Origin of the sequence: Streptomyces sp. NPDC006193 (assembly GCF_040613915.1) — a bacterium.
GTDB lineage: Bacteria > Actinomycetota > Actinomycetes > Streptomycetales > Streptomycetaceae > Streptomyces.
The window spans coordinates 225542-282303 of record NZ_JBEXTB010000002.1; the positions used below are offsets into that span (position 1 = coordinate 225542).

50 protein-coding genes, 5 pseudogenes and 1 riboswitch (2 of these 56 running past the window's edge) are annotated in these 56762 nt (G+C 72.3%); of the genes and pseudogenes, 24 read left to right on the forward strand and 31 right to left on the reverse strand.

The annotated features are described in order from the left end of the window. From dnaB to ABZ261_RS02920, 3 genes and pseudogenes are all read left to right on the forward strand, one after another. Window positions 1-1169 carry the 3' portion of a replicative DNA helicase gene (gene dnaB / locus ABZ261_RS02910; RefSeq protein WP_356854788.1) on the forward strand. 310 nt of this gene lie to the left of the window's left edge, so 1169 of the gene's 1479 nt are visible here — the last part of the coding sequence; its start codon lies off the left edge, out of view; its stop codon occupies window positions 1167-1169. A gap of 155 nt (window positions 1170-1324) precedes the next feature. After that, window positions 1325-1521, forward strand: a pseudogene (locus ABZ261_RS02915) (hypothetical protein); the annotation flags it as partial. Between the two features lie 56 nt (window positions 1522-1577). Beyond that, window positions 1578-2171 (forward strand): hypothetical protein, encoded by a 594-nt coding sequence (locus ABZ261_RS02920; RefSeq protein WP_356854789.1) that lies wholly within the window; start codon window positions 1578-1580, stop codon window positions 2169-2171. Window positions 2172-2352: 181 nt separating this feature from the next. Here ABZ261_RS02920 and ABZ261_RS02925 read toward each other — a convergent pair whose 3' ends face one another. After that, window positions 2353-2916, reverse strand: coding sequence for a dihydrofolate reductase family protein (locus ABZ261_RS02925; RefSeq protein ID WP_356854790.1), 564 nt, complete (start codon window positions 2914-2916; stop codon window positions 2353-2355). Window positions 2917-3141: 225 nt separating this feature from the next. On the opposite strand from ABZ261_RS02925, the gene ABZ261_RS02930 reads away from it, so the two are divergent. Then, the gene (locus ABZ261_RS02930; RefSeq protein WP_356854791.1) at window positions 3142-4527 is read left to right on the forward strand and encodes a serine hydrolase domain-containing protein; all 1386 of its coding nucleotides are present in this window, start codon (window positions 3142-3144) and stop codon (window positions 4525-4527) included. A 76-nt stretch (window positions 4528-4603) separates the two neighbouring features. Here the strand turns inward: ABZ261_RS02930 and ABZ261_RS02935 are convergent, their stop codons facing one another. Continuing rightward, entirely contained in the window at window positions 4604-5056 is a 453-nt protein-coding gene (locus ABZ261_RS02935; RefSeq protein WP_356854792.1) for a GNAT family N-acetyltransferase, read from the reverse strand. After that, window positions 5057-5524 (reverse strand): MarR family transcriptional regulator, encoded by a 468-nt coding sequence (locus tag ABZ261_RS02940; RefSeq protein ID WP_356854793.1) that lies wholly within the window; start codon window positions 5522-5524, stop codon window positions 5057-5059. Between the two features lie 143 nt (window positions 5525-5667). Between ABZ261_RS02940 and ABZ261_RS02945 the strand changes: the two genes are divergently transcribed. Next, a complete protein-coding gene (locus ABZ261_RS02945) occupies window positions 5668-6876 on the forward strand; it encodes an MFS transporter (RefSeq protein ID WP_356854794.1) in 1209 nt (402 codons plus the stop codon). Window positions 6877-6982: 106 nt separating this feature from the next. Beyond that, complete coding sequence (locus ABZ261_RS02950; protein ID WP_356854795.1) at window positions 6983-7402, forward strand: heme-binding protein; 420 nt, start codon at window positions 6983-6985, stop codon at window positions 7400-7402. 74 nt (window positions 7403-7476) lie between these two features. Here ABZ261_RS02950 and ABZ261_RS02955 read toward each other — a convergent pair whose 3' ends face one another. Next, entirely contained in the window at window positions 7477-8343 is an 867-nt protein-coding gene (locus ABZ261_RS02955; protein WP_356854796.1) for a GNAT family N-acetyltransferase, read from the reverse strand. Between the two features lie 150 nt (window positions 8344-8493). On the opposite strand from ABZ261_RS02955, the pseudogene ABZ261_RS02960 reads away from it, so the two are divergent. Then, a pseudogene (locus tag ABZ261_RS02960) lies at window positions 8494-8843 on the forward strand (hypothetical protein). Window positions 8844-8975: 132 nt separating this feature from the next. On the opposite strand, the gene ABZ261_RS02965 reads toward ABZ261_RS02960, so the two are convergent. The 4 genes from ABZ261_RS02965 to ABZ261_RS02980 form a co-directional block, all read right to left on the reverse strand. Continuing rightward, on the reverse strand, window positions 8976-9458 hold the full coding sequence (locus ABZ261_RS02965) for an NUDIX hydrolase (RefSeq protein ID WP_356854797.1): 483 nt from the start codon (window positions 9456-9458) through the stop codon (window positions 8976-8978). Window positions 9459-9659: 201 nt separating this feature from the next. Then, the gene (locus tag ABZ261_RS02970) at window positions 9660-10805 is read right to left on the reverse strand and encodes a cystathionine gamma-lyase (RefSeq protein WP_356854798.1); all 1146 of its coding nucleotides are present in this window, start codon (window positions 10803-10805) and stop codon (window positions 9660-9662) included. Continuing rightward, the gene (locus ABZ261_RS02975; protein ID WP_356854799.1) at window positions 10802-11293 is read right to left on the reverse strand and encodes a low molecular weight protein-tyrosine-phosphatase; all 492 of its coding nucleotides are present in this window, start codon (window positions 11291-11293) and stop codon (window positions 10802-10804) included. The genes ABZ261_RS02970 and ABZ261_RS02975 overlap by 4 nt, the downstream gene beginning before the upstream one ends. A 7-nt stretch (window positions 11294-11300) precedes the next feature. Next, window positions 11301-11678 carry a phage holin family protein gene (locus ABZ261_RS02980; protein ID WP_356854800.1) on the reverse strand — a complete coding sequence of 126 codons (378 nt, stop codon included), beginning with the start codon at window positions 11676-11678 and terminating at the stop codon, window positions 11301-11303. A gap of 59 nt (window positions 11679-11737) precedes the next feature. Here ABZ261_RS02980 and ABZ261_RS02985 point away from each other — a divergent pair, with 59 nt between their 5' ends. From ABZ261_RS02985 to ABZ261_RS03000, 4 genes are all read left to right on the forward strand, one after another. Continuing rightward, window positions 11738-12055 carry a cupin domain-containing protein gene (locus ABZ261_RS02985; protein ID WP_356854801.1) on the forward strand — a complete coding sequence of 106 codons (318 nt, stop codon included), beginning with the start codon at window positions 11738-11740 and terminating at the stop codon, window positions 12053-12055. Between the two features lie 132 nt (window positions 12056-12187). Next, window positions 12188-12400, forward strand: coding sequence for a DUF5326 family protein (locus tag ABZ261_RS02990; protein WP_356854802.1), 213 nt, complete (start codon window positions 12188-12190; stop codon window positions 12398-12400). 350 nt (window positions 12401-12750) lie between these two features. Then, window positions 12751-13485, forward strand: a complete 735-nt coding sequence (locus tag ABZ261_RS02995; RefSeq protein WP_356854949.1) for an IclR family transcriptional regulator C-terminal domain-containing protein — start codon at window positions 12751-12753, stop codon at window positions 13483-13485. Between the two features lie 100 nt (window positions 13486-13585). Further along, a complete protein-coding gene (locus tag ABZ261_RS03000; protein ID WP_356854803.1) occupies window positions 13586-14023 on the forward strand; it encodes an SsgA family sporulation/cell division regulator in 438 nt (145 codons plus the stop codon). A 113-nt stretch (window positions 14024-14136) separates the two neighbouring features. Here ABZ261_RS03000 and ABZ261_RS03005 read toward each other — a convergent pair whose 3' ends face one another. Beyond that, a complete protein-coding gene (locus ABZ261_RS03005) occupies window positions 14137-15546 on the reverse strand; it encodes a YibE/F family protein (RefSeq protein ID WP_356854804.1) in 1410 nt (469 codons plus the stop codon). A 71-nt stretch (window positions 15547-15617) separates the two neighbouring features. Continuing rightward, a riboswitch (TPP riboswitch) is annotated at window positions 15618-15795 on the forward strand. Between ABZ261_RS03005 and thiC the strand changes: the two genes are divergently transcribed. After that, the gene (gene thiC / locus ABZ261_RS03010) at window positions 15788-17572 is read left to right on the forward strand and encodes a phosphomethylpyrimidine synthase ThiC (RefSeq protein ID WP_356854805.1); all 1785 of its coding nucleotides are present in this window, start codon (window positions 15788-15790) and stop codon (window positions 17570-17572) included. It overlaps the preceding riboswitch by 8 nt. A 100-nt stretch (window positions 17573-17672) precedes the next feature. On the opposite strand, the gene ABZ261_RS03015 is transcribed toward thiC, so the two are convergent. The 3 genes from ABZ261_RS03015 to ABZ261_RS03025 all read right to left on the reverse strand — a co-directional run bounded on the left by ABZ261_RS03015 (window position 17673) and on the right by ABZ261_RS03025 (window position 21238). Continuing rightward, entirely contained in the window at window positions 17673-18527 is an 855-nt protein-coding gene (locus tag ABZ261_RS03015; protein WP_356854806.1) for a hypothetical protein, read from the reverse strand. A 187-nt stretch (window positions 18528-18714) separates the two neighbouring features. After that, complete coding sequence (locus ABZ261_RS03020) at window positions 18715-19794, reverse strand: metallophosphoesterase (RefSeq protein ID WP_356854807.1); 1080 nt, start codon at window positions 19792-19794, stop codon at window positions 18715-18717. A 331-nt stretch (window positions 19795-20125) separates the two neighbouring features. Further along, a complete protein-coding gene (locus tag ABZ261_RS03025) occupies window positions 20126-21238 on the reverse strand; it encodes a LacI family DNA-binding transcriptional regulator (protein WP_356854808.1) in 1113 nt (370 codons plus the stop codon). Between the two features lie 409 nt (window positions 21239-21647). On the opposite strand from ABZ261_RS03025, the gene hisC reads away from it, so the two are divergent. The 4 genes from hisC (at window position 21648) to cydD (ending at window position 29360) form a co-directional block, all read left to right on the forward strand. Then, window positions 21648-22727, forward strand: coding sequence for a histidinol-phosphate transaminase (gene hisC / locus ABZ261_RS03030; protein ID WP_356854809.1), 1080 nt, complete (start codon window positions 21648-21650; stop codon window positions 22725-22727). 409 nt (window positions 22728-23136) lie between these two features. Beyond that, entirely contained in the window at window positions 23137-24645 is a 1509-nt protein-coding gene (locus ABZ261_RS03035) for a cytochrome ubiquinol oxidase subunit I (protein WP_356854810.1), read from the forward strand. Between the two features lie 15 nt (window positions 24646-24660). Then, window positions 24661-25680 carry a cytochrome d ubiquinol oxidase subunit II gene (gene cydB, locus ABZ261_RS03040; RefSeq protein WP_356854811.1) on the forward strand — a complete coding sequence of 340 codons (1020 nt, stop codon included), beginning with the start codon at window positions 24661-24663 and terminating at the stop codon, window positions 25678-25680. A 59-nt stretch (window positions 25681-25739) separates the two neighbouring features. Beyond that, entirely contained in the window at window positions 25740-29360 is a 3621-nt protein-coding gene (cydD, locus tag ABZ261_RS03045) for a thiol reductant ABC exporter subunit CydD (RefSeq protein ID WP_356854812.1), read from the forward strand. Between the two features lie 46 nt (window positions 29361-29406). Here cydD and ABZ261_RS03050 read toward each other — a convergent pair whose 3' ends face one another. The 4 genes and pseudogenes from ABZ261_RS03050 to ABZ261_RS03065 all read right to left on the reverse strand — a co-directional run. Beyond that, window positions 29407-30297, reverse strand: a complete 891-nt coding sequence (locus ABZ261_RS03050) for a Cof-type HAD-IIB family hydrolase (protein ID WP_356854813.1) — start codon at window positions 30295-30297, stop codon at window positions 29407-29409. A 239-nt stretch (window positions 30298-30536) separates the two neighbouring features. Next, entirely contained in the window at window positions 30537-31439 is a 903-nt protein-coding gene (locus ABZ261_RS03055; protein WP_356854814.1) for an LLM class flavin-dependent oxidoreductase, read from the reverse strand. Window positions 31440-31481: 42 nt separating this feature from the next. After that, window positions 31482-31940, reverse strand: a complete 459-nt coding sequence (locus ABZ261_RS03060) for a hypothetical protein (protein ID WP_356854815.1) — start codon at window positions 31938-31940, stop codon at window positions 31482-31484. 262 nt (window positions 31941-32202) lie between these two features. Further along, window positions 32203-33410 (reverse strand): annotated as a pseudogene (locus tag ABZ261_RS03065) (alpha/beta fold hydrolase); the annotation flags it as partial. Window positions 33411-33777: 367 nt separating this feature from the next. Here ABZ261_RS03065 and ABZ261_RS03070 point away from each other — a divergent pair. The 5 genes and pseudogenes from ABZ261_RS03070 to ABZ261_RS03090 all read left to right on the forward strand — a co-directional run. Continuing rightward, the gene (locus ABZ261_RS03070; protein ID WP_356854950.1) at window positions 33778-34758 is read left to right on the forward strand and encodes an ABC transporter ATP-binding protein; all 981 of its coding nucleotides are present in this window, start codon (window positions 33778-33780) and stop codon (window positions 34756-34758) included. After that, window positions 34748-35656: an ABC transporter permease gene (locus tag ABZ261_RS03075; protein ID WP_356854816.1), complete on the forward strand. Its 909-nt coding sequence runs from the start codon at window positions 34748-34750 to the stop codon at window positions 35654-35656. The genes ABZ261_RS03070 and ABZ261_RS03075 overlap by 11 nt, the downstream gene beginning before the upstream one ends. Next, complete coding sequence (locus tag ABZ261_RS03080) at window positions 35653-36564, forward strand: ABC transporter ATP-binding protein (protein ID WP_356854817.1); 912 nt, start codon at window positions 35653-35655, stop codon at window positions 36562-36564. Before ABZ261_RS03075 ends, ABZ261_RS03080 begins: the two co-directional genes overlap by 4 nt. A gap of 10 nt (window positions 36565-36574) precedes the next feature. Then, window positions 36575-37294: an ABC transporter permease gene (locus ABZ261_RS03085; RefSeq protein WP_356854818.1), complete on the forward strand. Its 720-nt coding sequence runs from the start codon at window positions 36575-36577 to the stop codon at window positions 37292-37294. A gap of 163 nt (window positions 37295-37457) precedes the next feature. Further along, window positions 37458-37733, forward strand: a pseudogene (locus tag ABZ261_RS03090) (hypothetical protein); the annotation flags it as partial. Between the two features lie 277 nt (window positions 37734-38010). Here the strand turns inward: ABZ261_RS03090 and ABZ261_RS03095 are convergent. From ABZ261_RS03095 to ABZ261_RS03135, 9 genes are all read right to left on the reverse strand, one after another. Further along, window positions 38011-38808, reverse strand: a complete 798-nt coding sequence (locus ABZ261_RS03095; RefSeq protein ID WP_356854819.1) for an HAD-IIB family hydrolase — start codon at window positions 38806-38808, stop codon at window positions 38011-38013. Continuing rightward, window positions 38805-40082: a serine--tRNA ligase gene (gene serS / locus ABZ261_RS03100; RefSeq protein WP_356854820.1), complete on the reverse strand. Its 1278-nt coding sequence runs from the start codon at window positions 40080-40082 to the stop codon at window positions 38805-38807. Before serS ends, ABZ261_RS03095 begins: the two co-directional genes overlap by 4 nt. Window positions 40083-40656: 574 nt before the next feature. Further along, window positions 40657-41589 carry a prephenate dehydratase gene (gene pheA / locus ABZ261_RS03105; RefSeq protein WP_356854821.1) on the reverse strand — a complete coding sequence of 311 codons (933 nt, stop codon included), beginning with the start codon at window positions 41587-41589 and terminating at the stop codon, window positions 40657-40659. Between the two features lie 136 nt (window positions 41590-41725). Next, window positions 41726-43000 carry an iron uptake transporter deferrochelatase/peroxidase subunit gene (gene efeB / locus ABZ261_RS03110; protein WP_356854822.1) on the reverse strand — a complete coding sequence of 425 codons (1275 nt, stop codon included), beginning with the start codon at window positions 42998-43000 and terminating at the stop codon, window positions 41726-41728. 6 nt (window positions 43001-43006) lie between these two features. Further along, the gene (locus tag ABZ261_RS03115) at window positions 43007-44968 is read right to left on the reverse strand and encodes a copper resistance protein CopC (protein ID WP_356854823.1); all 1962 of its coding nucleotides are present in this window, start codon (window positions 44966-44968) and stop codon (window positions 43007-43009) included. 13 nt (window positions 44969-44981) lie between these two features. Beyond that, window positions 44982-45449 (reverse strand): copper chaperone PCu(A)C, encoded by a 468-nt coding sequence (locus ABZ261_RS03120; RefSeq protein WP_356854824.1) that lies wholly within the window; start codon window positions 45447-45449, stop codon window positions 44982-44984. Continuing rightward, window positions 45446-46096, reverse strand: a complete 651-nt coding sequence (locus tag ABZ261_RS03125; protein ID WP_356854825.1) for an SCO family protein — start codon at window positions 46094-46096, stop codon at window positions 45446-45448. The genes ABZ261_RS03120 and ABZ261_RS03125 overlap by 4 nt, the downstream gene beginning before the upstream one ends. A gap of 126 nt (window positions 46097-46222) precedes the next feature. Then, window positions 46223-46948 carry a YcnI family protein gene (locus tag ABZ261_RS03130; RefSeq protein ID WP_356854826.1) on the reverse strand — a complete coding sequence of 242 codons (726 nt, stop codon included), beginning with the start codon at window positions 46946-46948 and terminating at the stop codon, window positions 46223-46225. 150 nt (window positions 46949-47098) lie between these two features. Continuing rightward, entirely contained in the window at window positions 47099-47950 is an 852-nt protein-coding gene (locus ABZ261_RS03135) for a hypothetical protein (RefSeq protein ID WP_356854827.1), read from the reverse strand. Window positions 47951-48136: 186 nt separating this feature from the next. Between ABZ261_RS03135 and ABZ261_RS03140 the strand changes: the two genes are divergently transcribed. Then, the gene (locus ABZ261_RS03140; RefSeq protein WP_356854828.1) at window positions 48137-48580 is read left to right on the forward strand and encodes an ATP-binding protein; all 444 of its coding nucleotides are present in this window, start codon (window positions 48137-48139) and stop codon (window positions 48578-48580) included. A 194-nt stretch (window positions 48581-48774) separates the two neighbouring features. Here the strand turns inward: ABZ261_RS03140 and ABZ261_RS03145 are convergent. From ABZ261_RS03145 to ABZ261_RS03155, 3 genes and pseudogenes are all read right to left on the reverse strand, one after another. After that, window positions 48775-49041, reverse strand: a pseudogene (locus ABZ261_RS03145) (winged helix-turn-helix domain-containing protein); the annotation flags it as partial. Window positions 49042-49184: 143 nt separating this feature from the next. Beyond that, entirely contained in the window at window positions 49185-50669 is a 1485-nt protein-coding gene (locus tag ABZ261_RS03150) for an aminopeptidase P family protein (RefSeq protein WP_356854829.1), read from the reverse strand. 157 nt (window positions 50670-50826) lie between these two features. Further along, on the reverse strand, window positions 50827-52266 hold the full coding sequence (locus ABZ261_RS03155) for a PP2C family protein-serine/threonine phosphatase (protein WP_356854830.1): 1440 nt from the start codon (window positions 52264-52266) through the stop codon (window positions 50827-50829). A 610-nt stretch (window positions 52267-52876) separates the two neighbouring features. On the opposite strand from ABZ261_RS03155, the gene ABZ261_RS03160 reads away from it, so the two are divergent. Then, window positions 52877-53578 (forward strand): bifunctional DNA primase/polymerase, encoded by a 702-nt coding sequence (locus tag ABZ261_RS03160; RefSeq protein WP_356854831.1) that lies wholly within the window; start codon window positions 52877-52879, stop codon window positions 53576-53578. A gap of 157 nt (window positions 53579-53735) precedes the next feature. After that, window positions 53736-54278, forward strand: a complete 543-nt coding sequence (locus ABZ261_RS03165) for a hypothetical protein (protein WP_356854951.1) — start codon at window positions 53736-53738, stop codon at window positions 54276-54278. A 261-nt stretch (window positions 54279-54539) separates the two neighbouring features. Here the strand turns inward: ABZ261_RS03165 and ABZ261_RS03170 are convergent, their stop codons facing one another. The 3 genes from ABZ261_RS03170 to ABZ261_RS03180 all read right to left on the reverse strand — a co-directional run. Continuing rightward, window positions 54540-55502 (reverse strand): DUF5926 family protein, encoded by a 963-nt coding sequence (locus tag ABZ261_RS03170; protein ID WP_356854832.1) that lies wholly within the window; start codon window positions 55500-55502, stop codon window positions 54540-54542. A 186-nt stretch (window positions 55503-55688) separates the two neighbouring features. Further along, window positions 55689-56426 carry an ATP-binding protein gene (locus tag ABZ261_RS03175; protein WP_356854833.1) on the reverse strand — a complete coding sequence of 246 codons (738 nt, stop codon included), beginning with the start codon at window positions 56424-56426 and terminating at the stop codon, window positions 55689-55691. Between the two features lie 134 nt (window positions 56427-56560). Further along, window positions 56561-56762 carry the end of a glycerophosphodiester phosphodiesterase gene (locus ABZ261_RS03180; RefSeq protein ID WP_356854834.1) on the reverse strand. Its footprint extends 629 nt past the window's final position, so only the last 202 of its 831 coding nucleotides appear in the window; its start codon lies off the right edge, out of view; the stop codon is at window positions 56561-56563.

The following is a 56762-nucleotide window of genomic DNA, read 5'->3' on the forward strand; positions in this document are numbered from 1 at the left end:
ACGTCTACGCCAAGGGCGAGCCGGCCGACCCGATCACCATCGCCGCCGAGCTGACCAAGCGCGGCGAGATCAACAAGGTCGGCGGCGCCGCGTATCTGCACAGCCTGGTCCAGACCGTGCCGACGGCGGCCAACGCCGAGTACTACGCCGAGATCGTCCACGAGCGGGCCGTGCTGCGGCGCCTGGTCGAGGCGGGGACGCGCATCACCCAGATGGGATACGCGGCCGACGGCGACGTCGACGAGATCGTCAACCGCGCCCAGGCCGAGATCTACGCCGTCACCGAGCAGCGCACGAGCGAGGACTACCTCCCGCTGGGCGACATCATGGAAGGCGCCCTCGACGAGATCGAGGCGATCGGCTCCCGCAGCGGCGAGATGACGGGTGTCCCCACCGGGTTCACCGACTTCGACTCGTTGACGAACGGCCTGCACCCGGGACAGATGATCGTCATCGCGGCGCGTCCGGCCATGGGTAAGTCGACGCTCGCGCTGGACTTCGCACGGGCCGCGGCCATCAAGCACAACCTGCCGAGCGTCATCTTCTCGCTCGAGATGGGCCGCAACGAGATCGCGATGCGCCTGCTGTCCGCCGAGGCCCGCGTCGCCCTCCACCACATGCGCTCGGGCACGATGACCGACGAGGACTGGACGCGGCTCGCCCGCCGCATGCCGGACGTGTCCGCCGCACCGCTCTACATCGACGACTCGCCCAATCTGTCGATGATGGAGATCCGCGCCAAGTGCCGGCGCCTGAAGCAGCGCAACGACCTCAAACTGGTCGTCATCGACTACCTCCAGCTGATGCAGTCCGGTGGCTCCAAGCGCGCCGAGAGCCGCCAGCAGGAGGTCTCGGACATGTCCCGTAACCTCAAGCTGCTCGCGAAGGAGCTGGAGATCCCGGTCATCGCGCTCTCCCAGCTCAACCGTGGCCCCGAGCAGCGCACCGACAAGAAGCCGATGGTGTCCGACCTGCGTGAGTCCGGCTCCATCGAGCAGGACGCCGACATGGTCATCCTGCTGCACCGCGAGGACGCGTACGAGAAGGAGTCCCCGCGCGCGGGCGAGGCCGACCTGATCGTGGCCAAGCACCGAAACGGCCCCACGGCCACCATCACGGTCGCCTTCCAGGGCCACTACTCCCGTTTCGTGGACATGGCACAGACCTGATCCACGGCGCTGCAGTGCAGGGTCTCTGCCGAAGTCTGCTGCTGACCGGGCCGACGAGGTCGGCGCGGCCTCGGACAGCACCTACTTGAGCGTGCTGAGCGCGGACACCCCAAGTAACCGACGCCCGTGGCGTCATCCTGGCCAAGGAGGACGCCATGCACGGGTTCAGCCAGGGCCTACCGGTCGACTGGCTCTCGAAGAGTTCGACGCCGCAGAGGCGACGCACTATCTGTTTCCCAAGCTCGTGCAGCGGCTCACGCACCGTCCCGAGGTCTCGCTGCAGTGGAGGTGCCAGCATCTGCTGACCGTCAGCACCGGCGAACAGATCTGGGGTCGACTGGACGTCCTTCCGCGCAGGGTCTGACCATTCCGGCCGGGCAGCACCTTCATGTGGTCGACAATGAGCGCGTGGACGTCCCTGAGCTGCTCGAAGCAGCTTCCCTGCTGGTTCCGGAAGAGACCGCCACAGAGAATGACATCACGGTGCGAGACGTCTGGGACTACCTCGTTCACGACGAGTGGGAGATCGTCCTGGGTCTGCTGGAGGAGTTCGGGGACGCTTGCTCGCTCCCTCTGGCGTTCTGGGAGCAGCTCGCCGAGGCGGCTGATCAGCTCCAGTTGGAGCGGAGTGCGGCCTGGTGCCATTGGCGATGCTCCGAGCTCCGCAACGGCGTGATCAGGGCGGATCTGACGCTCTGCCCTGCTGCCGAGGCGCGGCGCACGACGCCGATCTCCGGCGCCGGTGTCCTGCGGCCCATGTGGGACATCGGACTCCTCTCACCCAGCGGCGGACGTGCGGTCAGCATCGCTGGGCTCTGGGTCGAGAACATCCCCATGCTGGAGCCCGGCGGACAAGCCACGGTTCGCCTAGTGCCCCTCACCCCCTCCCACTGGACGCACGTCCAGCCCGGCCAGCAGATCACCATGCACGAGGACCGAACCGTGGCGGGCACCGCAGTCGTCCTGGAGGTTCACCGCCCCACCGCCAGGCCCGCGCCCTGACCTGAGCCGCTTGCTGGTGCACGTATCTCCGTACGTGGTGGCGCTCGGCGGACCGTGTCGTCGCGGACGGCGAGCGGTACGGCGTGTGCGCGGTCCATGAGGTCGCGTGCGCGGCGCAACCCGAGCCGGCTCCTCCGGTGTCACCCGCGGAGCATGCGGCCCTTGACTCACGGGCGGGCGCTCAGCGCCTCGTCTCGTACCTGGTCAGGATCACGCCGCAGGGAAACGTCCGCGTCTCCACCAGGTTCAGGTTCACCCAGCTGTCCAGCGCGGTGAAGAACGGTGTGCCGCCGCCCACCAGGACCGGCGCGGTGGCCAGCACGTACTCGTCGATCAGCCCGGCACGTACGGCCGCCCCGGCGAGCGTCGCGCCGCCGATGTCCATCGGGCCGCCGTCCTGGGCCTTGAGCCGGGTGATCTCGGTGACCGCGTCGCCGGTGACCAGGCGGGTGTTCCAGTCGACCGTGTCGATCGTGGAGGAGAACACCACCTTCGACATGTCCCGCCAGCGGCGTGCGAACTCGATCTCCGCCGGGGTGGCGTCGGGCTGCTGGTCGCCGGTGGGCCAGTAGGAGCTCATCGTCTGCCACAGCTTGCGCCCGTACAGCGACAGGTCGGTCGCCTGCAACTGGTCGGACCAGAACTGGAACAGCTCGTCGCTCGGCACGCTCCAGCCGATGTCGTCGCCGGGTGCGGCGATGTAGCCGTCCAGGGTCAGGTTCATGCCGTAGATCAGTTTCCGCACGGCGCCAGCCTTCCGTGAGTCGGTCTCATGCGTACAGACCGGTGCGGCGCGGGAAACTCATCGGTGCGCGATCTGTGCGCGTGAAGTCCTCGCGGTCGGTGGCTCAGCCGCGGACTCGTCGTTCCCCCCGGCAGCGACGTCGCGGCGAGATCCCACAAGTGTCCTCCGCACCGGTGCGCGCGGTGCGGATTCGACGCTCGACGCCGCAACGGGTGGACTGGGGCCATGACGACACTCCACGAAGAACTGCTGCCCGGCACCCGGCGTGCCCTCCTGCACCGGATCGCCGTCGCGCAGGCCGAAGGACGTGCGCCGTCGCTGGTCGCCGCCGTGGTGCGCGATGGACGGGCGGTGTGGCACGGGGCGCGGACCTCGGTGGACGGGCACGGGCCCGACGAGACGGTGCAGTACCGGATCGGGTCCCTCACCAAGACCTTCACCGCGGTGCTGGTGATGCGGCTGCGCGACGAGGGCGTGCTCGATCTCGGCGATCCGCTGGAGAAGCACCTGCCCGGCACCGGCGCGGGAGAGGCGACGATCAGGGAACTCCTCGCCCACACCGCGGGGCTGGCGGCGGAGTCGCCCGGGCCGTGGTGGGAGCGGACTCCCGGTTCTCTGCGCCCCGAGCTGAGCGATGTGCTCGGTGAACAGCCTCTGCTGCACCCCGTCGGCCGGCGGCACCACTACTCCAACCCCGGTTACGCGCTGCTCGGCGCGCTGGTGGAGGAACTGCGCGGCGCTCCCTGGGAGGAGGTGCTGCGCAGCGAGGTCCTCGAGCCGCTGGGCCTGCACCGGACGAGCGCACAGCCGCAGGCCCCGCATGCAGGCGGGTGGGCCGTGCATCCCTGGGCGGACGCGCTGCTGCCCGAGCCGTCCGAGGACCTGGGGCGGATGGCGCCGGCCGGCCAGCTCTGGTCGACGACCGGAGACCTGGCGCGGTTCGCCGCGTTCCTGGCCGGCGGAGACGACCGGGTCCTCAGCGCGGAGTCGGTCCGGGAGATGCGCACTCCGGCGGCGCCCGCCGAGGCCGTGGACGTGATGGACGGGGCCGCCTACGGCCTGGGGCTCCAGCTCCAGCGGCGCGACGGCCGACTGCTCGTCGGGCACTCCGGCTCCCTGCCGGGCTTCCTGGCGAACCTCAGCATCAGCGTGGAGGACGATGTGGCCGCGGTGGTGCTCGCCAATTGCACCAGCGGGCCGCTGCTGGGCGCGGTGGGGGCGGATCTCGTGCGGATCGTCGCCGAGGCGGAGCCCCGGATCCCGGAGCCCTGGCGGCCGCTGCGCGAGGTCGATCCCGCGGTACTGGAGCTGGCGGGACAGTGGTACTGGGGCACCCACGTCTTCGGCCTGCGGGTGAGCGCGGACGGGCTGCTCGCGCTCGCGCCGCTGTCCGGCGGCGGTCGTCGCGCCCGGTTCCGCGCGAACGGCGACGGCACCTGGACTGGACTGGAGGGGTATTACGCCGGTGAACTGCTGCGGCCCGTACGGCGTCCGGACGGGTCCCTGAGCCACCTCGACCTCGGCTCCTTCGTGTTCACCCGGCAGCCGTACGACGCCGAGGCACCGGTGCCCGGCGGCGTGGACCCGGACGGTTGGCGGGGCATCGGCTGAGCCGCCGTGCACGCGGGCAGGGGTGCGTTTCACGTGAAACACACCCCCTGTCCGCTTCCGGCACCGGCGGGTCGGGTCAGAGCCGCAGCTTGAAGCCCTCGTGTGACGCGGTGAAGCCGAGCCGCTCGTAGAAACGGTGGGCGTCACGGCGGGTCTTGTCGGACGTCAGCTGCATCATCTTGCAGTCGAGTCGCCGGGAGGTGTCGATCGCCCACTCGATCAGCCGGCTGCCCAGCCCGCTGCCCCGCTCGTCGGAGTGAATGCGCACGGCCTCGACGAGCGCGCGCGTGGCTCCCTTGTGCGAGAGCCCCGGAATGATCGAGAGCTGGAGGGTCCCGACCACGCGGCCGTCGCGCACGGCCACGACGACGTGCTGGCTGGGGTCGGCGGAGAGGCGGTCCAGGGCAGCCGCGTACGGCGTCAGGTCGTCGGGCGACTCCCGCTGGGCGCCCAGCGGGTCGTCGGCCAGCAGCGCGACGATCGCCGGCAGGTCGCCGGCGGTCGCGTCCCGTATCTCGAGATCTGCCACTCAGTCATCCTGCGCAGGCGCGTTCAAGGACTCCACGGCCCGGACGAGTGGTGCCAGTTGCGGATTCCTGGACGCCATGTCCAGGGCTTCGCGCAACGCCGCGTCGTTGGTGGGCCGCGCCTCCTCCAGGAGCTTCAGACCCGCAGCGGTGACGTTGGTGTAGATGCCGCGCCGGTCGGTGGGGCACAGATACCGCTCCAGCAGGCCGCGGTCCTCCAGCCGGGTCACCAGACGTGTGGTGGCGCTCTGGCTGAGCACGACCGCGTCGGCGACCTGCTTCATCTGCAGATGCCCGCCCTCACCGTCGTGCTGCCGGCTCAGCACGTCCAGCAGCGAGTACTCGCGCACGCTCAGGTCGTGCTTGGCCTGCAGGGCGCGCTCGATGTGCGCCTCGATCCTTCCGTGCAACGCAGAGAGAGCGCACCAGCCCTGCGCGAGGGCGGTGAGTGCGGGGTCCGTCGCTGTCATTGGCGTTTCCTCCGTCCCGAAGCGACTGCCTCTCCAGGATAGAGCACCAACGCAATAGTCACCGCTTGCAACTATCCAGCGCATGCAATTATTGTGTACGTGCTCAAAGCGCTGCTGCAATCATCTGGAAGGTGTACCTCTTCATGCCTCTCGCGCTTCTGGCCCTCGCGATCGGGGCCTTCGGAATCGGCACGACCGAGTTCGTGATCATGGGTCTGTTGCCCGAGGTCGCGGGCGACTTCGGGGTCTCCATCCCCACGGCGGGACTGCTCGTGACCGGCTACGCCCTCGGCGTGGTCTTCGGCGCCCCGCTGATGACCGTGCTCGGCACCAAGGTTCCGCGCAAGCGGATGCTGATGCTGCTGATGGGCCTGTTCGTCGCCGGGAACCTGCTTTCCGCCGTGGCCCCTGTCTTCGCCGTCATGCTCGTCGGACGCGTGGTCGCCTCGCTCGCCCACGGCGCCTTCTTCGGCATCGGTTCGGTCGTCGCGGCCGACCTGGTGGCGCCGGAGAAGAAGGCCGGCGCCATCGCCATGATGTTCACCGGTCTGACCATCTCCAACGTCGTCGGCGTCCCGCTGGGCACGCTCGTCGGACAGAGCGTCGGCTGGCGCGTCACCTTCACCCTCGTCGCCGCCCTCGGCGTCATCGGTCTCGCGGGCATCGCCAAGCTCGTTCCCGAGCTGCCGCGGCCGCAGGGCGTGCACCTGCGGCACGAGCTGGCCGCCTTCAAGAACGCCCAGGTCCTGCTCGCCATGGCGATGACCGTCCTCGGCTTCGGCGGCGTCTTCGCCGCCATCACCTACATCGCGCCGATGATGACCCACGTCACCGGCTTCGCCGACGGCTCGGTGACCTGGCTGCTGGTCCTCTTCGGCATCGGCATGGTCGGCGGCAACCTCGTCGGCGGCAAGTTCGCCGACCGCGCCCTGATGCCGATGCTGTACGTCTCCCTGGGCGCTCTGACCCTCGTCCTGGCGCTCTTCACGCTGACCGCCCACAACAAGCTGACGGCTGCGGTCACCATCGCCCTGATCGGCGCCCTGGGCTTCGCCACCGTGCCGCCGCTGCAGAAGCGCGTCCTCGATCAGGCGCACGGCGCCCCGACACTCGCGTCGGCCGTGAACATCGGGGCCTTCAACCTGGGGAACGCCCTGTCGGCCTGGCTCGGCGGCCTCGTGATCGCGGCCGGCTTCGGCTACACGGCCCCCAACTGGGTCGGCGCCGCCCTGGCCGCTGCCGCGCTGCTCCTCGCCGTCCTCTCGGCCGCCATGGAGCGCCGTGACGACGCGCACAGCACCCCGGCCGCCACCGGAAGGCCCGCAGAGCAGCGGGCCCCCGTCCACCACTGAGCCACCGTTCCCGGCGGCTCAACCCTGACCGGCAGACGTCCGTGCCGTGGACGCACTTCCCGGCCCGGCAAGCAACCACCACCGCACCACCCGAGGAGCAACCTCCATGAGCACCACTGCCGTCGCCCCCCTCACCATCGAGGATGCCGAGCTGCTCATCACCACGGCCCGGCAGGCGGCCGAGGACGCCGGAGTCACCGTCAGCGTCACCGTCCTGGACGCCGGCGGCAACCTGCTCGCCTTCCGCCGGGACGACCGGGCCGTACTGATCTCCGGCGAGACCAGCACCCGCAAGGCGTACACGGCACTGCAGCTGAACACGCCCACCGCCGGTCTTGTCGACGCCGTCCAGCCCGGCGGCCTCTTCCACACGCTGCCCACGGCCCTCGACCGGCCTCTGCTGTTCATCGCGGGCGGGATCCCCGTCCACCGGGACGGCCGGCTGATCGGCGCGATCGGCGTCGGCGGCGGTGCGCCGGAGCAGGACCACGGCTTCGCCATGGCGGCCGTGCGGGCGCTCGCCTGAGCATCCTGGTCCGCATCTCATGACGCGGGCCCCGCCGCTCCGAGCGGCGGGGCCCGCGGGCGTCGTACGGCGGTTCAGCCCGCGGCCACGGTCAGCGGCGCGAACCGCCGGGTCCAGTCGCCCGGCAGGTCGGTGATGCCATAGGTCATCACGGAGTTGAAGGCCACGGAGGCCAGACCCCGCTCCTTCGCCCAAGTCAGCAGCTCCTCGTGGCGCACGTCGATGTCCGTGCGCAGCGGACGGTCCGTGTGGGCCGCCAGCGAGGCGACGAGCGCCTTCGCGGTCTCCGTGTCCCGCGCGATCAGCGGACCGACGACATGCGTGTCCATGTTGGGCCACGCGGCCGTGTAACCGATGAGCCGCCCGTCCTCCTCGGCCACCCGCAGCTGATCGGCGAAGGCGGGCAGCCGGGCGATGAGCGGTGTGCGGTCGGCGCCGAACACTTCCTCGTCGAGACGAAGGATGCCCGGGAGATCCTCGGCGGTGGCAGCACGCGTGGCCACCGCGCATTCAGGTCCGCCGGGGGTGAACCGGCCGCTCAGCATCTCCGCCCGACCCGTCACCTTGAAGCCCAGCTCCTCGTAGAGGGGCCGGCCGCTGGGCGTGGCGTGCAGCGTCAGCGGAGTGGTTCCCATGGTGGACACGACATGCCGCATCAGACGGCGGCCGACGCCCTGACGGGCGTGGCGTCCGGCCACCAGCACCATGCCGATGGCGCCGAGATCCGGCCGCCCCCATGAGCCGTACTCCGTCACCACGCACGCGGCGACGAGGCCGCCCTCGGGGTCGTCGATGCCCCAGCCCTTCCCCGCAGTGAGGAGGAATCCCCATTTGTGCTCCTCGCGGGGCCAGCCCCGGTCCTCGGACAGGTCGGCGCAGACGGTGAGGTCCCGGAACGTCAGACGGCGGATGGGCAGAGCAGCGAGGGAAGGAGTCGGCACGCAGGTCAGGCTGTCCGAACGACACCCCCGCCGTCCACCTGTTTCGATGCAGACGCACGTGTTTTTGGCCAACTCGTGGCCTTGCGCACAGCTCATGGACAGCGGCCGGATGTTTCACGTGAAACACCCGGCCGACTAGCCTCCCAGGTCATGGCCAGACTGCATCTCTTCGATCCCGACGGCACATTGCTGCACGGGACCACCGCGCCGGTGGAGATCTCGCGCCAGTTCGGCCTGGAGGCGGAGACGGTGGCGCTGGACACGGCTCATGGCTCCTGTTTCCGGCCGTACCGTTCACCGAGCCCGTCGACCCGTCCGGGGTGCTGAGCGCCGCGGCCAAGGTGCGTGTGGCCGACCGGCTGTGCGAGGAGTTCGGCGTGGCACGAGCGGACTGTGTGGCCTACAGCGACTCCCATCTGGCGGGTCTGGCGACCCATGCCTACACGGGCCGGGACCTGTGGGACGCCTATGAGCTGGTCCGGGCGTCCACCGCACGATGACCGGGATGGCACGGCGAGGCATGCACAAGGCGCTGTTCAGTGCCGTCGCCGGCCGCCGGCTGGAACCTGCAATGCGATCCGGACACAGGCAGGTTCGCGGCCACCGAGTTGCTCGGTGCCAGCCGGACAGGCTCAGCCGAGGTCCGGAGCGTGCATGGCGCGGACGCCCTCGATGTTGCCGTCCAGGTAGTGGCGCAGGGACAGCGGGACAAGGTGGACCGAGGCGATGCCCACCCGCGTGAACGGGACGCGGACGATCTCGTACTCGCCGGCCGGCTCCTCCACTTCGGGACCGTGACGCAGCGACGGATCCATCGACTCCAGTCGGCAGACGAAGAAGTGCTGCACCTTCACACCGGTCGCTCCGCCGTCCTCGCCGATGTGCTCCACGGTGTCGACGAAGCACGGCACCACGTCTGTGATCTTGGCGCCGAGTTCCTCGTACACCTCCCGGTGCAGGGCGTGCACGACGGTCGAATCGCCGGGCTCGACTCCGCCGCCGGGGGTGACCCAGTAGGGATCGACGCCCGGCTTTGTCCGCTTGATCAGGATCAGGTCGTCCCCGTCCAGCAGAACGGCACGGGCGGTGCGCTTGACCACGGGTCGGACGGTCATGGGAGAAATGTGGCCCGGCTGGTTCCACGTGAAACATCGCAAAGCGCCACCGAACGGCTGCGGCACGTGTCCCCGGACGGTCGGCGTCGACGCCAGGCTGTCGCAGGCCGTAGGAGCCCTTCTTCTCCGGCGCCGGCGGTTCTTCGCGCTGCGCACCGCAGGCGGTCCGGGCCACGGGAGAGGCCCGGACCGGCTCCCGGTTCAGTCCGCGGACTCGTCCAGCGCGCGCAGGACGTCGGCCACCAGGTCCTCTGTGTCCTCCGCGCCGACGGACATCCGGATGAAGCCGTCCGGCACCGCGTCCCCGCCCCAGCGGCGGCGGCGCTCGGCCGTGGACCGCACCCCGCCGAAACTCGTCGCGTCCTCCACCAGCCGCAGAGCCCGGAGGAACCGCTCGGCACGCGCCCGCGTGGGCAGCGTGAAGGACACGACGCAGCCGTATCGGCGCATCTGCTGCTTGGCGACCTCGTGCGCGGGGTCGTCGGGCAGACCCGGGTAGCGCAGGTCCAGGACCTCGGGCCGCCGGCGCAGGGCCTCGGCGACGGCGAGCGCGCCGGCGCACTGGCGGTCGGCGCGCAGCTGCAGCGTGGCGATGGAGCGGTGCGCGAGCCAGGCCTCCATGGGGCCCGCGATCGCGCCGACGATCTTGCGCCACCGGCGTACGGCGGCCATCGCCTCCGTGTCGCGGCCGGTGACATAACCCAGCAGCACGTCACCGTGGCCGGTGAGCTGCTTGGTGCCGCTGGCCACGGAGAAGTCGGCGCCCAGCTCCAGGGGGCGCTGCCCGAGCGGGGTGGCGAGGGTGTTGTCGACGGCCACCAGGGCGCCCCGCGCGTGGGCCGCCTCCGCCAGCCGCCGGATGTCGCACACGTCGAGCCCGGGGTTCGACGGGGACTCGATCCACAGCAGGCGGGCCCCGTCGAGCAGCTCCAGCTGGGCGTCGCCACCGGTCGGCGCGGTGCGCACCTCGATTCCGTAGGCCTCCAGCTGGGCGCCCACCAGCGGCAGCACCTGGTAACCGTCCGAGGGCAGCACGACCGCGTCGCCGGAGCGCAGCTGGGAGAACAGCACGGAGGAGATCGCCGCCATGCCGGAGGCGAACACCAGCGTCTCGACGTCCTGCCCGGGCGCCTCCAGCTCGCCGATGGCACGCTCCAGCAGTGTCCAGGTCGGGTTGTCGTCGCGGCCGTAGGCGTACGGTCCCGTCACCTCGCCGGGCAGGTGGAAGTGCGCCGCGAACACCGGTCCGGGCAGGGTCGGCTCGTGCTTGACCGGCTCGGGGAGCCCCGCCCGTACCGCGCGCGTGCCGTCGCCGGTGCGGCCCTCGTCCTTCGTGCCGTCGCTCATGCGGCCCGTCCTTCCAGTTCTTCCCGTACGGCGGCGAGCAGACCGGTGCTCGCCGCCTCCACCATCTCAAGGCACTCCTCGAAGCCGTCCCGGCCCCCGTAGTACGGGTCCGGGACGTCGAGGTCGGCGCCGGCGGCGGGGTCGTAGGAGCGCAGGAGACGGATCTTGCGCGCGTCCTCGTCGGTACGCGCGAGCCGGCGCAGGTCCGAGAGGTGACCGGTGTCGAGGGCGATCACGAGGTCGAGGCGCGCGAACCAGGAGCGCTGAAAACGACGGGCCACGTGCTCGCTGCCGTAGCCGTGCTCCTCGAGGACCGAGACGGTGCGCGGGTCGGCGTGCTCGCCCTCGTGCCAGCCGCCGGTGCCGGCGCTGTCAACCTCGATCAGACCATCGAGTCCGGCCTCCGCCACCCGCGCGCGGAAGACGGACTCGACCATCGGCGAGCGGCAGATGTTGCCGGTGCACACGAAGCAGACACGGTAGGTCATGGCGTGGTCAGTCCTCGTCGGGCAGGACGACGTGCAGCGCCCAGGAGACGACGGAGACGATCAGACCGCCGAGGACGGCCGTCCAGAAGCCTTCCACATGGAAGCTCAGGTCGAGCTTGCCGCACACCCAGGAGGTCAGCAGCAGCATCAGCGCGTTGACGACCAGGGTGATCAGGCCCAGGGTCAGGATGAACAGCGGGAGGGTGAGCAGCTTCACGATCGGCTTGACCAGCCAGTTCACCAGTCCGAAGACCAGCGCGACCACGATCAGCGTGCCGGCTTTCTGGGCGGTGCTGTCACCGGTGACGGTGATCTTGTCGAGCAGCCATACGGCCACCGCCAAGGCGCCCGCGTTGGCGATCGTCTTGACTACGAGATTCTTCATGTGTCTGATCGTGGCAGACCGGACGGACGGCGAGCAGTGAGACGAGGGCGGCAGCGGCGATGAAGGCATTCCGGCTGGACGAACTGGAGGCGGAGCGCGCCGCCAACGCAGGCGCCTACCTTCAGTTCCTGCGTGAGCGGAACATGTCGGTCGGCCTGTACGCCCTGGACGCGGGCGCGCACGACCCGCAGAAGCCGCACAACCAGGACGAGGTGTACTTCGTCGTCAGCGGCAGGGCGTCCGTCACGGTCGGTGCGGAGACGACCGAGGTGGCACGGGGCAGCATCGTCTACGTGCCGGCCGGGGTCCCCCACAGGTTCCACCACATCAGCGAAGACCTCAGGGTGCTCGTGGTGTTCTCTCCGCCGGAGGCGTGAGCCCGGTCTCGGGGTTCCCTAAGGGACGGGTCAGGGGCGGACAAGGGCTGCGCGGTCCCCGCGGGGCGTCTCCGCGGCCCTAGCATCGGGTGCGGAACACCGACAACGCACGAGAGCGCAAAGGACGAGGCGATGCGGGCTATCTTCGCGGGGCTGCCGTGGTGGGTGAAGTGGGTCGCGGTGCCGGTCATCGCCCTGGTCGTGTTCGGCGGCCTGATCGCGACCGTCGCCGCCATCGTGATCAAACTGCTGTTCAAGGCGCTGCTGTTCGTCGCCCTGGTCGGCGGAGTGATCTACATCGTGCGCAAGTTCATGGCGGGTTCCTCGTCGCGCAGCGACTGGTGAGGCGGGCGGGGACCGGTGCCCGGACGAACGGGACCACCGGTTCCCTCGGAGGAGGGAAGTTTCCCCGGGAGCCGTCTGCGCGCGGTGACGGACGGTTAGAGTCCAGAACTCACCGCGGGCTCCGGCCCCGTGGACGGCGCAGACACCCCTCCGTGCTCCTCCTCCGCACGGGCTGCCCCCTCGCTTCGGAGTGACCCTTGGCCACGGTTGACACCGCACCGGCAGAACCCCACACCCTTCCCGCCCCGCCGCCCTCCGGCCCGGCCCCCGTGCCGCGGCCTCCCGTTCCGGCCGTCCCCGGTCAACCCCGGGGGGCCGGCGCCCGGGCGACCCCGGCCCCCGCGACGCTCATCGGATCCGTCCAGCGCGCCATGCGCCTGCTGGAGACCGTCGCCGGGCACGCACACGGCGCCACCGCCAAGCAACTCGCCCGTGAGGCCGGTATCGCGCTGCCGACGACGTATCACCTGCTGCGCACCCTGGTGCACGAGGGCTATCTGTGCCGTGAGAAAGGCTTGTTCTTCCTCGGTGACGCGGTGGCGCGGCTCACCAGCAGCGGGGCACGGCAGAAACGTCGCAGCACGGTGGCGGACACGCTCGCGTGCTGGCGGGATTCCATCGGTGTGCCGGTGTACTACGCGATGTACCGCGAGGGTGAGATCGAGGTCATGTGCGTCTCCGACTCGCGTGAGGCGCCCGCGGTCGAGGAGTGGGCCGACTTCCGCGAGACCGGTCACGCGCACGCCATCGGTCAGTGCCTGCTCTCCCAGCTGGACGAGGAGGCCCGGCGCGACCACCTCGCCCGCTGTCCTGTGCAGCCCCTCACGCGGTACACCGTGCGGGACAACGACGCACTGCTGCGCCGGCTGGCCCGGCTGCGGCGCATGGAAGCGGTGGTGGAGCGCCAGGAGTACGCGCTCGGAACCGTCTGTGCGGCGGTTCCGATCACGGTCGGCACCACAGCGGCCACCATGGCCATCTCCCTGCCGGCCCAGCGGGCCGACCGGCTGCTGCCCGCGGTCGAGCGGCTGCAGACGGAGATCGGACGGAATCTCGGCTCACTGGCCCTCTCTATCAGTATGTGAAAACTTACTCCTTGTGATCTGCCGTGTACGTTCAGCAAGATTTGGACCACGGTCGGATGGACGAATCCCGGCCAGTCGATGTCATATGACGGGATAGGCGATGCGCGAGTCCGTACAGGCAGAAGTCATGATGAGCTTTCTCGTGTCGGAGGAGCTCTCCTTCCGCATTCCGGTGGAGTTGCGCTACGAGGCCAGTGATCCCTACGCCGTGCGGCTCACCTTTCATCTGCCCGGGGACGCCCCGGTAACCTGGGCGTTCGGGCGTGAGCTGCTGATCGACGGAGTCGGCCGTCCGTGCGGGGAGGGCGATGTGCACATCGCCCCCGCCGGCTCCGAGACGCTGGGCGAGGTGCTGATCCGGCTTCAGGTGGGCGGCGACCAGGCCCTGTTCCGCTCGTCGGCGCCGCCGCTGGTGGCCTTCCTCGACCGGACGGACAAGCTCGTGCCGCTCGGCCAGGAGGGTGCGCTGGCCGACTTCGACGCGCATCTCGATGAGGCGCTGGACCGCATCCTGGCCGAGGAGCAGAGCGCCGGCTGAGTGATACGAGCCAACGGCGCCGGGGTGCTGCCCTGCCGCACCGGGTGGTGCAGGAACGCTTCTGCTGAGGAGGGGGGGGCCGGTCGGGCGCCGCCGCCGACCGGCCGCCGGATTCACCGCTTCCGGCGCCGGCCCCGGCCGCCGCGCGCAGGTGCGGGCTGCCCCGCGCCCGGTGCCGGGCCAGCCGGGCCGGGCCGGTCGGCGGAGACGACCAGCGCGGCGAGCGCGGTGGTGACCGGCACCGAGGCGACCAAGCCGATCGAGCCCACCAGGGTGCGCACGATCTCCTCGGCCACCAGTTCGCTGTTGGCCACCGCCCCCACGCTGCTCTGCGCGATCGAGAACAGCAGCAGCAGCGGCAGCGCGGCTCCGGCGTAGGCCAGCACCAGGGTGTTGACCACGGAGGCGATGTGGTCACGGCCGATGCGGATGCCCGCCCGATACAGACCGCGCCAGCCCATCGACGGGTTGGCCTCGTGCAGCTCCCAGACCGCCGAGGTCTGCGTCACCGTCACGTCGTCCAGCACGCCGAGCGAACCGATGATGACGCCGGCCAGCAACAGACCGCTCATGTCGATCGACGGATACAGCCCGTGGATCAGACCGGTGTTGTCGTCCGTGTTGCCGGTCAGCGCGGCCCAGCCGATGAACAGGGAGCCGAGCACACCGATCAGCGAGAGGGAGATCAGGGTGCCGAGCACCGCCACCGACGTACGGGCTGACAGGCCATGGCACATGTACAGGGCGATCAGCATGATGGCGCTCGATCCGACCACGGCCACGACCAGCGGATTGGAGCCCTGCAGGATGGCGGGCAGGATGAACAGGGTCAGCACCAGGAAGCTGACGGCCAGAGCGACCAGCGCCATGACACCGCGCATCCGGCCCACCACGACGACGGCGACGGCGAAGATGCCCGCGAGCAGGGCCATCGGGAACTGCCGGTTCACATCGGTCACCGAGTACTGCAGATCCTTCGGCGCGGACGGCTCGTAGGCGACCACGACCTCCTCGCCCTGGTGCAGTTGCCGTGACTGGTCCGGCCGCACGATCTCGGTGAACGTACGGCCCTTGTCCTTGCCGGTGTCGATCCGGACGGTCGCCTTCTTGCAGGATGTGCCGGCCTTGCGCTTCGCCGGGACGCCTCCGGCTGCGGAGGTGTCGCCGGCCGGGGCGGCGCCGGAGGCGTCCCCCGACGCACAGCCGACCTCGACGACCCGGGTGACCGTGGCCTGCTGGGTCTGCCGGTCGAAGCCGACGCCGGTGCGCGTATGGGGCGGGGCTCCTCCGGGCCAGAGCACCGCGAGGCCGACCAGGACCGCCGCGGTGAAGGGCACGAGAATCGCCGCGATGACGGTCCGCAGGTGCTTGGAGACGGGCGCGGCGGGACCGTGGCTGTGGCTGTGCGAGTGACCGTGGGAGCCGCCTTCACGGACTCCGTGGCCGTGTCCGCTGCCGTCCTCCGGGCTGTCCTGGCGGCGCGGCTCGGGCGGCTGATAGGGGTACTGCTCCATCCTGGTCACCGCCCGATCATCGCAAGAAGCGTGGGGGCCCACTGTTCACCGCGCCACACATGACGCTAGCGTGGAGGCACCTTTGCACACGCGGGAGCTCGGAGCACCGGGCTGAGAGGGCGCTGACCTCCGTAGACGCGATGTTTCACGTGGAACCAGCAAGGTTCCACCAGAGACGTCGGCCGACGGAAACCGCTGCGTCGACCGCCGAACCTGTTACCGGGTAATGCCGGCGTAGGGAGTAGGTCTCATGACCAACAAGGACGCACGCACGCCTGCCTCCGTTCAGGACGAGAAGTCCCCGGAGGCCGGGAAGTCCATCGGCTGGCACAAGGCGTACATCGAGGGCTCGCGCCCCGATCTGCGGGTGCCGGTCCGTCAGGTGCACCTCACCAACGGGCAGTCGGTGACGCTGTACGACACATCGGGCCCGTACACCGATCCACTCGCCGACACGGACGTCCGCAGGGGCCTGCCGCCCCTGCGGGAGAACTGGATCATCGCTCGCGGCGACACCGAGGAGTACGCGGGCCGTCCCGTCCGCCCCGAGGACGACGGGATCAAGCACACCGCGCCGCGTGGCGGGCTGCGCAACCTCGACGCGGTCTTCCCCGGCCGCCCGCGCCAGCCGCGGCGAGGCCGGGACGGCCAGGCGGTCACCCAGCTCGCGTACGCCCGCCGGGGCGAGATCACACCGGAGATGGAGTTCGTGGCCATCCGGGAGAACGTCTCTCCCGAGGTGGTCCGCGAGGAGATCGCGGCGGGCCGGGCCGTGCTGCCGGCCAACGTCAATCACCCGGAGATCGAGCCGATGATCATCGGTAAGCGGTTCCTGGTGAAGGTGAACGCCAACATCGGCAACTCCGCGGTGACGTCCTCCATCGAGGAGGAGGTCGAGAAGATGACCTGGGCGACCCGCTGGGGCGCCGACACGGTCATGGACCTCTCCACCGGCCGCAACATCCACACCACCCGCGAGTGGGTCCTGCGCAACTCCCCCGTTCCCATCGGCACCGTGCCGCTCTACCAGGCCCTGGAGAAGGTCGACGGCAAGGCCGAGGAACTGACCTGGGAGATCTACAAGGACACCGTCATCGAACAGGCCGAGCAGGGCGTGGACTACATGACCGTCCACGCGGGCGTCCGGCTGCCGTACGTCCCGCTCACCGCCAACCGCAAGACCGGCATCGTCTCGCGCGGCGGGTCGATCATGGCCGCCTGGTGTCTGGCCCACCACAAGGAATCGTTCCTGTACGAGCACTTCGAGGAGTTGTGCGAGATCTTCGCCGCCTACGACGTCACGTACTCGCTGGGCGACGGTCTCAGGCCGGGTTCGATCGCCGACGCCAACGACGAGGCGCAGTTCGCCGAGTTGCGGACGCTCGGGGAGCTCAACCGCATCGCCAGGCGGTTCGACGTGCAGACGATGATCGAGGGCCCCGGTCACGTCCCGATGCACAAGATCAAGGAGAACATCGACCTTCAGCAGGAGATCTGCGACGAAGCTCCGTTCTATACGCTCGGCCCGCTGACCACGGACATCGCGCCGGCGTACGACCACATCACCTCCGGCATCGGCGCCGCGATGATCGCCTGGTGGGGCACGGCGATGCTCTGCTACGTCACGCCCAAGGAGCACCTGGGCCTGCCCAACCGGGATGACGTCAAGACCGGCGTCATCACCTACAAGATCGCGGCGCACGCGGCCGACCTCGCCAAGGGGCACCCGGGCGCACAGGAGTGGGACGACGCGCTGTCGGACGCCCGCTTCGAGTTCCGCTGGGAGGACCAGTTCAATCTGGCTCTTGATCCGGACACGGCACGGGAGTTCCATGACGAGACGCTGCCGGCCGAGCCCGCCAAGACGGCGCACTTCTGCTCCATGTGCGGGCCGAAGTTCTGCAGCATGAGGATCTCGCAGGACATCAGGCGCGAACACGGCGGCAGCAGGGACGAGATCGAGGAGGGCATGGCCCGGAAGTCGAAGGAGTTCGCGGCCGCCGGCAACCGGGTGTATCTGCCGATCGCCGACTGAGACGCGCACGGTGAGGCCGTCGCGCCGGCCGGTCCCAAGACGGCCGGCTGGTGCGGCGGGCCCACGCGGCGCGCGGGCGCGGGGCGGAGCGGGGGCGGGGCTACTCGGGCCGGTGCTCCGGGCCGCCGAAGTCCGGGCTGGTGTAGTCGGGGCTGGTGAAGCTCGGGCGGCCGGACGCGCTTCCGTCGTCGGGGCTGCTGAAGCCGGGACGGTCGTATCCCAGGCGCGGCATGCGGCCGGTCGGGGCGGGTGGGGCCGGGTGGCGTACGCCGGCCGTGCCGGGATCGGCGAGCGCGTCCCGCAGGAACGGCAGGATGCCGCGTTCGAGCAGGGCCTGGCGCCAGGCCTCCCTGGCCCTGGACAGCTCCTCGTGCGCCGTGCCGCCTGCCTGTGCGCCGGACGGGGTGCCGTTGCGCAGCGCGGTGAGCAGCAGTCCGACGGCGGCGACGAGGATCGCCACCGCGGTCAGGCCGCCGAACACCCAGCCGGTGGTGAGCATGGTCCGGGCGAAGGCCTGCCCGGGGTCCAGCACCCTGAGCAGGTAACCGACGAGCAGGAACAGCACGGCAGCGGCTGCGGACAGGAGGGGAGCCAGGACGGCGACGACCGCCAGGGCACCCGCGCCGGTGTTCTCGGCGGTCTCGCCGAGGGGGGTGGCGAGGTCCGCGGCGGCCGGACCGGGCTCCGCGGCATCGGGAGTGCCGGGCGGTGCGGTGGACGGGGCGGGCTGCCGCAGTTCTTCGCGGAGTGCGGCGTAGTGCCGGTACTCGGCCGCCGCGGCCGCCGTGATCAGGGCACCGGCGTCGAGCGCCATGGTGCGCAGTTGTTCAGGGCTGAGCCGCTCTCCGACACCGGCCAGTTCCGGCCGGCGGGGTGCGGAGCGCAGCACCTCGTCGAGGAGCCGCTCGAATTCCCGGCGGTCCTCGTCGTGCAGATGCTGCGGAACGCTGTTCATGTGCCTCCCCCGGTGCTCCGTAGGGCTGGTGCTCGCACGCCGGCGAGCCGTCGGGCAGAAACGGAGGGGAGCCTGCTACGGACAAGCCGATGGTAGAGCCGTGACGGCGAACGGTGACAGGGGATTGCCGGAAATCGCGGTGCGGCCTGCGTGTTCACCGCCGGGCGCGCGCCTGCCCGGGGAACGGTCAGGTGTCCAGGGGAAGTTGCTGGACCAGCAGTTTCCCGGCCATGGTCACTCCGCCGTCCATGGCGATGGCGAGTCCGTCGGCGTAGACGTGCGGCCCCTCGACGACCGGGCCGGTGCCCTCCTCGCCGTCCTCGGAACCGACCTCGCCGAGGAGGTAGGGAATCGGGCTGTGTCCGTGAACGACCCGGGTGCCGCCGTACGTATCGAGAAGGGAGCGCACGGCGTCGGCGCCGCCCTCGTCCCGGAAGGAGAAGCGCTTGGTGAACTTGCGGAACAGGTCCCAGACCTCGTCGGCGTCGTTGCGGGTCAGGGCCTCGCGGACGGTGTCGTTGACCGCCTCGATCGAGTCGCCGTAGTCCAGGTAGGCGGTGGTGTCGGAGTGGATCAGCAGATAGCCGTCGACCTCTTCGACGGCGTCGAGGCGGGCCATCCACTGGAGGTGGTGGTCCTGGAGGCGGTCCATGTCGGTCTTCTGGCCGCCGTTGAGCAGCCAGGCCGCCTGGAAGGTGGCGGTGCCCGCGCCGGAGTTGACGGGAGTGTCGCCGAACCGCTTGGCGCCCAGGAGGAGGAGCTCGTGGTTGCCCATGAGGGCCTTGCAGTAGCCGCCCGCCGCGGCGGCCTCCGCGGACAGCCGCATCACCAGGTCGATGACGCCGATGCCGTCCGGGCCGCGGTCGGTGAAGTCGCCGAGGAACCACAGCCGGGCGGTGCCGGCGCACCACTGGCCCGAGGCGTCGATCAGGCCCTGCTCCTGCAGGGCGGCCACCAGTTCGTCGAGGTAACCGTGGACGTCCCCGACGACGTAGAGCGGCCCGGGGCCGGTGGCGGGCTGCGGTGCCGGGGCGGCCGGGACCGGCTCGACGGGGACCTGCAGGGTGTCGCCGCGGTTGATGACGGGCAGGTCGCGCTGGGTGGGGGTGTAGCCCTCCGGGTACGCCTCGTCGGCGGGCGGCACGGCGTTGCCCGGGTGGATGCTGCGTACGTACGGGCCGGTCTCGTGGACGTACGCGGGCACCCGGAAGTCGCGCAGTGTCGCCGTCCGCTCCACCTCGGGTCCCTGACCGGCCCCCTGAGTCATCAGACCCCTCCACCATCGCGCCGCATCTGCACCGCTTCGGACTGCCTGGTCGCACGGTCCGCGGTGTCGTGGGCCCATCATAGGAATGCACGTCGCGCCGTGTGATGACCCAGGGGTGGTGAATCGGAACAAGACTCCGGTTCCTCGCGGCTTTCGCCCCGTTTGGGCAGGTCTTTCGCCGGTCACGGGCGGACCGACCGGACGGTCTCGGCCCGCGCCGGTCGCTCCGCACCCACCGGCCGGCGGGTGTGCCGGGACGGACACGCGGTGTCCGTCCCGGCCGGGTGCCCGTACGCCCCGGCCCCTCGGGCGCCCGCGCTGCCGCCGGGCCCTATGCCCGGCCCGGCGTCCGGGGCGGGCTGACCGTCGTGCGCGGCGGGCGTCGCTGGGACGAGGTGCGCACGATCAGTTCCGTCGGTATCACCTGCTCGACCGGCTGCTCGGCCTGGACGCCCTCGATGGCGTCGATCAGCAGCTGGACGACCGCCGTGCCGATGCGGCGGGGTTTCAGGGAGAGCGTGGTGATGGGCGGCTCGGTGCTGGCGTACACCGTCGACTCGCTGCAGCACACGAGCAGCAGGTCGTCGGGGACGCGGAGCCCGTAACGGCGGGCGGCGGCGAGCAGGTCGGTGCCGTTGGGGTCGAACAGGCCGTAGACGGCGTCGGGCCGGTCGGGGCGGGCGAGCAGCCGGTCGGCGGCGACGGTGCCCGCGCAGGGGTCGTGCGCCGGGTAGGCCTCGTACACCGGCTCCTGGCCGACGCGCTCGCACCAGCGCAGGTAGGCCGAGGTCGACAGATGGGTGTACGTGTCCGTCGACGTGCCCGTGAGCAGGCCGATCCGGCGGGCGCCGGCGGCGGCGAGGTGGTCGAGGATGTCCAGTACGGCGGCCTCGTGGTCGTTGTCGACCCAGGCGGTCACGGGCAGCGCGCCGGCCGGGCGGCCGTCGGAGACGACGGGCAGGCCCTGCCGGGTCAGTTCCCGGACCACCGGGTCCTGGTCGGAGGGATCGATGACGATCGTGCCGTCCAGGGCGACGTTGGACCAGACGTCGTGGCGGGAGGTCGCGGGCAGGATCACCAGGGCGTAGCCGCGGGCGAGCGCGGCCGAGGTGGCGGCCCGGGCCATCTCGGCGAAGTAGGCGAACTCGGTGAAGGTGAAAGGTTCATCCCCGTAGGTGGTCACGGTCAGGCCGATCAGTCCCGACTTGCCGGTACGGAGGGTCCGGGCGGCGGCCGAGGGGCGGTAGCCCAGCCGGTCGGCGACCTCGCGGACATGGCGCCGGGTGGCGTCCGGGAGCCGCCCCTTGCCGTTGAGGGCGTCCGAGACGGTCGTGATGGAGACCCCGGCGGCGGCGGCGACGTCTCTGATGCCCGCCCGGCCCGGCCTGCTGCCTCGACGTGAGGTTTCCGCGCGGCTCACCTGGTGCTTCCCTGCTGCTGTCATGGCGAGCCGATAGTAGGGCTCATGTGGTGGGGTAGTGCGGACGCATATGCACGCGCTGACAGGCACGTTTCTGCATGGCCAGACGCGGTCAACGTCCATGGAAAGAAAGGTAGTTGAGTGTTTTACAGGCAGTACGTTACTCGTTGACGCGCATGGACCTGCCGAGGGCCGGATGTCTCGAAGAGGTCTCAACTCACCTGCACGGGGGACGCGCGCCACGGCGCGAGCTACCGGCGCATAGATATATGTACAGCGCGCCCCCCCGGAACGTACGCCTTCGGGCGGTGATGCCCGTGATGCCCACGGGGTCGTCCCGCACTGTACGCAGCGGCGGCGAATCCTCTTAAGGTGAGCAGTATTGGATGCCGGCGGTGTCGACGGTCCGCCGGTGGTCGCGAGGAGGACTGCGGTGAGCGAGACGAGCCCCAAGCTGCGCGCCGAGCTGGAGGGTATCCCCACCTACAAGCCGGGCAAGCCGGCCGCGGCCGGCGGACCGGTCGCCTACAAGCTGTCCTCCAACGAGAACCCGTACCCGCCGCTGCCCGGCGTGCTGGAGAGCGTGACCGCGGCGGCCTGCACCTTCAACCGCTACCCGGACCTGGCCTGCACCGGTCTGGTGAGCGAGCTGTCGGACCGCTTCGGCGTCCCGCTCACCCATCTGGCCACCGGCACCGGTTCGGTGGGCGTGGCCCAGCAGCTGGTGCAGTCCACCAGCGGGCCGGGCGACGAGGTGATCTACGCCTGGCGGTCCTTCGAGGCGTACCCGATCATCACGCAGATCAGCGGGGCCAGGTCGGTGCAGGTGCCGCTCACGCCGGGTGATGTGCACGACCTGGACGCGATGGCGGACGCGATCACCGACCGGACGCGCCTGATCTTCGTCTGCAACCCGAACAACCCGACCGGCACGGTGGTGCGGCGGGCCGAGCTGGAACGGTTCCTCGACCGCGTTCCCAACGATGTCCTGGTGGTGCTGGACGAGGCCTACCGGGAGTTCATCCGCGACCCCGAGGTGCCCGACGGGGTGGAGCTCTACCGGGAGCGGCCCAACGTCTGTGTCCTGCGGACGTTCTCCAAGGCCTACGGACTCGCGGGGCTGCGCGTCGGTTTCGCGATCGCGCATGAGCCGGTGGCGGCCGCGCTGCGCAAGACGGCGGTGCCGTTCGGCGTGAGCCAGCTCGCGCAGGAGGCGGCGATCGCCTCGCTGCGAGCCGAGGACGAGCTGCTGGGCCGGGTCGGTTCGCTGGTGTGCGAGCGCACGCGCGTGGTCGACGCGCTGCGCACCCAGGGCTGGACGGTGCCGGAGACGCAGGCCAACTTCGTGTGGCTGCGGCTGGGGGAGCGTACGGTCCCGTTCGCACAGGCCTGTGAGGAGCACGGTGTGGTCATCCGGCCCTTCCCGGGCGAGGGCGTGCGGGTGACGATCGGAGAGGCCGAGGCGAACGACATCTTCCTGAAGGTGGCGGAGGCGTTCCGCAAGGAGATATAGGTCACCGTCGCCGGACCACCTGGCGCGGCGTGGGGCGGCGGCCTCCTCCGGACTCATACGGGGGAGGCCGCCGCCTCGTGTGTTCGGCACGGGGCGAGCGGGCCGCCGCCCGTCCGGGGAAGGGCTGCGCCGCTGCGCCCAGGCCCCACCACCCCTCCGCCCTCCGTCGGCACGTGTCCGTCACCTGTCGACGTGTCTCCGTTTCACGTGAAACAGCGGCCGTCTGTGGCGCACGGCACACGCTCGTCGGCCGACGAGGGGGACCCCCCTTCGACGTCCGAAAAACAGTGCGCCATAATGGCTTGTGAATGTGAACGCTTTCACAAGCGTGTCCCGGTTGCTCCCGTCATGTACGGGACGAACGGGGCGGAAAGATGCCGTTACCGCGGCGAAGTAAGGAGCTGACGACGTGGAATTGGCTTTGGCGCCGGAGACACTGGCGCGCTGGCAGTTCGGCATCACGACCGTCTACCACTTCCTGTTCGTCCCCCTGACGATCTCCTTGGCCGCCCTCACGGCCGGCCTGCAGACGGCCTGGGTCCGCACGGAGAAGGAGAAGTACCTCAGAGCGACCAAGTTCTGGGGCAAGCTCTTCCTGATCAACATCGCGATGGGCGTGGTCACCGGCATCGTGCAGGAGTTCCAGTTCGGCATGAACTGGTCGGACTACTCCCGGTTCGTCGGTGACATCTTTGGGGCTCCGCTCGCCTTCGAGGCGCTGATCGCGTTCTTCTTCGAGTCCACCTTCATCGGTCTGTGGATATTCGGCTGGGACAAGCTGCCCCAGAAGATCCATCTGGCCTGCATCTGGATGGTCTCGATCGGCACGGTGCTGTCGGCGTACTTCATCCTCGCCGCCAACTCCTGGATGCAGCACCCGGTCGGCTACAGGATCGACGAGGCGAAGGGACGGGCCGAGCTGACCGACTTCTGGGCCGTGCTGACCCAGAACACCGCCCTCAGCCAGGCCTTCCACACCCTGTCCGCGGCCTTCCTGACCGGTGGCGCCTTCATGGTGGGCATCTCTGCCTACCACCTCGCCCGCAGGAAGCACATCCGGGAGATGAAGACCTCACTCCGGCTCGGCCTGGTCACCGTGGTCATCGCCGGACTGCTCACCGCGGTCAGCGGCGACGTGCTCGGCAAGGTCATGTTCCGGCAGCAGCCGATGAAGATGGCCGCCGCCGAGGCGCTGTGGGACGGCCAGAAGCCGGCACCCTTCTCGATCTTCGCTTACGGCGACGTGGACAAGGGCCACAACAGCGTCGCCATCGAGGTCCCCGGTCTGCTGTCCTTCCTCGCCAACGACGACTTCAGCTCGTACGTCCCCGGCATCAACGATGTCGACAAGGCCGAGCAGCAGAAGTTCGGGCCCGGCGACTACCGGCCCAACATCCCCGTCACGTTCTGGGGCTTCCGCTGGATGATCGGCTTCGGGATGGCGTCCTTCGCCATCGGGCTCGCCGGGCTCTGGCTGACTCGCAGGAAGTTCCTGCTGCCGCAGCACCTGAGGGCCGGCGAGGACGAGGTGCCGCACCTGGTGCTGTTCAGGAACAAGGCCCTCGGTCCGCAGCTCACCGTCTGGTACTGGCGCATCGCGGTGTGGACCCTGGCCTTCCCGCTGATCGCCAACTCCTGGGGCTGGATCTTCACCGAGATGGGCCGCCAGCCGTGGGTCGTCTACGGCGTCCTGCAGACGCGGGACGCGGTCTCCCCCGGTGTCTCGCAGGGCGAGGTCCTCACCTCGATGACCGTCTTCACCGCGCTGTACGCCATCCTCGCCGTCGTCGAGGTCAAGCTGCTCACGAAGTACGTCAAGGCCGGCCCGCCCGAGCTGACCGAAGCCGACCTCAACCCGCCCACGAAGATCGGCGGCGACCTCCGTGACGCCGACAAGCCGATGGCCTTCTCCTACTAGGCCGAGGGAACAGTCATGGAACTTCACGACGTCTGGTTCGTCCTCATCGCCGTCCTGTGGACCGGCTACTTCTTCCTCGAGGGTTTCGACTTCGGGGTCGGCATCCTGACCAGGCTGCTCGCCCGTGACCGTCCCGAACGCCGGGTGCTGATCAACACCATCGGCCCGGTGTGGGACGGGAACGAGGTCTGGCTGCTCACCGCGGGCGGAGCGACCTTCGCCGCGTTCCCGGAGTGGTACGCCACCCTCTTCTCCGGCTTCTACCTGCCCCTGCTCCTCATCCTGGTCTGCCTGATCGTCCGGGGCGTCGCGTTCGAGTACCGGGCCAAGCGGCCGGAGGAGAACTGGCAGCGGAACTGGGAGACGGCGATCTTCTGGACCTCGCTGATTCCGGCGTTCCTGTGGGGCGTGGCCTTCGCGAACATCGTCCGGGGCGTGCGGATCGACCGGAACTTCGAGTACGTCGGCGGTGTCGGGGACCTGCTGAACCCCTACGCGCTGCTCGGCGGCCTGGTGACGCTGACGCTGTTCACCTTCCACGGAGCGGTGTTCACCGCGCTCAAGACCGTCGGGGAGATCCGGGTGCGGGCCCGGAGGCTGGCCCGCTGGGCGGGTCTGGTCACGGCGGTGGTGGCGCTCGCCTTCCTGCTGTGGACACAGGCCGACCACGGTGACGGCTGGAGCCTGGTGGCCCTGATCGTGGCGGTGGCCGCTCTGGCGGCGGCACTGGCGGCCAACCAGCTGGGGCGCGAGGGATGGGCGTTCGCGCTCTCCGGAGTCACCATCGTGGCCGCCGTGGCGATGCTCTTCCTGTCGCTGTTCCCGAACGTCATGCCGTCGACGCTCGACCGGGACTGGAGCCTGACGGTGACCAATGCCTCGTCGAGCCCGTACACGCTGAGGATCATGACGTGGTGTGCGGCGATCGCCACGCCGCTCGTCCTGCTCTACCAGAGCTGGACCTACTGGGTGTTCCGCAAGCGGATCGGCACGCAGCACCTCGCTTCCGACGCGGCCGCAGGCGCCGCGCACTGAGTCCGCCGAGGGTGTGTTTCACGTGAAACACACCCTCTGGACCGAAGGGCACGTTTCACGTGAAACCAATCGACCCACGCCTCCTGCGGTACGCCCGCGCCACTCGGATCTTCCTCGCGGCGGTGATCGGACTGGGCGCCGTGGGGGCCGGGCTGGTCATCGCCCAGGCGATGCTGATCGCCGAGATAGTCGTCGGCGCGTTCCAGCACGGGCGGTCGGCCGGTGAGCTGCGCACGGCCCTGCTGTTGCTGGCCGGCGTGGCCGTGGGGCGGTCGGCGGTCGCGTGGCTCACGGAACTCGCGGCCCACCGCGCGAGCGCGGCGGTGAAGTCGGAACTGCGGGGGCGACTGCTCGACCGGGCGGCGGCGCTGGGGCCCGGGTGGCTGAGCGGGCAGCGGACCGGCTCGCTCGTCACCCTGGCCACGCGCGGGGTCGACGCTCTGGACGACTACTTCTCGCGCTATCTGCCGCAGTTGGGGCTCGCGGTGGTCGTACCGGTGGCGGTGCTCGTGCGGATCGTCACCGAGGACTGGGTGTCGGCGGCGATCATCCTGGGCACCCTGCCGCTCATTCCGCTGTTCATGACGCTGATCGGATGGGCCACCCAGTCCCGGATGGACCGTCAGTGGCGGTCGCTGTCCCGGCTGTCCGGCCACTTCCTGGACGTGGTGGCGGGACTGCCGACGCTGAAGGTGTTCGGCCGCGCCAAGGCGCAGGCCGCGTCCATCCGGCGCATCACCGGGGAGTACCGGCAGGCCACCGTGCGGACCCTGCGGATCGCCTTCCTGTCGTCGCTCGCGCTGGAACTGCTCGCCACACTGTCCGTGGCGCTGGTCGCCGTGACGATCGGGATGCGGCTCGTCCACGGCGACATGGAGTTGTACACCGGTCTGGTGATCCTGGTGCTGGCGCCCGAGGCGTATCTGCCGCTGCGGCAGGTGGGAGCGCAGTACCACGCGGCGGCGGAGGGGCTTGCCGCCGCGGAGGAGATCTTCGGCGTGCTGGAGACGCAGGTGCCTGCGTCCGGCACCGCTGCGGTGCCGGACGGCGCGGTCGCCTTCGAAGACGTCACCGTGCGCTACCCCGGGCGGTCGGCCGATGCGGTGACCGGGGTGTCCTTCACCGTAGAACCCGGTGAGACCGTCGCCCTGGTCGGGCCGAGCGGGGTGGGCAAGTCCACCCTGCTGAGCGTGCTGCTGGGCTTCGTCCGGCCGACGGAGGGGCGGGTGCGGATCGGAGGAGCCGATCTCGCCGGACTCGATCTGGAGGAGTGGCGGTCGCGGATCGCGTGGGTGCCGCAGCGGCCGCACCTGTACGCGGGGACGGTCGCGGAGAACGTACGGCTGGCCCGGCCGGGCGCGGACGACGATGCCGTGCTGCGTGCGCTGCGCGATGCCGGGGCGTGGGAGTTCGTGGAGGCGCTGCCCCGGGGGATCGACACCGTGCTGGGGGAGGACGGCGCGGGGCTGTCGGCGGGGCAGCGGCAGCGGCTCGCGTTGGCCCGGGCGTTCCTCGCGGACCGGCCTGTGGTGCTGCTGGACGAGCCGACGGCCGCGCTGGACGGGGTGACGGAGGGGGAGGTCGTCGAGGCGGTGCGGAGGCTCGCGGAGGGCCGCACCGTGTTGCTGGTCGTGCATCGGCCGGCGCTGCTGGGGGTGGCCGGGAGGGTGGTGCGGCTGGGGGAAGCGGAGCCCTCGGAGCGAGGGTCCGGTGTGGAGCCGGCCGGGCGGCTCAGCACCCTGGACCCCCGCCCGCGGCCACCCGCCGCCCGACTCGGTGGGCCGGAAGGCGCACCCGGTGGCGCCGGGCCCGTGCGGCCGGTGCCCGTGCGGCCGGTGCCCGTGGGGTCGGTGCACGGGGAGGTGCGGCCGAAGGGCGTGCTCGGCAGGGTGCGGGGGACGGGGGCGGCCCGGCGTGGGCGGCTCGGGCTCGCCCTGTTGCTGGGGAGTCTGGCGCTCGGCAGCGCCGTGGGGCTGATGGCGACCTCCGGCTGGCTCATCTCGCGGGCCTCGCAGCAGCCGCCGGTGCTGTACCTGATGCTTGCCGTGACCGCCACGCGGGCCTTCGGGATCGGGCGGGCCGTCTTCCGGTACGCCGAGCGGCTGGTGTCGCACGACGCCGTCCTGCGGATGCTGGCCGAGACCCGGGTCGCGGTGTACGGGCGCCTGGAGCGCCTCGCCCCCGCCGGACTGCGCACCGCCCGCCGGGGCGATCTGCTCACCCGGCTCGTCGCGGACGTGGACGCGTTCCAGGACTACTGGCTGCGCTGGCTGCTGCCCGCCGGAGTCGCCCTCGCCGTCTCCACCGCCTCCGTCGCCTTCACGGCCTGGCTGCTGCCCGAGGCCGGAGCCGCCCTCGCCGCGGGCCTGCTGGCGGCCGGCGTCGGCGTGCCCCTGGTGACCGCGAACACGGCCCGGCGGACCGAGCGGCGGCTGGCGCCCGCCCGAGGGGTGCTGGCGACCCGCGTGACCGACCTCCTGACCGGCACCGCAGAGCTGACCGTCGCCGGTGCCGTGCCCGCCCGTAAGGACGCGGCCCGGCGGGCCGACACGGCACTCACCCGGATCGCCGCGCGCGCCGCCGCCGTCACCGGGCTCGGCGACGGGCTCACCGCACTGGTCTCCGGGCTGACCGTCACGGCCACCGCGCTGCTCGGCGCCCAGGCGGTGGCGGCCGGCCGGCTCGGGGGTGTGGCGATGGCCGTGGTGGTGCTGACCCCGCTGGCCGCGTTCGAGGCCGTGCTGGGGCTGCCGCTCGCGGTGCGGTACCGGCAGCGGGTGCGGCGCAGCGCCGAGCGCGTGTACGAGGTGCTGGACGCCCCCGAGCCCGTACGCGAGCCCGAGCGGCCCCGGCAGGCGCCCGTCTCACCGTTCCCGGTGGTCGTCGAGGGGCTGACCGCGCGGTACGCGGGGCAACCGCGGAAGGCGCTCGCCGGGCTGGACCTGACGCTGGAGCAGGGCCGCCGCGTCGCGGTGGTCGGAGCGTCCGGCGCCGGCAAGACGACCCTGGCCCAGGTGCTGCTGCGGTTCCTCGACCCGGAGGCGGGCTCGTACACCCTCGCGGGTGTGGACGCCTGCGCGCTGGACGGCGACGACGTACGTCGGCTCGTCGGGCTGTGCGCCCAGGACGCGCATCTCTTCGACAGTTCGGTGCGCGAGAACCTGCTGCTGGCCAGGAAGGACGCCACCGAGGACGACCTGCGCGCGGCACTGGCCAGGGCCCGGCTGCTCGACTGGGCCGACTCGCTGCCCGACGGCCTGGACACCCTGGTCGGCGAGCACGGGGCGCGGCTGTCCGGCGGGCAGCGGCAGCGGCTGGCCCTCGCCCGCGCGCTGCTGGCCGATTTCCCCGTCCTGGTGCTCGACGAGCCCGCCGAGCACCTGGACCTGCCGACGGCCGACGCGCTGACCGCCGATCTGCTGGCCGCAACGGAGGGCCGCACGACGTTGCTGATCACCCACCGGCTGGCGGGACTGGACGCGGTGGACGAGGTGTTGGTGCTCTCGGCGGGCCGGGTGGTGCAGCGGGGGCCGTACGCGCGGCTGATCGCCGAGGACGGGCCGCTGCGGGAGCTGGCGCGGCGGGAGGCGGCGGCGGAGTCGCCGGCGGTGGCGGAGTCGCCGGGTGAGCCGGGGGCCCGCCCGACGGATTCCGGGAGGTGCCTGACCTCCACCCGGTGAGCCCCAGGACGGGAGCCGCGGACTCATCCGCCCGGGCAGCGGGGTGTCACCCGGTGCGGTTCGCGAGCAGTTTCTCGATCACCACGGCCACACCGTCGTCGTTGTTGGCGACCGTGCGGCCCGAGGCGGCGGCGACGACGTCCGGATGGGCGTTGCCCATCGCGTACGACTGGCCGGCCCAGGTCAGCATCTCGACGTCGTTGGGCATGTCCCCGAAGGCCACGACCTCCTCGTGCGAGATGCCGCGCTCCGCGCAGCACAGGGCCAGGGTGCTGGCCTTGGAGACGCCCGGGCCGCTGAGCTCCAGCAGCGCGCTGGGGCTGGATCGGGTGACGTTGGCGTGGTCGCCGACGGCGAGGCGGGCCAGGGTCAGGAAGGCGTCGGGGTCCAGAGAGGGGTGGTAGGCGAGGATCTTCAGCACGGGCTGGTCGGCGTCGGGGCCGTCGGGCGCGAGCAGCTCCTCGGCGGGCAGGAGGGTGTCCGGTATCTCCATGTGCAGCTTCGGATAGTCCGGCTCCTGGTGGAAGCCGTAGGTCTGCTCGACCGCGAACACCGTGCCGGGGGCCGCCTCGCGCAGCAGCCGTACGGCGTCGAGGGCGTTGCGCCGGGTCAGCTCGCGCACCTTCACGAACCGGTGGGCGCCGGGTCCGCCGTGCAGGTCGACCACGGCGGCTCCGTTGCCGCAGATCGCCAGGCCGTGGCCGTGCACGTGTTCGCTGACCACGTCCATCCAGCGGGCCGGCCGGCCGGTGACGAAGAAGACCTCGATGCCGGCCTCCTCGGCGGCTGCCAGCGCGGCCACGGTCCGCGGGGAGACCGTCTTGTCGTCGCGCAGCAGAGTGCCGTCGAGGTCGGTGGCGATCAGCCGCGGCGGTAGGGCGGCGGACGGGGTCCCGGGCTGTTCGGTCGCTGAGGTCACCCCTCCATTCTCGCGCATATGCCCGCACGGCCGTGCGGAGGCCCGCGCAGATGAGGCCAGGGCCCGGACGCAGCGGGCGCCGTCACGGCCGGGCGCACCGGGCCCGGACGCCCTCGACGAGCACCCGGACGCCGCCGTCACCGGCACCCGGACGCCGCCGTCACCGGCACACGAACGCCGCCGTCACCGGCATCCGAGCGCCCTCGACGAGCACCCGGAATCCCGCAGCACGGCCGCCCGCTCCACCTCCGCAGCGCTCAGGCCAGCTGGGACGGCGCCTCCATGGCGATGCGCTCGAAGACCTTCTCGTCCGCGGCGAAGTCGGAGTCCGGGATCGGCCAGTGGATCACGATCTCGGTGAAGCCCAGCTCACGGTGGCGGCCGGCGAAGTCCACGAAGGCGTCCAGGGAGCGCAGCGGCCGTCCCCGGTCCGGGGTGAAGCCGGTGAGCAGCACCTTGTCCAGCTCGGTCACGTCCCGCCCGGCGGCGGCGCACGCCTCGGACAGCTTGCCGATCTGCGCGCGCAGGGCGTCGATGGACTGTTCCGGGGTGCCGCTGTCGTACAGCTTCGGGTCACCGGTGGTCACCCAGGCCTGGCCGTGCCGCGCGGCGAGCTTCAGGCCGCGCGGGCCGGTGGCCGCGACCGCGAAGGGCAGCCGGGGCCGTTGGACGCACCCCGGTATGTTCCGGGCCTCGTGCGCCGAGTAGAACCGGCCCTCGTACGACACCGCGTCCTCGGTGAGCAGCCGGTCGAGCAGCGGCACGAACTCCGCGAACCGGTCGGCGCGCTCGCGCGGGCTCCAGGGCTCCTGGCCGAGGGCGGTCGCGTCGAAGCCGGTGCCGCCGGCGCCGATGCCGAGGGTGATCCGGCCGCCGGAGATGTCGTCGAGGGAGATCAGCTCCTTGGCGAGGGTCACCGGGTGGCGGAAGTTCGGCGAGGTGACCAGCGTGCCGAGGCGCATCCGGTCGGTGGCCGCCGCAGCCGCGGTCAGGGTCGGGACGGCGCCGAACCAGGGGCCGTCGCGGAAGCTGCGCCAGGACAGGTGGTCGTAGGTGTACGCGGTGTGGAAGCCGAGCTGCTCGGCCCGCACCCAGGCCGAACGGCCGCCTTCGTTCCAACGGCGGTGGGGCAGGATCACGGTGCTCAGACGCAGACTCATGCGACCGAGACTAAGCGGCCCCGCCGGCCGGGGACGAAGCGGTCACCGTACGCGGCCGAGCAGCCACGGGGTGAGTGTGAACGCCGAGAGGTGCTCGCGGTGCGCGCGGTCGCCGGGCAGCGGCACCACCAGATGGTGGGCCGGCGGGAACCGGCGGGCCCGGACGTGGGCGAGGCCGTCGAAGAGGGAGCGGACGAACGCGGGCACGTCGTCCCGCGGCACGTCCGGGCACTCGACGCCCTCGACGGTGATCAGCGCGTCGCCCTCCGGGTGGAGCCGCACGCTCACCCGCGGGACGCCGCCGAACTCGACGTAGGCCTCGTGCGGGAGGGAGCCGTCGGGGTCCGTGGTGACGCCGGCGCCCGCGGCGCTGCGGCGGGACGTCCGGTCGGCGCCGATGTCATGGGTCACCTCGATCTCGCGGGCGTGGCGGGCGGCCAGGGCGCGCAGGGCGGTGACGGCGGCCTCGGTGGACGGCAGGTGCTCAGAGGGGTGCCCCATGCCGCCGATCGTGCCGGACGGCCCCGCCGGGGGCGCCGGGGCCGGGGAAGCGCGGGGCGGCGGAGAGACGCGGATCACGCAGCTTGTTCTCGTCCGCAGGTTTGATCCACAGAGGAGCGTCGTTATCCACAGCGTGGGGGGCGAAGCTGTGGACAACCGGCAGGCCGAGGCGCCCCGCACGGTGGGCGGGAGCCGTGCTCACCACCCCGGCTCCGTCCGGGCGAGCCTCCTCGACGCCCACGGCAGGAACCGGGACAGCAGATGCGCGAACCGTGTCTATCAAGGTCACCGACACCGCCGCCTCGAGGGCGCCGTAGGCCGGCTGGGCGCGGGAGGGCCGGCAGGCCGCGGCGGAGGCGAGGGTGACGACGTGACCGCCCCGGCCGTGCTCGGCCATGCGCGCGCCGAAGAGGCGGCAGCCGCGGATCACGCCCCGCAGGTCGGCGTCCAGGACCTCGCGCCAGTCGTCGGCCGTCGTGACGGGGAACGAACCGGACAGGCCGATGCCCGCGTTGTCGACCGGCACGTCCGCCGCCCCGGCGTCGCGGTTCACGGCGACGGCGCGGGCCGGCCGTCCTCGACCGACCGGACGAAGTCCGCGATCCAGGAGGCCACCCGGTCGGGGTGGGTGCGCGGGATCCAGTGACCCGCCGGCAGTGTGCGGCGGGTCAGCCGCGGGGCCCAACGGTCCAGGTCGTCGTACAGACGCTGCGAGAGGAACGGGTCTCCCTGGGGCGTGATGAGCTGCACGGGCACGTGTGCGTACGCGTCCGGGCGGGGCCTGCGCAGCCGGGCGCGGACGTTGTCCCGGTACAGCCAGGCGCCGTGCGCCGCGTCGGCGGGGAGGGAGGCGGCCGGGTGGCCGCCGTCCCGGATCCCCTCGGTCCGCGCCAGGATCCCCGGCCAGCGTCTGCCGAGCGGTCCGCGCCAGGCCAGCTCCGGCAGGACCGGGACGTGCAGCAGGCAGACGTACCAGGACCTGGCGCCCTGGCGGAGCAGCTGTGCGGCCCGGCGGGGCGTCGGGCGTCTCACGCGCGCCCTGATCCAGTGCCCGAAGTGGTCCAGGGACGGCCCGGACATCGAGGTGAAGGAGGCGATGCGGCCCTCCGTCCGGTCGACCGTGACGAACTCCCAGGCCTGCACGGAGCCCCAGTCGTGCCCGACGAGGTGCACCGGCCGGTCCGGGCTGACCGCGTCCGCCACGGCCAGGAAGTCGTCGGTGAGCTTCGCGAGGGTGAAGCCGCCCCGCAGCGGCCGGGGCGCCGTGGAGCGACCGTGGCCCCGGACGTCGTAGAGCACGACGTGGAAGCGGCCGGCGAGGCGCGCCGCGACCTCGGACCAGACCTCTTTGCTGTCCGGGTAGCCGTGCACCAGGATCACCGTGGGCCGCTCCGGGTCGCCCAGCTCGGACACGCACAGCTCCACACCGCCGGTGTGCACCCGGCGTTCGCGCGCACCTTCCAGCCTCACGTCTCCTCCGCCCCGGCGCCCGCCCGTGCGGCGCCTCGTCGTGCCGTCGGAACGCCCCCCGGTCGGAACGCCCCCCGGTCGGAACGCCCCCCGGTCGGAACGCCCCCCCGGTCGGGACCGCCCCCGGGCATCGCGTCCCGCCCCCCGTCCCGTACCACGGCAGGGGGACCCGACACCGGTGCATGCGGCAGTCGTGGGAGGGGCGCCGACAGCGGGGAGCGGGGGCCGGGGAACCGCGGCCGTCCGGCGCCACGGCCCCCCTCGGGTGGGGATCGCTCAGGGTCCCGTACTACCTGGGTCTGACGAGCGAACGGTCTGAGGTCTGACGACGGGCGTGTCCCGGATCACTACCGTCTGATGCGTGACTGTGATCGCGACCGAAAGCCTGAGCAAGCGGTTCCCCCGGGTGACCGCGCTCGACCGGCTGTCCGTGGACATCGGACCCGGTGTGACCGGACTCGTCGGGGCCAACGGCGCCGGCAAGTCCACCCTCATCAAGATCCTGCTGGGCCTGTCCCCCGCCACGGAGGGCCGCGCCGAGGTGCTCGGCCTCGACGTCGCCACCAAGGGCGCCGCCATCCGGGAGCGCGTCGGGTACATGCCGGAGCACGACTGCCTGCCGCCGGACGTCTCGGCCACCGAGTTCGTCGTCCACATGGCCCGCATGTCCGGACTGCCTCCCACGGCCGCCCGCGAGCGCACCGCGGACACCCTGCGCCACGTCGGTCTGTACGAGGAGCGCTACCGCCCCATCGGCGGCTACTCCACCGGCATGAAGCAGCGGGTGAAGCTCGCCCAGGCGCTGGTCCACGACCCGCAGCTGGTCCTCCTGGACGAGCCGACCAACGGCCTGGACCCGGTCGGCCGCGACGAGATGCTCGGCCTGATCCGCCGCGTCCACACCGACTTCGGCATCTCGGTCCTGGTCACCTCCCACCTGCTGGGCGAGCTGGAACGCACCTGCGACCACGTCGTCGTCATCGACGGCGGCAAACTCCTGCGGGCCAGCTCCACCACCGACTTCACGCAGACCACGACCACCCTCGCGATCGAGGTCACCGACAGCGACGCCCACCCCGACGGCACCCGCGCCCTCCGCGAGGCCCTGCGGGCCCGCGGGGTGGACACCCGGGCGGAGGCCGGCGGCCTGCCCGGCGCCGGACACATCCTGCTGCTGACCGCCACCGGTGAGGAGACGTACGACCTCGTCCGGGACGTGGTCGCCGACCTCGGCCTCGGCCTGGTGCGCATGGAGCAGCGCCGGCACCACATCTCCGAGGTGTTCGCCGCCGCCGGCGGACACGGCAGCGACGACCAGCGGAAGGAGGCCGCCGGCCATGGCGGTTGAGCATCCCCCGGCGGCACCCGCCGGCGAGCAGACCCGCATCCACGACATCGGCTACCGCGGCTACGACGGCCCGCGCCTGGGCCGCGCCTACGCCCGCCGCTCGCTGTACTCGCAGTCCCTGCGCGGCGCCTACGGTCTCGGCCGCTCGGTGAAGTCCAAGGTGCTGCCGATGCTGCTGTTCGCGGTGATGTGCGTGCCCGCCGCCATCATGGTGGCCGTCGCCGTCGCCACCAAGGCGCACGAACTGCCGGTGTCCTACACCCGCTACGCGATCGTCATGCAGGCCGTCATCAGCCTGTACGTCGCCTCGCAGGCCCCCCAGGCGGTCTCCCGCGACCTGCGTTTCAAGACCGTGCCGCTGTACTTCTCGCGGCCCATCGAGAGCGCCGACTACGTCCGCGCCAAGTTCGCGGCGCTCGCCTCGGCGCTGTTCGTCCTCACCGGCGCGCCGCTGGTCGTGATGTACGCGGGCGCGCTGCTGTCCAAGATGGGCTTCGCCCACCAGACCAAGGAATTCGCCCAGGGACTGGTCTCCGTGGCTCTGCTCTCACTGCTCTTCGCCGGCATCGGCCTGGTCATCGCCGCCTTCACCCCGCGGCGCGGCTTCGGCATCGCCGCCGTGATCGCCGTGCTGACCATCTCCTACGGCGCGGTCTCCACGCTGCAGGCGATCGCCGACGTCCAGGGCAGCAGCGACGCCGTCCCGTGGATCGGCCTGTTCTCGCCGGTCACCCTGATCGACGGCGTGCAGTCCGCCTTCCTCGGCGGCGACTCCGCCTTCCCCGGCGGGACCGGCCCGTCCAGCGGCCAGGGCGTGGTCTACGTCCTGTTCGTCCTGGGCCTGAGCGCCGCCTGCTACGGCATCCTCGACCGCCGCTACAAGAAGGTGGGACTGTGACGACCCTCAGCCTCGACCACGTCTCCCGCTGGTTCGGCAACGTGGTCGCCGTCAACGACATCACCATGACCATCGGCCCCGGCGTCACCGGCCTGCTCGGCCCCAACGGCGCCGGGAAGTCCACCCTGATCAACATGATGGGCGGCTTCCTCGCCCCCTCCACCGGCACCGTCACCCTCGACGGGCAGCCGGTGTGGCGCAACGAGGCCGTCTACCGGCACATCGGCATCGTCCCCGAGCGGGAGGCGATGTACGACTTCCTCACCGGCCGGGAGTTCGTCGTCGCCAACGCCGAACTGCACGGCCTCGGCGCCGAGGCCGCCCGGCGCGCCCTCGCCACGGTGGAGATGGAGTACGCGCAGGACCGGAAGATCTCCACGTACTCCAAGGGCATGCGGCAGCGGGTGAAGATGGCCAGCGCCCTCGTGCACGACCCGTCGCTGCTCCTGCTGGACGAGCCGTTCAACGGCATGGACCCGCGCCAGCGCATGCAGCTCATGGACCTGCTGCGGAAGATGGGCGACGAGGGCCGCACGGTGCTGTTCTCCTCGCACATCCTCGAGGAGGTCGAGCAGCTCGCCCGGCACATCGAGGTCGTCGTCGCCGGACGGCACGCGGCCAGCGGCGACTTCCGCCGCATCCGCCGCCTGATGACCGACCGCCCGCACCGCTACCTGGTGCGCTCCAGCGACGACCGCGCCCTCGCGGCCGCGCTGATCGCCGACCCGTCGACGTCCGGCATCGAGGTCGACCACGCCGAGGGCGCGCTGCGCATCCAGGCCGTCGACTTCGGCCGCTTCACCGCCCTGCTGCCGAAGGTCGCCAGGGACCACGGCATCCGGCTGCTCACGGTCTCGCCGTCCGACGAGTCCCTGGAGTCAGTCTTCTCGTACCTGGTCGCGGCGTAGGAGGCCGAAGATGTACGACCCCACCGTCGCCCGGCTCACCTACCGGGCCCTGCTCGGCCGGCGCCGGGCCCTCATCCTCGGCGCGCTGCCGCTGCTGCTCATCGTGATCTCCGTGGCCGTACGCGGCCTGACCGGAGCCGACGACCAGACGGCGGCCGACGTCCTCGGGGGCTTCGCCCTGGCCACGATGGTGCCGATCATCGGCGTGATCGCCGGGACGGGCGCGATCGGCCCGGAGATCGACGACGGCTCCGTCGTCTACCTGCTGTCCAAGCCGCTCAAGCGGCCGACGATCATCTTCACCAAGCTGATCGTCGCCATCGCCGTGACCATGGTCTTCTCGGCGGTGCCGACGATGATCGCGGGGCTGATCCTGAACGGCAACGGCCAGCAGATCGCCGTCGCCTACACGGTCGCCGCACTCGTGTCCTCCATCGCCTACTCGGCGCTGTTCCTGCTGCTCGGCACGGTCTCCCGGCACGCGGTGGTCCTCGGGCTGGTCTACGCCCTGGTGTGGGAGGCGCTGTTCGGCTCCCTGGTGCCGGGCGCGCGCACGCTGAGCGTCCAGCAGTGGTCGCTGGCGGTCGCCCACCAGGTCGCCGGCGGTGATCTGGTGACCTCCGACGTGGGCTTGACGACGGCCACGGTGCTGCTGGTGGCGGTCACCGCGCTCGCCACCTGGTACGCCGGCCAGAAGCTCCGCACGCTGACGCTGGCGGGCGAGGAGTAGCGGACGCGGCCCCGCGGCGGCTTCGACGGGGTCTTCACCACGGCGCGGGCGGACCGGCCCCGGGCGAGGGACGCCCCGGCGAAGCGACGGCGGGAGGCCGCGGACGGCCGTGGACACACCGCAGCACGACGGACGGGCGCACTCCTGCGGTGGCGCCCGTGGCGTGCCCGCACCGGCCGGGGCGGACGCACCGGCCCCGGACCGGGCCGGCGGCGCGGTCCCGGCCGGGGCGGGCGATCCCGCCCCCGACGCCGCGAACACTCCGGTCCTGGACGAGGCGTTCGTCCGGGCCGCCGGGGCCTCCGAGTCGTCCGCCCGAGCCCGGATGCGCGCCGCGCGTCGGCGCGCCGAGGCGCCGGAGCCGCAGCCGTGGCGGTCCGACGAACCGCCCGCGGGCCGGTGCTTCGGCAGGGCGCGCCGGCGCCGGTGGCGTCGCCGGTGGCGGACCCCGGTCCCCGGTCCTTCGACGGCGCACGACTCGGCGGCAGGGCGGAGTGGCCGCGCCCCGTCCGCCGGGAGTGTTCGGTGGCGTCCGCTGGGCGAGGAGACGGGCGCGTGAGCGGCAGGACGGCGTATCAGGCCCACAGCAGCCGCGCCGCGGCCAAGAGCCGATGCCGCAGCGCCGTGCGAGCGCTGCGCGGTCGCGCGAGTCGAGGCCGTACTCGGCTGATGGCACGACCGCCGAGGGTGGCAACCGCCGGGGTCGGCCGGTGCGTTCAGCTCAGCAGCCGCTCCAGGACCACGGCGATGCCGTCCTCCTCGTTGGAGACCGTGACCTCGTCGGCCACCGACTTCAGTTCCTCGTGGGCGTTGGCCATGGCCACGCCCCGCGAGGCCCAGGCGAACATCGGGACGTCGTTGGGCATGTCGCCGAAGGCGATCGTGTCGGCGGCCTTCAGCCCCAGCCGGCGGGCGGCGAGCGACAGGCCCGTGGCCTTCGACAGGCCGAGCGGGAGCAGTTCCACGACGCCGGCGCCCGCCATGGCCACCGAGACGAAACCGCCGGCCGCCTGCCGGGCGACGGCAGCCAGCTCGTCGTCGCCCAGCGTCGGATGCTGTATGTAGATCTTGTTCAGGGGAGCCGACCAGAGGTCGGACACGTCCTGCAGCGGGGTGCCGGGGAGCTTGCCGGTCAGCGCGTACCCCGGGCCCACCAGCACGTCGCCGTCGAGGCCGTCCCGGCTGGCCGCCAGGTACAGCGGACCGACCTCGGCCTCGATCTTGGCCAGGGCCACGCCCGCCAGCTGCCGGTCCAGGGTGACCGAGGTCAGCAGGCGGTGGGCCCCGGCGTCGTACACCTGGGCGCCCTGGCCGCAGACGGCGAGGCCGTCGTAGCCGAGGTCGTCGAGTATGTGCCGGGTCCGGGGGGCCGCGCGGCCGGTGACGACGATGTGCGCGGCACCCGCCGCGCCGGCCGCGGCGAGCGCGTCACGGGTGCGCCGCGAGACCGACTCGTCGGAGCGCAGCAGCGTGCCGTCCAGATCGGTGGCGATGAGCCCGTAAGGGAAGCTCACCGGGTCACCGGCTCCAGGACCTCCCGGCCGCCCAGGTACGGGCGCAGCACCTCGGGGACCCGGACGGAGCCGTCGGCCTGCTGGTGGTTCTCCAGGATCGCCACGATGGTGCGCGGCACGGCGCACAGCGTGCCGTTGAGGGTGGCGAGCGGCTTGACCTGCTTGCCGTCGCGGACCCGGATCGACAGGCGGCGGGACTGGAACTCGGTGCAGTCCGAGGTCGAGGTCAGCTCGCGGTACTTGCCCTGGGTCGGGATCCACGCCTCGCAGTCGAACTTGCGGGCCGCCGAGGAGCCGAGGTCACCGGAGGCGACGTCGATGACGCGGAACGGCAGCTCCAGCGAGGTCAGCCACTGCTTCTCCCACTCCAGCAGGCGCTTGTGCTCCGCCTGCGAGTCCTCGGGGGCGACGTAGGAGAACATCTCGACCTTGTCGAACTGGTGCACGCGGAAGATGCCCCGCGTGTCCTTGCCGTGCGAGCCGGCCTCGCGGCGGAAGCAGGGCGAGAAGCCCGCGTAGCGCAGGGGCAGCTTGTCGGCGTCGAGGATCTCGTCCATGTGGTAGGCCGCCAGCGGCACCTCGGAGGTGCCGACCAGGTACAGGTCGTCCTTGTCGAGGTGGTAGACGTCCTGGGCGGCCTGGCCGAGGAAGCCGGTGCCCGCCATGGACTGCGGGCGGACCAGCGCCGGGGTGAGCATCGGCGTGAAGCCGGCCGCGGTGGCCTGGGCCATCGCCGCGTTCACCAGGGCCAGCTCCAGCAGCGCGCCGACGCCGGTGAGGAAGTAGAAGCGGGAGCCGGAGACCTTGGCGCCGCGCTCGACGTCGATCGCGCCGAGCAGCTGGCCGATCTCCAGGTGGTCCCGGGGCTCGAAGCCCTCGGCGGCGAAGTCGCGGATCGTGCCGTGCGTCTCCAGCGTGACGAAGTCCTCCTCGCCGCCGACGGGCACGTCGGGGTGGACGAGGTTGCCGAGCCGCAGCAGCAGCTCCTGGGTCTCGGCGTCGGCGGCGTCCCGCTCGGCGTCGGCGGCCTTGACGTCCGCCTTCAGCTGCTCGGCGCGCTTGAGCAGCTCCGCCTTCTCCTCGCCGGCGGCCTTGGGGATCAGCTTGCCGAGCTGCTTCTGCTCGGCGCGCAGCTCGTCGAAGCGGACGCCGGAGGACCTGCGCCGCTCGTCGGCGGAGAGCAGGGCGTCGACGAGCGCGACGTCCTCTCCACGGGCGCGCTGGGACGCGCGCACACGGTCGGGGTCCTCACGGAGCAGGCGAAGGTCAATCACGTGGCCAAGGCTACCGGTGCGCGGTCGCCGCTCACGAATCACTATTCCGGGTGTTCCGATGCGCGGTTTACGTTCGGTTGTGCCCCTATTGCCGTGTGTGTCAGTGCGCGCGTCGGTGCATGCCCGCAGTGCGTGTCGGCGCCGGTCAAGGAAAAGTGTCCCCGTCCCTGGTACGGAGCACGCGGCGGGCGTCCGGTTGACCGGACTCCCGTGGGGCGAACGGGATTTGGCGGTCCGGTTGTCCACAGAGATCCACACCGGCCGAGAGGTTATCCACAGGCTGTGTGGAAGATCTGTGGACTTCGGAATTGATCACTCCGCAAACCTCGGACCGGCTGGAGAATTCCCGGCCCAAACCCCCTCGACACCCACCTTCGGGTGGAAAACGCTCGCCCCAAAAGATGAACTCAAGGAAACGGGTGGACGAAAGGCGAGACCGGGGACGGTGGCCGGGGTCGGGGCTCGCCGGCCGATGTGTCGATCCGGCGAGGCTCGCCTGTCGACTTGTCCCCAGATCGAGAAGGGAACCTGTGGATAACTTCTGTGGATAACGTTCGTATGCAGGTACGACCGGCTAGAAGCGGCCGTCCTGGCAGCGGGCCACCCAGTCCGCCGCCGCCATGAACTCCTCGTCCGACGTCCCCGGCAGCGCCGGCCGCACCGCGTCCGGGGCGATGTCCGCGCGCGGATAGGAACCCAGGAACCGCACCTGGAGGCAGATGCGCTTCAGGCCGGTCAGCGCCTCCGCCATCCGCCGGTCGGAGATATGGCCCTCGGCGTCGATGCAGAAGCAGTAGTTGCCGATGCCGGCGCCGGTCGGCCGGGACTGCAGCAGCATGAGGTTGATGCCGCGCGAGGCGAACTCGCCGAGCAGGTCGCGCAGGGCGCCGGGGTGGTCGTCCCGCTGCCACAGCACCACCGAGGTCTTGTCGGCCCCGGTCGGCGCGGCGGGCCGGGCCGGACGGCCGACCAGCACGAACCGCGTCTGGGCGTTCTCCGCGTCGTGGATGCCGGTCTCCAGCGCCTCCAGGCCGTACCGGGCGGCGGCGAACTCGCCGGCGAAGGCGGCGTCGTAGCGGCCCTCCTGCACCAGGCGTGCGGCGTCCGCGTTGGAGGCGGCCGACTCCCAGACCGCGTCCGGGAGGTTCGTGCGCAGCCAGTTGCGCACCTGCGGCTGGGCTGCGGGGTGGGCGGAGACGGTCTTGACGTCCGCGAGCCGCGTGCCCGGCCGGACCAGCAGCGCGAAGGTGATGGACAGCAGCACCTCGCGGTAGATCGTCAGCGGTTCGCCGGCGACCAGCTCGTCCAGGGTGGTGGTGATCCCGCCCTCGACGGAGTTCTCGATCGGCACGAACGCGGCCTCGGCCTCGCCGGCCCGCACCGCGTCCAGCGCGGACTGCACCGACACGTACGGGATCAGCTCCCGGGTCGCCGCCTCCGGAAGCCTGCGCAGGGCGACTTCCGTGAAGGTGCCCTCCGGGCCGAGATAGGCATAGCTCGCTGGCATGCCCTCACCCTAATGGCCGCACGGCCGCCCGGCGCCGGTGTCTCATGGGCGCCACTCGACCGAGTGGTTTGAACCCGTCCGTCCCCGTGCGGCGTGGCTGTCTCCGGTAGAGGAGCGGCAGCCGTTCCGTGCACGGTCACCCCTCCAGCAACCGCTGCCCCACGTACTCCCCCTTCGCCGCCCCGCCCGGCACCGCGAACAGCCCGCTGGCCTCGTGGCGGATGTACCGGGACAGCGCGTCGCCCCGGTCGAGCTTGCGCTGCACCGGGACGAAGCCGCGCAGCGGGTCGGCCTGCCAGCAGATGAACAGGAGACCGGCGTCGGGCGTGCCGTCCGGGTCGAAGCCGTCGTGGTACGAGAAGGGGCGCCGCAGCATGGCCGCACCGCCGTTGCGGTCGGGCCGGGTGATCCGGGCGTGCGCGTTCAGCGGGACGACGTAGTCGCCGTGGGCGTCGGTCTTCTCCAGGTCCATCTCGGTGGTCTCGCCGCCGCCGGACAGCGGCGCCCCGTCGGCCTTGCGCCGCCCGATGACCTGCTCCTGGGCGGCGAGCGACAGCTTCTCCCAGTCGTCCAGCAGCATGCGGATCCGGCGGACGACGACATAGGAGCCGTTCGCCATCCAGGCGGGCTCGCCCGTGGCGGGGACGAAGACCTTCCGGTCGAAGTCGGGGTCGGCCGGCTTCGGGTTGCGGGTGCCGTCGACCTGGCCCATCAGGTTGCGGGCCGTCATGGGGTGGGCGGTGGCGCCCGGGCTGCGGTTGAAGCCGTTCATCTGCCAGCGCACCCGAGCCGCCGAACCCGCGTCCTTCTGGATCGCGCGCAGGGCGTGGAAGGCGACCAGGGCGTCGTTTGCGCCGATCTGCACCCACAGGTCGCCGTCGCTGCGCGCCTTGTCGAGGCGGTCGGAGGAGAAGTCCGGCAGCGGGTCGAGGGCGCCGGGGCGCTGCTTCTCCAGGCCGGTCCGGCCGAAGAAGCTGTACCCGAAGCCGAAGGTGATCGTCAGCGAGGACGGCCCGGCGTCCCGGGCCACGCCGGTGTCGCCGTGCGGGGCCGCCTCGCCCGCCATGAGCCGCTCGGCCGTCGCCGACCAGCGGCGCAGCAGGGCTGTCGCCTCCCTGCGGCCCGCGCCCGGCGCCAGGTCGAAGGCGATGAGGTGGCCGCGGGCCTGCAGGGCGTCGGTGATGCCCGGCTGATGTTTCCCGTGAAACATCGCCCGGCCGGCGCCCAGCGAGCTCAGCGGGGTGGCCTGGGCGGGCGCGGCCGCGTACCCCACGGCCGCGCCGGCCGCGCCGAGCGCGAGGCCCGTCGCACCGGCGGTGCCGAGCAGGGCGCGCCGGGAGATGCCGCCGGCCGCCGGTTCGGCCTGCGGCGCGTCGGACGTACGGGCCCGCGGGAGGGTGTGGTCAGCCATGCTGGTTCAGCCGATCTGCGCGTTCTTGGAGACGGTCACCTGGTCGACGTCGGAGGTGCGGACCGTGACGGCGATCTTCCAGTCGCCGGCCACGGGGATCTGCACCCCGTTCGCCGCCCAGTGTCCGGTGGTGATGTGGTCGGGGCTCACGGGAAGCGGGCCGATCTTCTTCGCGGCGAGGGTGAAGGCGACCTTCACCTCCGGGACGTCGAAGGCCCGGCCGTTGGACCGCTGGACGTAGACGTGCATCTCGTTGCCGCCCACGCGTGCGGGGTCGAGGTCGATGCTGACGACGCCCTTGCCGTCGGCGCCGCCGGTGTCGAACGGCATGTCCAGGGTGAGCGCACCGGCCGCCGGGGTGGCGGAGCCGGACGACGACGCGGCGGGCCTGGCCTCCTGTGCGGTGCGGCCCGGCTCGGTCTGCGTCAGCCAGGTGGTGACGGCGAGCAGCACGACGGCGACGCCGGCCTCGGCGAGCACCGAGCGGCGCAGGCCGAGGCGGTGCGGGTCGGCGTCCCGCAGCCGCTTGCGCCGGGCGGCTTCCACGGCCGCGCGCTGCCGGGCGAGCTGGGCGGCACGCTCCGGGTCCCCGGCGTCCTTCTCGCCGCCACCGGCACCGCCGCCGCCGCTGCCGTCGCCGCCGCCGGTCGTCCGGGAGGCGGCGGTGGCCTGCTCCTCGCGGGCCTGCGCCTTCTCCTTCTCCTTCTCCTCCGCCGCGTGCCCGGCGCCGGCGACCGGGTCGGTCAGCCGTGCCGTGAACCGCCGGGAGACCGACGCGAGGCCGACCAGCAGCGCCACCAGCCCGATCTTGGCCAGCAGCAGCTGCCCGTACCGGGTGTCGGTGAACGCCGACCAGGAGCCGAGCTGCCGCCAGGACTGGTAGGCGCCGGTGGCGACGAGTGCCAGGACGGAGCCGAAGGCGACACGGGAGAAGCGGCGCACCGCGGCGGCCTCGACCGGGGTGTCGGCGGGCGTCCGGTACAGGGCGACCAGCAGGGCGGTGAGGCCGCCCAGCCAGGCGGCGACGGCCAGCAGATGGACGACGTCCACCGGCATGGCGAGCCCCGGCTGGAGTCCGGTGGAGGCGTGCTCGGCCATCGCCCAGCCGGCGGCGAGCCCGGCCGCCACGACCGTTCCGCCGATGGCGAGGCCGAAGGTCAGGTCGCGTTTCTCCGCCTCCTCCTCCCGCCGGGTGTAGGCGCCGAACAGGACGGCGACGAACAGCGCGGCGGCGGCGAGCAGCAGCAGCCGGGACACCAGCGCGGCGCCGGTCTTCGTCTGCAGCACCTGGCCGAGCAGGCCGAGGTCGAAGACGTCGGCGAGCTTCCCCGAGCCGGTGTAGGAACCGCGCAGGAGCAGCAGCCACAGGGTGGCCGCGGTCAGCCCGACCCAGCCGCCGGTGACCAGCCGCTGCAGCGGCCGTACGCCCGCGCCGCGCGGCCAGCAGGCGAGCACGAAGGCCGCGCCGCCGGCGAGCACGATGAAGCCGGCGTACGACACGTACCGCCCGAGGGCGTACAGCACGCCCACGGCTCCGCCGCCGGCCGTCGGCCCGGCGCCGGAGACGACGGTCGGCGAGGGCGCGCCGACGGAGAAGGTGTAGGCGCCGGCGACGGGATGGCTGTCCGCGGAGACGACCTGGTAGGCGACGGTGTAGGTGCCCCGGCCCAGGCCGCCGGCGAGTTTGACGGCGTACGTCGTCCCGCTGACGTTGGCGGGGCTGCCCGTCTGGACCGGTCTGCCCTTCGGGTCGAGCACGCGCACGGAGTCGTCGTTGAGCGCCACCTTCTCGGAGAAGGTGAGCGACACCTGGGTGGGCGCCTCGTCGGCCACCACCCCCGGCGCCGGGTCGCTGCCGGTCAGTGCCGCGTGCGCGGACGCCGGTCCCGCGCCCGCCAGCAGCGCGCCGGCGACGACGAGGAAGAGCAGCAGCAGGATCCGCGGGCGGGGGGTGGTGGTCCGGGTCACGGTGATCCCTCGGTCAGTGGCCGGTCGGCGGGTGGTACGTCGCGGACCTCACCGGCATCTCGACGGTGAGCGGACCGGACTCGGCGAACGTGAGCTTCACGGAGACCGTCTGGCCCTGCTTCGGCGCACGCTTCAGCCTCTCGAACATCAGGTGGTTGCCGCCGCTGGCGAACACGAGACGGCCGTGGGCCGGCACGGCGAAGGAGGACTTCTCCGTCATCGCGCCGCCGGTCGTGCTGTGCAGGGTGACCCGGCCCGCGACGTCGCTCGTGACCGCGGTCAGCTCGTCCCGGGTCCCTCCCTTGTTGGTGATGGTCAGGAAACCGGCGGCCATGTCGGCGGAGACCGGCTGGGGCATGTAGGCGCCGCTGACGGACAGCCGCGCCGGGCCGGAGGCGTCACCGGAGTCCGCGCCGGAGCAGCCGGCGAGGGCCAGGGCGCCGGTGAGGGCGCCCGCGCCCAGGACGGCCCGGCGCCTCACGGCTTGGCCCCCTCGACGAGCTTGGGCAGGTCCCTGGTGTAGTCGTCGACGGTGGCGCCCTCGCCGTAGAGGACGTAACCGGCGTCCGTCTTCGGGGAGAAGGCGATGACCTGGGTGCCGTGCACGGAGACGAGCTTGCCGTTCCTGTCCTTCTTCGTCGGCTCCACGGAGATGCCGAGGGAGCGGGCGCCGCGCTGCACGGCGGCGAAGTCGCCGGTCAGGCCGATGAACCGGGGGTCGATGCCCTTGAGCCACTTGCCCAGCTCGGCGGGGGTGTCGCGGCCCGGGTCGGTGGTCACGAACACGACCCGGAGGTCGTTCCGCTCGGCCGCGGGCAGCGCCTTCTTGGCGACGGCGATGTTGCTCATCGTCGCCGGGCAGACGTCGGGGCAGTGCGTGTACCCGAAGTAGACCAGGGTCGGGTGGCCCTTGGTCTCCTTGCGGAGGTCGTACTTCCTGCCGTGGGTGTCGGTGAGGACCAGGTCCGGCTTCTCGAACGGCCGGTCGAGGACGGTGGCGGCCTTGGTCGAGGAGCCTCCCGAGACCACGGCGACGGGTGCGTCGCCGTCGTCCCCGGCGCCGCAGGCGGAGAGGGCCAGGGTGGCGGCGGTGAGCAGCCCGGCCGCGGCCAATGTCTTCTTGCGCATGGAGAGATGTCCCAGTGGTGTGGTGTCCGGCGCGCGCCGGGGCCGTACGGCGACGGTCGTCACGACGGGCGTACGACGTCCACGACGGCCGTACGGCGCCCGGCGCGCGCGGCGGAGCTGAGGGGCTCAGGCGGTGCGGCGGCGGCCGGCGAGGACGCCGTAGGCCACGCCCGCGGCGCCGACGACGATGCCGGCCACGCCGAGGACGCGCGCGGTGGTGTCGCTGCCGTCGCCGGAGTCCTCGGCGGCGGACGCCTTCTCGGACGTGTCGTCGGCGTCCTTCTCCTCGGCGGCCGCCGTGCCGTGGTGGTCGTCGGAGGCGGCGGACAGCTCCAGGACCGGGGCCGGGTTCTCCGGCTCGTCCTGGCCCTCCTGCGGCACCTCGATCCAGCGCACGACCTCCTTGTTGGAGTACGTCTGGACCGCCTTGAACACCAGCTCGTCGGTGTCCTCGGGCAGGGCGCCCAGCGAGAGCGGGAACTTCTGGAAGTAGCCGGGCTCGACGCCCTTGCCGGCGGCGGTCCAGGTGACCTTGCTGACGGCTTCGTCGATCTTCTCGCCGTGCATGGTCAGCGGCTTGTCGAGCTTGGACTTGGTGACGGCGATCTTCCAGCCCGGGATCGGCTCCGGCATCACCGAGGCGATCGGGTGGTCGGCCGGGAAGTTCACCTCGAGCTTGGTGGTCGAGGCGTTGTCGCGCTCGTTCGGGACCTTGAAGTCCACGACCGCGTAGCCGCCCTTGGCCGCGGCGCCCTCCGGCTGCACGGTGACGTGCGCGAAGGCCGGCACGGACAGGGCGAGCACGGCGGAGCCCGCGACGGCGGTGGCGGCGGCGATACGAGAAGCCTTCATGGAAGGAGGCACTCCACTCTTGAGTGAGATCCGGTGGTGAAGAGGGATGCGCGCGTGCAGGGCCGGCCTCCGGCCGGTCCGGTCGAGGAACGCGCACGCGCGGGCGCCGCACGTCGGCGGCCCACCGGGATGTGTGGAGCGGGGGTCGCGTCAGGCGGCGAGCAGGAACGCGGCGGCGGGCGGGCCGCGCCGGATCACCGTGTGCTGGAGCACGGCGGTGCGCGGGGCCGGAGTCTCGTCCCGGTCGGCGCGCCGGCGCGGGCCGGGCTCCGGGGCGGGCAGCAGCCCGCCGCACAGGGCGTGCGCCAGCGCCAGCGCCGCGCGCAGGGACCGTACGAGCGCCGCTTCCGTGACTCCGCGCGCCGACAGGTCGATCAGCCGCAGCACGGCCAGGTCGCCGCGGCGCAGCAACCAGCCCGCGGCGACGGCCGCGAGCAGGTGGCCGAGCAGCATCGGCAGCGAGGGCAGCGGCCCCGCGGAGGAGCCGGCGGCGTCGTGCGCGTGCTGCAGCGCCCCCAGGGCGGTCGTCGGCCGGCCCGAACGGTCGATGAGGCGCGCGTCGAGCAGCAGACGGAAGGCGTGCCCCGGGGTGAGGGACGCCGGGGCGGACCCGCACACCAGGCGCGCGGCCTGCTCGACGAGCGCGCTGTCGCTGAGCGCCCCGCCCGCATGGTGCGCGGACCCCGTCGCCGGCATGGCCATCCCGCCGGAGACCGCCCCGGCCCCGTCCCGGCCCAGCTCGAACAGCGTGTGCAGCACGGTCTGGCCGAGGGCGAGCAGCGCGGCGATGCCCGGCAGCGAGCGGCTCCGCCCGGCGAGCGGCGCGACCAGCAGCAGGGAGCCGAGGAAACCCGCGCCGAGCGTCCACAGCGGCACCCGCGCGCAGGAGGCGAAGGTGTGCCCGGCCGCGGCCAGCGCGACGCAGACCGCGGCGAACACCGCGGCCCGCAGCATCCGGAGGCCGGCTCCGGGGCGCGCCGTGCGCGGGTGGGGGGCAGTCATGACGGCCTCATCATCGCACTGCCGCCGCCCCGAGACCACGGCAGGTCGCCTCGGCCGCCCCTCATACACCGGTTCCGCCCCCGGCGCATCGACCGTATGGGCGGGGTCACGCTGACGGTGTGCTTACGGCCGCCTACGGGCGGCAATACGTAACGGTACGTCGAGCCGCGGCCAGGAGGCTGGAGCATGAGCATCTGGTGGTCACTCCAACTGCGGCGCGAGGCCGCGAGCGTGCCGCTCGCCCGGCGGCTCCTGATCGGCACCATGGAGACGGCGGGCGTCGACCCGGAGATCTCCTACGACCTGTCCGTCGCCCTGACCGAGGCCTGTGCGAACGCCGTCGAGCACGGCGGCAACCCCGCGTCCGGCGCCTCGGAGGCCTACCGGGTGACCGCGTACCTCGACGGCGAGAAGTGCCGGATCGAGGTGGCCGACTCCGGGGCCGGCGTCTGCCGGACCCAGGAGCCGCGGCCCGCCCGTCCGGACGCCGAGCACGGCCGCGGCCTGTGCCTGATCCGGGAACTCGCCGACCACGTCCACATCGGGGCCCGGCCGGGCCGCGGCGGCACGGTGGTGAGCTTCGACAAGATGCTCAAATGGAAGAGGGACCCCTCCCTGCTCACCGCCTGACGTCCGGGATCCGTCGCGGACCCGGCCGGGCGGCTCGGCCGCGTGTGTCCAGCACCCTCGCCAGGGCCTCCAGCGCCTCCGGGTACATCCGCTCGCGCGGGGTGCCGTAGCCGACGACCAGGCCCTGGGGACGGCCGGGACCAGGGGTGTGCCGGGCGTGCGCCGGTCCGCGGCGCTTCGGCGCCGACCGGCGGCGGCAGCGGGGCGACCCAAGTGCCCGAGCCCTGCCGCGCCGTCAGATACCCCTCGGCGACCAGCTGGTCGTACGCCGCTTTCGCCGTGCCCCGCGAGATTCCCAGGCCGGCCGCGAGGCGCCGGGTCGCCGGCAGGCGTGCGCCGGGCGCGAGCCGGCCCTCCCGCACGGCGTCCCGCAGGGCCCGTTCCAGTGCGGTGCGGCGGCCGTCCGCCGCGTCCGGCCGCAGGTGCAGGCCGGCGCCCAGGCCGGACCAGAAGTCGTCCACGATCCCCCCAACGTGATGGCCGCTCCCGGGGGGGCGCGGGACTGTGCCGCCGCGCGGCCGCGCCGCACGGACGTGACCGGCCACGACGTGCCCGCACGCGAAACGGCCGGGTACCCGGCGGTACCCGGCCATGCGGTCGGACGTCAGCCCGTCAGCGCCGCCATCCATTCCTCCACCTCGTCGGACCGGCGCGGCAGGCCGGCGGAGAGGTTCCGGTTGCCGTCCTCCGTGACGAGGATGTCGTCCTCGATGCGGACGCCGATGCCCCGGTACTCCTCCGGAACCGTCAGGTCGTCGGCCTGGAAGTACAGGCCCGGCTCGACGGTGAGCACCATGCCGGGCTCCAGCGTGCCGTCGACGTAGGTCTCCACCCGCGCGGCGGCGCAGTCGTGGACGTCCATGCCGAGCATGTGGCCGGTGCCGTGCAGGGTCCAGCGGCGCTGCAGGCCCAGCTCCAGGACGCGCTCGACCGGGCCCTCGACCAGACCCCACTCGACGAGCTTCTCGGCGAGCACGCGCTGGGCGGCGTCGTGGAAGTCGCGGTACTTGGCGCCCGGCTTCACGGCCGCGATGCCGGCCTCCTGGGCCTCGTACACGGCGTCGTAGATCTTCTTCTGCAGCTCGCTGTAGCGGCCGCTGACCGGCAGCGTGCGGGTGACGTCGGCGGTGTAGTAGGTGTGCGTCTCCACGCCCGCGTCGAGCAGCAGCAGGTCGCCGGAGCGGACCGGGCCGTCGTTGCGGACCCAGTGCAGGGTGCAGGCGTGCGGGCCGGCGGCGGCGATGGTGCCGTAGCCGACGTCGTTGCCCTCCACGCGCGCGCGGAGGTGGAACGTGCCCTCGATGTACCGCTCGCTCGTCGCCCGCGCCTTGTCGAGGACCTTCACGACGTCCTCGAAGCCGCGCACGGTGGAGTCGACGGCCTTCTGCAGCTCGCCGATCTCGAACTCGTCCTTGACCAGCCGCATCTCGGAGAGGAACACCCGCAGCTCCTCGTCCCGCTCGGCGGTGACCTTGTCGGCCAGGGCCGCCTCGACGCCGGCGTCGTGGCCGCGCACCACGCGGACCGGGCCGGTGGCCTCGCGCAGCTTGCCGGCCAGCTCGCGCACGTCGGCGGCCGGAATGCCGTACAGCGCCTCGGACTCGGCGAGGGAGTGGCGGCGGCCGACCCACAGCTCGCCCTGGCCGGAGAGCCAGAACTCGCCGTTCTCGCGGTCGGAGCGGGGCAGGAGGTAGAGGGTCTCCTCGTGGCCGTCGCCCCTGGGCTCCATGACCAGGACGCCGTCCTCGGTCTGGTTGCCGGTGAGGTAGGCGTACTCGACGGAGGCGCGGAAGGGGTACTCGGTGTCGTTCGAGCGGGTCTTCAGGTTGCCCGCGGGGATGACCAGGCGCTCGCCGGGGAAGCGGGCGGACAGCGCGGCACGGCGGCGCGCGGTGTGCCGGACCTGGGCGATCGGCTCCAGGTCGCGCAGTTCCGTGTCGGCCCAGCCGGACTTCATGTTCTCGGCCAGCTCGTCGGAGACGCCCGGGTACAGGCCGTTCTTCCGCTGCTTGATGGGCTCCTCGGCCTCGGCCTCCGGGCCCTCCGCGGCAGCGGGATCGGGCACAGCCGGGTTGAGCTCGTCGGACACGTGATCCTCCTCGATACGCCTGGTGACTCCCCCGGGGCCCGCGACGCACCTGCTTCCGGCCGAGCGGGGACCTCCATCATCGTACGGTCGCACCGGGGGCGGGCGGGGCCGGATGACCTGCGATGCCCGGTCGTGCCGGCTGTCCGGCGGGCGCGGCTCAGTCGAAACGGGCCGCCAGCAGGACCACGTCCTCCCCGCCGGCGTCCCCCGGACCGGCATGGGGGCGGCCGGCAGCAGGCGCCCGTCCTTCCGGGGCGTCCGGCAGGACCGTGCGCAGCACGTGGTCGGCGACCGCGCCGGGGTCCCGGCGCGCGGCCCGCGGCACGCCCGCGGCCGCCGCGTGCAGCCGGGCGAAGGCGCGGTCCATCGGGTCGCCGGTGCGGTGCAGCAGGCCGTCCGTGTAGAACAGCACCGTCTCCCCGGCCTCCGCCTGGATCTCCACGCTGGGCGCCTCCCAGCAGGCGAGCATCCCGAGGGGCGCGGAGACGGAGGTCTCGGCGAACTCGGTGCGCCGCTCACCGATCAGCAGCGGCGGGCTGTGGCCGGCGCCGGCCAGGGTGATCTGGCGCAGGGCCGGCTCGCAGTAGGCGAACAGGGCGGTGGCCGAGCGGGCGGGCTCGGTCAGCCGCAGCAGCAGCTCCAGGTCGGACAGGACGGCGACCGGGTCCTCCCCCTCCATCACGGCGTACGCCCGCAGGGAGGCGCGCAGCCGGCCCATGGCGGCCACCGCGCTCGGCCCGGAGCCGGTGACGGAGCCGACGGCGAGGCCGAGGGCGGCGTCCGGCAGCGGCAGGGCGTCGTACCAGTCGCCGCCGCCGCGCGGGCCCGTGCGGTGCCGGGCGGCGAGCTGGACCCCGGCCACCCGGGGCAGCCGCGAGGGCAGCAGCTCCTCGGTGATGGTCGCCATCGACGCCCGGGTGCGTTCCACCTCCAGCAGCCGGGCGAGGTGCTCGGTGGCGTGCCGGACGTACAGGCCGGCGAGGTGGCGGCGGCGCGCGTCCGGCTCGGCCGGTTCGTCGTAGAGCCAGACGGCCGCGCCGAGGCGGCCGGCGGAGTCGGTGGCGAGGGGGAGGGCGTAGCTGGCGGCGTAGCCGAGCCGGGCGGCCACCTCGCGGTGGCGGGGGTCGAGGCCGTCCTCCGCGAACAGGTCGGGGTGGAGGATCTCGGCGCCGCCGCCGGTGTCGTACGGCAGCGCGCCGCGCGGCACCGTCTCGATGTGGCCGAGATCGGCGCGGCCGAGTCCGAGGCCGCGGGTGGTGCGGGGGCCGAGGCCGTCGCCGGGCTCCAGGGCGACCAGGCCGCGGCGGGCGCCGACGAGGAAGGACCCGGCGCGCAGCAGCTCCTGCAGGGCGGTGTCCAGGGCGGTGGTGCGGATGAGCCGCTCGGTCAGTTCGTGGAGGGTGGTGAGGTCCGAGACCCAGCCGGCCAGCCGGTCCTGCAGGAGCGTGCCGGGGGCGGGCGCGTGGGGGGCGGGGACGGGCGCGGTGTCCGAAGAGGGACCGGTGCCGGAGACGGGGGAGGAGGGAGAGGCAGTGTGGGCGGGTGAGGGAACTGTGGGATCGATTCCGGCCACTTTCGGAGGGTGTGGGGCGTTCATGGCGTCCGGCCTTCAGACCGGTGCGTATTGCTCGATAGCATCGCGAACCCCCATGTCATTCTGCGCCGCTAGCAGTGTCTCCACATGTACACGCACTCGTGAGGGGATGTCCAGCATTGTCCTGCGGGGATTCCTGGTGTCCACGGGGTGGTGAAGGGTTTTCTCCTAACCCCTTGCCTTACCGGCAAGTTGGCTAAAAACTGCCTCAGGGATCGGTACACTGCGGTCGACTGGCCTTGCTCCACGGAGCGTCACAGCGGTCGTGATGGGTACGTACTCGGAGAAGACCAGGGGTGGTCGGGGGCCACCCGGAACCTGGCGACGGACCCGGGCGTCATAGCCACCGACGACCGAGCCCCATCCTCCCGTGGCGGAGGCGGAGAGAACACGCGCGACGGCAAAACGCCAGACTTCGCCACCCCCGCGCCGCATCCGTGCTCTTCGGCGGACGCACTACGCACGCGGACGCGGCCCGCTCGACCCTTTGGGGTTCCCCCTGCAGTGCCCAGGGGTGTGATGCGCCAACAGGTACGCACAGTGAAGCGATCTGCACATGGTGTGATGACAACCACGGTGTTGCCAGCGGTGCAACGGAAAGGAACGAGCGCTCATGCGCGAGATCCTCGGAAGGCGACGCAGGCTCCTGTCCAGGCGGAACGGCGGGAGGCCCGAGCTGCTCAGCGCGGCCCTGACCTTTGCGACGGAATGGCAGTGGCCGGTACTCCCGGGCGTGGCCCCGGACCCGCGGGGCCGGGCCCGCTGCGCCTGCCCCGACCCGGAATGCACGGTGCCCGGTGCGCACCCCTTCGACCCCGGCCTGCTCGCGGCCACCACCGACGAGCGCATGGTGCGCTGGTGGTGGACCAACCGGCCGAGCGCGCCGATCATCCTGGCCACCGGGGGCGCCTCCCGCGTGGGCGGGGCCGGGCATGACGCGGGCCGGGCGCCCTGCGCGGTCAGCCTGCCGGCGCTCGCCGCCTCCCGCGCCCTCGCCCTGCTCGACCGGCGCGGCATGCGGCTCGGCCCGGTGGTCGCCGCGCCGACCCGCTGGGCGCTGCTGGTCAAGCCGTACTCGATGGAGCAGCTGGGCGAACTGCTCTACGCCAAGGACTTCGTCCCCGGCTCCCTGCGCTTCCACGGCGAGGGCGGCTACCTCGCCCTGCCGCCGTCCGCGACCGGGCAGGGCGCCGTCCGCTGGGAGCGCGCGCCGCTGCCCGGTTCGGCCGCTCCCTGGGTGCCCGACGTGGAGGCCGTGGTGGACGCCGTGGTCGACGCCCTCACTCGTACGGGTGTGAGCGCGCCCGAGTTGTAGGGGTGTCGGGCGCGGACGGGGCGGCCGGGCGCCGCCGGCTCGTTATCTTCCGCACATGCTGCGTCATTCCGGGGGACACGGTGCCCCACAGCCGCTTCGCGGCGGGCCGGACTCCCGAAGGCTTCGTCTGCTCGCCCTCGTGGGCGTCGTGGCGGCCGTGGCCGCGCTGCCGCTGGCCGCCGCGTCCGCGGGGCAGGTGGGCGAAGCCGGCCGGGCCGCCGCGCCGTCCGCTCCCCGCGGCGGTGTCCGGGCCGGGGCCGGCGCGGACGCCGCGGCCGTCGCCGGCGCGGACGCGGATGCCGACTCGGGCGCGGACGCCGACTCGGGCGCGAGACCGCGCCGCAAGCCCTTCCTGCTCGGCGTGGGACTCGCCACCGCCGCCCGCTGCGGTCCCGAACTCACCTCGCCCGACGGCATCGAGGCGCAGACCTGTGTGCTGACGCAGGGCGAGGACACCTGGGCGCGCACCTACTACCGCAACACCACCGGCGAATCGCTGGACTCCGTGCTGAGCCTGATGGGGCCGGGCGGCCGGGCCGTGCAGATCCGCTGCGTCACGGGCGCCGGCGACGAGCCCGCCACCTGCGAGACGCCGCGCGAGCACCGCCGGGGCGGGCCGGACGACTACACGGCCGTCAACGAGTTCGCCGCACGCGGGGGCGACCAGGCGCTGCTGCTCCGCTCCGGCAGCAACTCCTAGTCCCTGTAGGGAAGTTGGCAACCGCCGAGGCGCCGTGCAGCGGGCGCGGACATGGAAAGGCCCGGTTGCTGGCGACGGGGGATGCACCAGCAACCGGGCTACTGGAACGGTAACAAGAGATCCGCGGTTCGCAAATTCCGGCTGGGCTATTCGGACAGCGATTTCCCTGACGGAGTGTGAAGTTGTGACAGGAGTCACATGGTGTGCGGCCCGGTGCCACGGCCGGTCGCACGGTCGGCCGTGGCACCCCCGCACGGGACGTCAGTTGAGCGTGACCTGCCGGTTGGTGAGCCCGCCGCGCGCCCGGCGCTCGTCCGGGGTGAGCGGCTCCCCGACGGCGAGGGCGGCGGCGAGGCGCTCGGCGAACTCGGCGGCCGGCTTCTCGACCTCCTCGGCCGAGACCCCGCTCGGCAGATCCCAGACCGGCACGGTGAGGCCGTGAGCTCGGAAGGAGCCCACGAGCCGGGTGCCCTCGCCGAGGCTGGAGCGGCCCGCCGCGTGCAGGCGCGCGAGAGCGTCCAGAAGCTGCTCCTCCGGATGCGGCATCACCCAGCGCAGGTGGTTCTTCTCCGGGGTCTCGCACCAGTACGCGGCGTCCACGCCGGTCAGCTTCACGGTCGGGATGGCGGCGGCGTTGGCCCGCTCCAGGGAGGCGGTCACCTCCGGCGTGGCGTTCTCCACGTCCGGCACCCAGAACTCGAAGCCGCTGTGCACCACCGGCTCGAACGGGCCCTCCGGGTCGAGCACGTCCTGCAGCCGCGGTCCGTCGGCGGGGGCGCGGCGGCCCTGCACCGGGGTGCCGGGCTCGGCCTCCAGCGCGCGCAGCAGCGTGTCGGCGAGGTCGCGGCTGATGTCGCCGGACGCCGTGTCGTTCTGCAGGCCGATCAGCACCGAGCCGTCGTCGCGGCGCAGCGCGGGCCAGGCCATCGGCAGCACGGTGGCCAGCGTGACCGACGGGACGCCCTCGGGCAGGCCGCCCCGGAGGGTCAGCTCGGCCGTCGCGGCCGGGACCAGCTCGCGCAGCGCCACCCAGTCGCACTCGCCCGGAAGTCCCTCGAACGGGCGCTGCACCAGCTCGGTCACGGCGTGCGCGGCGGCCCGGCCGTGGCAGGCCTTGTAGCGCCGGCCGCTGCCGCAGGGGCAGGGCTCGCGGGCGCCGACAACCGGGATCTCCCCGTCGATCAGCTGCGGCTTGACCTTGGTCTGGGGTCGCTTCTTGGCCATGGTGGGGTCTCCCGGTTACGGCTCTTCTCGTACGTCGGGAGCCTAGCCGTTCGGGCCATGACCGACGGGAACCTGTGGACAACGCACCCGTGCCCCGCGCCGCCGGAGCGACCCTGCGGACCAGCCGGACCCGTCCACCGCCGAGGCCCGTGGCGGCGGCCCGACGTTCACCGCTCGCCCGGGGGCTCAGTCCAGGTGCTCGAACGCGCCCGTGAAGTCCAGCGCGGACAGCCCCGACAGCCCCGACAGCCCCGACAGGCCGCGCGGGCCGGCCGGACCCGACGGACCGGACAGCGCCGCCTGCGGGCGGGGCAGGCCGTCGAGGGCCAGGTCCGGCAGGGCCTGCTCGGTGACGCGCGTAGCGAAGGCGTCGTGGCCGCCCCCGGCATCGGGATCGTGGACGTCCTCGTGGACCACCACCCAGACCGTCACCTCGCCCGGGACGTCGTCCCGGACGCCCCAGTCGTCGGCGAGCGCCGCGATGATGTTCAGCCCGCGGCCGCCGTGCGCGGTCACCGACGGGGTGGCGCAGGCCGGGCGGGTCGGGCCGCCGCCGTCCGTGACCTCGACGATCAGCCGCCCGCGCGCGTCGACGCGCCAGGCCGCCCGGACGTCACCGTCCCCGGCCGGCGCGTCGCCCAGCGGCCGCCCGTGTCTGCAGGCGTTGCTCAGCAGTTCCGAAAGAATCAGCACGGCATCGTCGATGACCGATTCCGCCACACCGCCGCTGCGCAGCTGCGCCCGCATCCGGTGCCGCGCCTGCCCCACGCCCGCAGGACCATGGGGTACGGCCATGCTCGACGACGTGGGCACCTCCTGTGCCACCACCAACGCCACCCCCGAGACCTCCTTCGCCCCACGCCACGGTGTGGATGCCCCATTGGCCTGTACCGGAAACCGGCCAATCGCCTTCCGGCGACGCATTCGGGCGGCCGCCCACGCAGCGAACGCGCCGGAGCACTCCGGGTAGCCGATCGGATCCCGGAGCGGCGGCCGCCCCGGCCGGCTTCGCACCGGGGCGGGAACCGGCCGTCCACCGGGACGGGAACCGGCCGTCGTCAGCGGCCCAGTTGCCGCAGCACCGCGCGCGGCCGGTTGGTGATGACGGCGTCGACGCCCAGCTCGGCGCAGCGGCCGACGTCCTCCGGCTCGTTCACCGTCCACACGTGCACCTGGTGGCCGGCCGCCTTCCACCGCTCCACATAGGCGGGGTGGCTGCGCACGACGCGGATCGAGGGACCCGCGATCCGCACGCCCGCG

Coding starts and splice junctions, on each gene's coding strand:
- ABZ261_RS02930 (WP_356854791.1), top strand. CDS start 3,142: ATGACGACACTCCACGAAGAACTGCTGCCCGGCACCCGGCGTGCCCTC.
- ABZ261_RS02940 (WP_356854793.1), bottom strand. CDS start 5,524: ATGACAGCGACGGACCCCGCACTCACCGCCCTCGCGCAGGGCTGGTGC.
- ABZ261_RS02945 (WP_356854794.1), top strand. CDS start 5,668: ATGCCTCTCGCGCTTCTGGCCCTCGCGATCGGGGCCTTCGGAATCGGC.
- ABZ261_RS02950 (WP_356854795.1), top strand. CDS start 6,983: ATGAGCACCACTGCCGTCGCCCCCCTCACCATCGAGGATGCCGAGCTG.
- ABZ261_RS02965 (WP_356854797.1), bottom strand. CDS start 9,458: ATGACCGTCCGACCCGTGGTCAAGCGCACCGCCCGTGCCGTTCTGCTG.
- ABZ261_RS02970 (WP_356854798.1), bottom strand. CDS start 10,805: ATGAGCGACGGCACGAAGGACGAGGGCCGCACCGGCGACGGCACGCGC.
- ABZ261_RS02975 (WP_356854799.1), bottom strand. CDS start 11,293: ATGACCTACCGTGTCTGCTTCGTGTGCACCGGCAACATCTGCCGCTCG.
- ABZ261_RS02980 (WP_356854800.1), bottom strand. CDS start 11,678: ATGAAGAATCTCGTAGTCAAGACGATCGCCAACGCGGGCGCCTTGGCG.
- ABZ261_RS02985 (WP_356854801.1), top strand. CDS start 11,738: ATGAAGGCATTCCGGCTGGACGAACTGGAGGCGGAGCGCGCCGCCAAC.
- ABZ261_RS02990 (WP_356854802.1), top strand. CDS start 12,188: ATGCGGGCTATCTTCGCGGGGCTGCCGTGGTGGGTGAAGTGGGTCGCG.
- ABZ261_RS03000 (WP_356854803.1), top strand. CDS start 13,586: ATGCGCGAGTCCGTACAGGCAGAAGTCATGATGAGCTTTCTCGTGTCG.
- thiC (WP_356854805.1), top strand. CDS start 15,788: ATGACCAACAAGGACGCACGCACGCCTGCCTCCGTTCAGGACGAGAAG.
- ABZ261_RS03015 (WP_356854806.1), bottom strand. CDS start 18,527: ATGAACAGCGTTCCGCAGCATCTGCACGACGAGGACCGCCGGGAATTC.
- ABZ261_RS03020 (WP_356854807.1), bottom strand. CDS start 19,794: ATGACTCAGGGGGCCGGTCAGGGACCCGAGGTGGAGCGGACGGCGACA.
- ABZ261_RS03025 (WP_356854808.1), bottom strand. CDS start 21,238: ATGACAGCAGCAGGGAAGCACCAGGTGAGCCGCGCGGAAACCTCACGT.
- cydB (WP_356854811.1), top strand. CDS start 24,661: ATGGAACTTCACGACGTCTGGTTCGTCCTCATCGCCGTCCTGTGGACC.
- ABZ261_RS03050 (WP_356854813.1), bottom strand. CDS start 30,297: ATGCGCGAGAATGGAGGGGTGACCTCAGCGACCGAACAGCCCGGGACC.
- ABZ261_RS03055 (WP_356854814.1), bottom strand. CDS start 31,439: ATGAGTCTGCGTCTGAGCACCGTGATCCTGCCCCACCGCCGTTGGAAC.
- ABZ261_RS03060 (WP_356854815.1), bottom strand. CDS start 31,940: ATGGGGCACCCCTCTGAGCACCTGCCGTCCACCGAGGCCGCCGTCACC.
- ABZ261_RS03075 (WP_356854816.1), top strand. CDS start 34,748: ATGGCGGTTGAGCATCCCCCGGCGGCACCCGCCGGCGAGCAGACCCGC.
- ABZ261_RS03085 (WP_356854818.1), top strand. CDS start 36,575: ATGTACGACCCCACCGTCGCCCGGCTCACCTACCGGGCCCTGCTCGGC.
- pheA (WP_356854821.1), bottom strand. CDS start 41,589: ATGCCAGCGAGCTATGCCTATCTCGGCCCGGAGGGCACCTTCACGGAA.
- efeB (WP_356854822.1), bottom strand. CDS start 43,000: ATGGCTGACCACACCCTCCCGCGGGCCCGTACGTCCGACGCGCCGCAG.
- ABZ261_RS03125 (WP_356854825.1), bottom strand. CDS start 46,096: ATGCGCAAGAAGACATTGGCCGCGGCCGGGCTGCTCACCGCCGCCACC.
- ABZ261_RS03130 (WP_356854826.1), bottom strand. CDS start 46,948: ATGAAGGCTTCTCGTATCGCCGCCGCCACCGCCGTCGCGGGCTCCGCC.
- ABZ261_RS03135 (WP_356854827.1), bottom strand. CDS start 47,950: ATGACTGCCCCCCACCCGCGCACGGCGCGCCCCGGAGCCGGCCTCCGG.
- ABZ261_RS03140 (WP_356854828.1), top strand. CDS start 48,137: ATGAGCATCTGGTGGTCACTCCAACTGCGGCGCGAGGCCGCGAGCGTG.
- ABZ261_RS03155 (WP_356854830.1), bottom strand. CDS start 52,266: ATGAACGCCCCACACCCTCCGAAAGTGGCCGGAATCGATCCCACAGTT.
- ABZ261_RS03160 (WP_356854831.1), top strand. CDS start 52,877: ATGCGCGAGATCCTCGGAAGGCGACGCAGGCTCCTGTCCAGGCGGAAC.
- ABZ261_RS03170 (WP_356854832.1), bottom strand. CDS start 55,502: ATGGCCAAGAAGCGACCCCAGACCAAGGTCAAGCCGCAGCTGATCGAC.
- ABZ261_RS03175 (WP_356854833.1), bottom strand. CDS start 56,426: ATGCGTCGCCGGAAGGCGATTGGCCGGTTTCCGGTACAGGCCAATGGG.